The organism is Halorubrum sp. SD683, assembly GCF_002135045.1.
Lineage (GTDB): Archaea > Halobacteriota > Halobacteria > Halobacteriales > Haloferacaceae > Halorubrum > Halorubrum ezzemoulense.
This window is the reverse complement of sequence record NZ_NEWJ01000018.1, coordinates 1-46,436: the sequence shown is the minus strand read 5'-3', so window position 1 is coordinate 46,436 and position 46,436 is coordinate 1. Positions and strand designations below refer to the sequence as shown.

Genomic DNA, 46,436 nt, shown 5'->3' with positions numbered 1-46,436 from the left:
TGCCCCTTTGAGTCCCGCCCCGTACAGCACCGCAGCCTCACACCTCCCCAGCCTCGTCGGCCGGCCTCCGCTTCGCTCCGGCCCGCCGACTCCCTCGCGCGTGCTCCTCGCGTCCGTTGGACGCTCGGAGGCACGCGCCACCGCCTCACAAATCGATGAGCGGCGCTGGCAGGCTCATCGGTCTGTAAATCGTGCCGCCGCGTCGCGCAGCCGCTGCGTCGCTCTCACACGTACTTTCGCGCGAACGCGTACAGGTCCGGGATGATGTACGCTACCCCGCCCACCGCGAGAGCGATCACGAGCGGGACCCCCCATGGGGTGTACCCGTCGAGTCGTATCGACCACCTGAGCAGCCCGGCGGCCTCCACGAGCGGCGGCACGAGGTACACGCTCGCACCGACCGCCGCGGCCGCCGGCGCGTGGACCGCCGAGACCCGATAGCCGTAGGCGCTGCCGGCGATGAGGGCGAGGCCGAGAGCGATCACGAAGGCGGCGTAGATGAGCGCGCCGAACCCGCCGAGCGGACCCGGTCCGTAGAGCGTGAACTCGTAGACGCGCTCGTCCGCGAACACGTAGTACAGGCCTCCCTCCTCGGGAGCCTCCTCGATGTCGATCTCGGTGTCTCCCGGAGCGACGTCCAATCCCGAGGGAACCGGTTTCGAGATCGAGACGCTGCCGTCGTCGGAGTCCGCCGCCACCGTGAAGAAGCGCTGTCCCCGTTCGGAGAGGTCCTCGTATTCGAAGGCGAACCCCTCGCAGTCGGCGAACGCGACGCTGACGTCTCCGGAGTCGGCGTCGTCCGTCGGGAAGAAACACGCCAGTTCGCCGCCGTCCCTGACGAAGTTCCAAGCCCCCGACCGGAACTCGGACGGGAGGTCGTCGACGGCGACCTCGTCGCGATCGCCGGCAGCCTTGACGGAGGCTTCACCGCGATCAGAGCCGGCGTCGACGACGTCCCGCGCCGCCCCGGAGAGGTCCGCGTAGCGGTGGACTTCGCTGTCCGTTCGATCTACCGAGTACGTAACCGGGGCCGGGTTCGTCGCGCCCGCGACAGCGCCGGTGACGACCCCGACTCCGACGACGAACAGGCAGAGGGCCGCGAGGAGTTCGGGTGACGGGCGATTCATCACCTGTTCCGATCCTCCGACGGCGTATGTGTTTTGTGTGACCTCGATTCGGCGACGGCGCTCCCGGCGCGGGCGGAAGGTGCTTGCCCGCCGAAACGCACACCATTCTCCGGCGCGTACGTGACGCCGTGTACGCCGGACTGAAGAACACTCCCTGTTGCCTGTGCGGCCGGGACGACACCCACACCCGGATCGCCGTGCCGCCGCGGGCGCTCCGGCTCATGGAGAACGGCGAGCCGATCGCGTGGCGCGACGTGGTCGGCACCGTGACGCTCCGCTTCTGCGCCGACGACTGGGACCTCGTGAGCGACCTCGCCGTCGAGATGGACGCGCACCCGCTCTCGCGGTGTAACGCGGCGCACGTCTCCCTCGACCTCCGCGAGGACCACGAGGCGCTGCTGTCGGCGACGAAGGCCGAGACGGACCAGACGGAACTGGAGACGCGACTGGCATCCGAGGCCGAGGCGACGCTCGACGCGGTCGACGATCCCTACACAGAGGAGCGCGACGTGGTCGAGGCGATCGTGGTGTTGCGCGCGTTAGAGGAGCTCGGCGTCCGGGAGCCCCCCGGCGACGCCGCCGCGCTGGCGCGCGACGACTGAGACGGTCGGGCGGCGCCGACGCCCGCTCACCGCCTGACCTCGAACCCGTCTTCCCCCTCCGGCGCGCCGTACTCGGCGTCCACGTCGCCGACCTCGGCGGCCCGGCTCCCGGTCTCACACCACGCCACCATGTCGCGAACGGCTCCCTCCGGACCCTCGAAGACGGCCTCGACCCGGCCGTCGTCGAGGTTCCGCACCCAGCCGTCGACGCCCTTCTCGCGGGCGGCGTCGCGGGTGCTCGCCCGGTAGTAGACGCCTTGGACGCGGCCCGAGACGAACACGTGCGCTCGAACGCGGTCGGTCATCGGTCGGTGGTGCGGCGCGCTGCCTGTTAAACGACCCGCCCGCGACCGACCGGCCGCCGACCGACCCGCGCCCGCAACCGACGCCTACTAACTCCCGCGCGCCGACGTAGGCGACATGGACCTGTTCGGAACCGCCGGGATCCGCGGCGGCGTCGAGGACCGCGTCACCCCGTCGCTCGCGCTCGCCGTCGGGCGGGCCGTGGGCGCCGAGATCCGATCGCGTACCGACGATTCGACCGCCGCGTCGACGCCCGAGCCGACGGTCGTCCTCGCCCGCGACGGGCGGGTGACCGGCCCGGCGCTCGCGGCCGCGATGGAGGCCGGTCTCTCCGCCGGCGGCGTCGCCGTCCGCCGCGCCGGGCAGCTCCCGACCCCGGCGCTCGCGTACGCCTCGCGGGGGCGCTACGGCGTGATGCTCACCGCGTCCCACAATCCGCCGACGGACAACGGGATCAAGCTGTTCCGCGACGGGACGGAGTTCGACCGCGACGCGGAGCGCGCCGTCGAGTCGCGGGTCGCCGACGAGGAGCCGGTCGCTCCGTGGGACGAGTGGACCGAGCCGACTCGAACCGACCCGCTCGGCGACTACCTCGCCGCCGTCCGCGAGTACGCCGCGGGGTTCGGCGCGCCCCTCGACGGGCTCCGGGTCGCGGTCGACTGCGGAAACGGGATGAGCGCGCCCGCGACGCCGACCGTCCTCCGCGAACTCGGCGCCGACGTGGTCACGCTCAACGGGAACGTCGACGGCCACTTCCCCGGCCGCGGGAGCAAGCCGACCCCGGAGACGCTCGCCGACCTGCGCGCGTTCGTCGCCGACGCCAACGAGGGCGTCGAGGACCCCGGACGGCCGGCCGACGACGGGAGGGGAGCGGGAGGCGACGGCGACGCGGACGAGACCGAGGGGTTCGCCTTCGGTATCGGTCACGACGGCGACGCCGACCGGATCGTGATCGTCGACGCGGACGGCGAGGTCGTCCACGAGGACACGGTGCTCGCGGTGCTCGCGGAGCGGTACACCCGCGCGAGCGACGCCGCTGACCCCGTCGTCGTGACGACGCCGAACGCCTCCGGTCGGATCGACGAACGCGTCCGCGACGCCGGCGGGCGCGTCGAGCGCGTCCGGCTCGGCGCGCTCCACGAGGGGATCGCCGCGGTCCGGGAGGACGCCAGCGCGGCCGGCGCCCTCGGCGAGGCCGGCACGGTCGGCGAGGCGGGCGCCGCAGGAGAGGTGGGCGCTGACACGCGCGTCGTCTTCGCGGCCGAACCGTGGAAGCACATCCACGTCGCGTTCGGCGGCTGGATCGACGGCGTGACCTCCGCGGCGGTGCTCGCGCGCCTCGTCGCCGACGAGGGGCTCAACGCGCTCCGCGGCCCGGTGACCGAGCGCCCGTACCGAAAGGTGAGCGTGGCCTGTCCCGACGACGCGAAGGAGCCGGCGATGGACCGGTTGGCGACGGCGTTGCCGGACGCATTCCCCGACGCCGCGGTGGACACCGACCACGGCGTCCGCCTGGAGTTCGACGACGCCTCGTGGACGCTGGTTCGGCCCTCCGGCACCGAGCCGTACGTCCGCGTGTACGCCGAGAGCGACGATGTCGACGCCCTCGTCGCCGAGGTCGAAGCCGTGGTCGAGGACGCGGTCGCGGACGCGTAGGGCCGGCCGGTCCGACCGCCGACGCCCCGTCGCGGACGCGTCGGCGACCCCGCGTCACCCCGTTCGGAACCGTGAGAGATTCGGGTTCGTGGATCAGACGGCGGCGATCGGGCGACTGATACCCCGGAATCGGGCCGCTTCTCTCCACGAACGTGCCACCTCGACACCGCGAGAACGACGAATTTATGCCGCGTTCCGACGGGGGTACGAGTGAGATGGCATCCGACTTCGATCGGCGGCGGTTCATCAAGGCGGCAAGCGCAGCGGGCCTCGTCGGCCTCGCCGGGTGTAGCGGCGGCCCGAGCGGTGACGGGGGCGACGGGGGCGACGGCGACGTGCCGGCGCGGATCGGCATCGTCTATTCCGACGGCGGACTGGGGGACAACTCGTTCAACGACGCGGCCCAGCAGGGGATCTTCCAGGCGGAAGAGGAGTTCGGCATCGCGTACGACGAGTCGGAGCCCGACGGCGCCGGCGAGTTCGAGCAGTTCCAGCAGCAGTACGCCGGCTCGACCGACCCGGCCTACGACCTGGTCTGTACGATCGGGTTCAATCAGGGCGACTCGCTCTCGCAGACCGCGCCCGAGTACCCCGACCAGGACTTCATGATCGTCGACACCGTCGTCGACGAACCGAACGTCGCGAACTACCTGTTCCGCGAGCACGAGGGCTCGTTCCTGATGGGCGTGCTCGCCGGCCGCCTGACCGAGACCGAGTTCTCGGCCGGCGCCGGCGAGACGGACCCGGACTCGACGACCGTCGGGTTCGTCGGCGGCGTCGACAGCCCCGTCATCCGCCGGTTCCAGGCCGGGTTCGAGGCCGGCGTCGACTACGCGACCGACGACGTCGACGTCACCACGAGCTACGTCGGCAGCTACGCCGACCCCACCGGCGGGCAGGAGGCGGCGCTGTCGATGTACCAGAGCGGCGCGGACGTCGTCTACCACGCCTCGGGCGCGACGGGCGTCGGCGTGTTCCAAGCCGCACAGGAGGAGGGGCGGTTCGCCTTCGGCGTCGACCAGGACCAGTCGGTCTCCAACGAGTCGTTCTCGGACGTCATCCTGGCGTCGATGGTGAAACGCGTCGACACCGCGGTCTACGAGTCGATCTCGAACGTCATCGACGACAATCACCAGGGCGGGTCGACCACCGCGCTCGGCTTGGAGTCCAACGGCGTCGAGTGCGTCTACGGGCAGGAGATCGGCGACCAGGTCCCAGACGAGATCGCGACCGCCGTGGCCGACGCGCGCGACGAGATCATCGCCGGGAACATCGAGGTCCCGGAGACGACGAGCAACTGAACGCGGCGCCGCCGACTCGAAGCCGAACCCCGCTGGCGGAATTTTTTTGCTCCGGTCGGGCGACGGAGTGTCCCTCGTTCCGGTCGGACGACGAACAGGACCGGGCGCAGTAGCTCGGAATCCGGGCGCTTTTAGGCTCCGGCGCGGAGTTACGGGTGAATGAACCCGGCGGTCCACTTGGACGGTATCACGAAGCGATTCCCCGGGGTCGTCGCGAACGACGACGTCGATCTCGCGGTGGAGCGCGGGAGCGTCCACGCCCTCCTCGGCGAGAACGGGGCCGGCAAGACCACGCTGATGAACGTCCTGTACGGTCTCTACCGGCCGACCGAGGGGACCGTCCGGCTCGACGGCGAGCCGCGGTCGTTCGACTCGCCGCGGGACGCGATCGACGCGGGCGTCGGCATGATCCACCAACACTTCATGCTCGTCGACCCGATGACGGTGTGGGAGAACGTCGTCTTAGGCAACGAGCCGACGACTTGGGGCGGACTCCGCGTCGACAGGGAGGCGGCGCGGGAGGCCGTCGTCGAACTGAGCGAGCGGTACGGCTTCGACGTGGACCCGGACGCGACGATCGCGGACATCTCGGTCGGAGAGCAGCAGCGCGTCGAGATCCTGAAGGCGCTGTACCGCGGCGCCGAGGTGCTCATCATGGACGAGCCGACCGCGGTGCTGACGCCGCAGGAGGTCGAGGAGCTGTACGGCGTCTTCGAAGAGCTCACCGAACAGGGGAAGACGATCATCTTCATCTCGCACAAGCTCGGCGAGGCGCTGTCGGCGGCCGACGACATCACCGTCCTCCGCGACGGGGTCAACGTGGGCACCGTCGCCGCGGCCGACGTGACGCGCGAGGAGCTCGCGGAGATGATGGTCGGCCGGGAGGTGCTGATGGACCCCGCCACGTCGCCCCGAGAGACGGGCGAGCGCGTGCTGGAGGTGACCGACCTGTGCGTCGAGGACGACCGGGGCGTCGAGGCGGTCTCGAACCTGTCATTCGAGCTCCGGGGCGGGGAGATCCTGGGGATCGCGGGCGTCGACGGCAACGGACAGTCACAGCTCGCCGAGGCGATCACGGGTCTGCGCGAGACGGCGTCCGGGGAGATCCGCTACCGCGGCGAGTCGATGGTCGGGCAGACCCGCCGTGACCGGATCGACCGCGGGATGGCGTTCATCCCCGAGGACCGACAGGAGCGCGGCCTGGTGATGTCATACGACCTCACCGAAAACGGGGTTCTAGGGAGCCAACACGACCCGCCGTTCGCGCGCGGCGGACGGCTCGACTGGGGCGCGGCGCAGGACCACGCCGAGTCCGTCATCGAGCAGTACGACGTCCGCCCGCCGGACGCCGACGTGGAGGCCGAGTCGCTGTCGGGAGGGAACCAGCAGAAGTTCATCGTCGGGCGGGAGTTCGAGCGCGACCCTGAGCTGGTCGTCGCCGCCCACCCCACCCGCGGCGTCGACATCGGCTCCACGGAGTTCCTCCACGACCGGCTGCTCGAACTGCGCGCCGAGGGGAAGGCGGTCCTGCTCGTCTCCTCGAAGCTCGACGAGGTACAGGGGCTCTCCGACCGGCTCGCGGTGATTCACGAAGGAGAGTTCACCGGGGTCGTCGACCCCGCGACCGTGACCGAAGAGGAAATCGGGCTGCTGATGGCGGGCGAGTCGCTCGACGACGACTCGGTCGAACGGGCGGCGATCCACGACGCCGGCGGCGCGCCGGACGAGGTCGACGGCGGGGCGGCCGACGACGAGGGGGTGGACGCGTGAGCGATTCGGCGCCCGACGGGGACCGTACGGAGTCCCTCCTCGCCCGCGTGGTCGCCCCGTTCGTCGACCGGAGCGTCGCCGAGCGGCTCGTCATCAGCGTCGCCGCGATCCTCCTCTCGATCGTCGTCGGCTTCGCGCTCGTGCTCGTCTCCGGCCGGATCGCGCAGTGTTCGACCGCGGCGTGGACGATGCCGCTCACCGGGATCGGCTTCTGTTACGACCCGATCGAGGTGTACGTCGTGCTGTTCAACGGCGCGCTCGGGTACCCGTTCGCCGTCGGCGACCCCGGGCTGTTCAACCCCGCGTGGACGCCGTTCAACCTCTCGTTCGGTCTGACGCTCTCGGAGACGACGCTCCTGATCTTCACCGGGCTCTCCGTCGCCGTCGCCTTCCGCGCCGGCCTGTTCAACATCGGCACGCAGGGGCAGCTCGTCGTCGGGGCGCTCTCGACCGCCCTCTCGGTCCTCGCGCTCGCGCCCCTGCTCCCGGCCGGCCCGGTCGCCGGTGCCGTGCTGATCGTCGTCGGGACCGCGGCGGGCGCGGTCGGCGGCGGACTCTGGGGCGCGATACCCGGCGCGCTCAAGGCGTACGCCGACGCCAACGAGGTGATCACGACGATCATGCTCAACTTCGTCGCCGCGAACGTCGCGTACGTGCTCGTGTTGGAGGTGTTCCGCGCCGAGGGCTCCTCGGTGGTCGCCACCCGCTACGTCCCAGAATACGCGCAGTTCCCGTCGGTGCTGTTCCCCCCGTCCACCGACTTCGCGCTGCTCGCGCTGGCAGGGGGCATCGCCTTCATCGGCGCGCTCTACTACTTCGTCGAGCACACGTCGCTCGGGTACGACCTCCGGACGAGTGGCGTCCAGGCGGCCGCGGCCGAGTACGGCGGTGTGAACGCGAAGCTCACGACCGTGCGGGCGATGACGTTGTCCGGCGCGCTCGGCGGTATCGGCGGCGCGGTGTGGGTGCTGATGTCCGAGGGGCGGTGGATGGCCTCGATCCCGGACCTCGGCTTCGACGGGATCACCGTCTCGATCCTGGCCGGGAACAACCCGATCGGCGTGCTGCCGGCGGCGTTCCTCTTCGGGGTCCTGAAGGGCGGCGCCTTGGAGATCGGCTTCCGGACCGACGTTCCCACGGAGCTCGTCGCCGTGCTGCGCGGGCTCATCATCCTGTTCGTCGCGATGCCGGAGTTCTTCCGGATGATCGGTCGATACACCGGCGTCGGGGGGACCGCGGGCGGCCCGGGCGGCGCGGCGTCGGCGGAGTCAGATGCCTCCGCCGGCGGCGACGGGGGTGAAGCCGATGCGTAACCCGCTCTCGCCGGCGTCGCTCCTCGAAGGCGCGAGCGAGTCGGGGTACGTCCGTTCGCTTATCGCCGGCACCGTCGGAGTGCTCGCGCTGCTCGGCGTGTCCGGGCTCGCGTTCCCCGACTCCGTGGCGGGCGACCTCGCGGGCATCGTCTTCTCGACGAGTACCGCCACGTCGACGGCGCGGCTCGCGGCGCCCATCGTGCTCGCCGGACTCGGCGGCATCTTCGCCGAGAAGTCCGGCGTCATCAACATTGGCCTAGAGGGGCTCCTCATCATCTCGGCGTTCGTGTCGGTGTACGCCGCGTCGGTCGTCGGCGTGGGCAACGCCGTCCTCGGCGTCCCGGCGCTCGCGATCGCGTTCCTCGCCGGCATCGCGGCGTCGACGTTCCTGTCGGCGGTGTTCGCGGTGGTCTGTATCGAGTTCAAGGCGGACCAGATCATCGCCGGGCTGGCCGTCTGGCTCATCGCGTTGGGGCTCGCGCCGTTCCTGTCGACCGTGTTCTTCGGCGGCGTCAACACGCCGAACCTCGGCGTGAGCGTCGGGTGGCAGTACTCGGCGACGATGGTGGTTTTCGCGACCGCCGGCTCGTGGTGGCTGTTGAACAAGACCGCGTTCGGCAAACACCTCCGCGCGGCGGGCGAGAACCCGAAGGCGCTCGACACGGTCGGCGTCTCCGTCTCGAAGGTGCGCTACGCCGGGGTGCTGCTCTCGGGCGTCCTCTCCGGAGTGGGCGGCTCGGCGCTGGCGCTGTCCATCGGGCAGTTCGTCGGCTCCGGCGAGACGATGGTCCAGGGCAAGGGGTTCATCGCCATCGTCGCGTACCTGTTCGGCAACTACAATCCGCTCGGGACGCTCGGCGCGGGCGCGCTGTTCGCCGGCCTCGACGCGATACAGATCCGGCTCCAGCAGCTCGGGTACGCGATCCCGGACACGCTGGTCCAGACCATCCCGTACGTCGTCGTGATCGTCGTCCTCACGCTGGTCGGCCGGACGCAGATCCCCGAGGCCGCGGGCGAACACTACGAGACCGAGGAGTAGCTCGCGCCCGCTGACGACCTCCCGGGTCCGGACGGTCAGTCCGACGCCTCGGTCTCCTCGGTCGGCGAGGGCAGTCGCAGGTCGGCGAACGCCTCGGTGTCGCCGATCCCCGTGACGATCTTGACCTCGTCGGTGATCGGGACGCCGACGCAGGAGAGGCGGGCGTTCGCCCCGCGGATCTGCTCGTCGGAGAGGATCGACTGCCCCGGCATCGCCACGTCGCCCTTCACCACGACCACGGCGCAGTTGGAGCAGGCGCCGCCGCGGCAGGCGTACGGCCACGACCGGCCGCCGCGCTCCGCCGCTTCCAGGATCGACTCGCCGGGCTCGACGAGGAAGCGGCCGTACTCCGGGAGGTCGAGGTCGGCGTCCGCGGCCTTCTCGAAGAGGTCCTCATCGTCCAGCGACCAGCCGTGCTCGGTCAGCGCGTCGCGGTCGAGGTGATAGACGGTGGACGGCGAGCCGGTGCGGACCGGTTCGACCGACCCCTCCGCGTACCGCCGAACCACGTCGGCCGGCTCGTCGCCGAGGTCGTCGAACCAGTCGCGGACCGTCGCGGGCGCGAGGTTCGACTCCGCGGCGACCGCCCCGATGTCGACTCCTTCGAGCCGGGCGACCGTCGAGACGAGCCCCGGCGAGTCGAGGGCCGTGATCGTCTCCTCGACCCACTCCTCGGAGCGGTCGTACCACGAAGCGAGTTCGGCCGTGCCGATACCTCGGTCGTACGCGACGGCGGTCATCAGCGCCGCGGTCGCCTCCGCCGACCGGACCTCCGAGAGCCACGCCCGGAGCCGGTCGGCGTCGACCCGTTCGAGTTGCCCCATGTCCGTATCGTTCGTTTCGAGGCCGTTAAACGACGAGCCTGAACAGTTAGGCTCCGGACGCGCCCCGGCGCGCCCCGGCCATCGCGAAATTCGTCGGCGCGCGGCCGACCGAAACGGGAGCAAAGAGTTTTGCCCGGCGCACGACACGGTCCGGTAATGGATATCGACGAGTACGACGTCGTCGTGGCGGGGGCCGGGACCGCCGGCTGCTACGCCGCCGCGACGATCGCGAACGAGGGGCTCGACGTCGTCATCGTGGAGCGGAAGGACGCCGAGGAGGCCGGCCACATCGCCTGCGGCGACGCCCTGAAGGGCGCCGACGCCTTCCCCGAAGCGATCCCGAAGGACCGACTCGAACCCGCGTTCACGAACACCGGCGTCGACCACGGTCGCTTCGAGATCCCGCAGGAGGACACGGTCCTTGAGATCCCCGTCCCCGGCGAGCTCGCCGTCATCGATCGCTGGGAGTACGGCCGCCAGCTCATCTCCGGGGCCGAGGACGCGGGCGTCGACTTCCACTACGACACCGTCATCAACGACGTGAGACAAGACGAGAGCGGGCGCGTCACCGGTATCCACGCGGTGCGGAAGGGCGACCCGCGGACGTACGAGGCGGATGTCGTGATCGACGGTGCCGGGTCGCTCTCGCTGCTCCAAGACAAGGCGGACTTCGAGGAGACGACCTTCGACACGAACGTCCGGTACTCGCAGTTCTGCTCGGCGTACCGCGAGATCGTCGACGTGCCGGAGCCGGTGGAGTGGGACGACGCGCTGGTGTTCAAGGCGACCGACCGCGCGGCGGGCTACCTCTGGTACTTCCCGCGGACCGCGACGGAGATCAACGCCGGCCTCGGCTTCCAGATGACGGAGGAGCCGATGAAGCTCGTCGAGTCGCTGAAGCAGGACCTCCGCGACCGCCCCGAGTTCGAGGGCGCGGAGGTCCGCGACAAACTGGGCGCCGCCCTGCCCACCCGACGCCCCTACGACTCGGCGGTCGCGCCGGGGTACATGGCGGTCGGCGACGCGGCGGGTCACGTGAACCCGACGACCGGAGGGGGAATCGCCGGCGCGGCGTACGCGGGCAAGTACGCCGGCGAGCAGGCCGTGAAGGCCGTCTCGGACGACGACGTGAGCGAGGAGAACCTCTGGCGGTACAACGCCCGCGTGATGGACCACTTCGGCGGCCGGTACGCCGGCCTCGACGTGTACAACGTCCTCGCGACTTCGGTCGACGTGGACAACCTCATGGGGCTGCTCGCGTCGCTGCCGGGCGAGAAGCTCGCGGAGGCGCTGTACGAGGGGTCGACCTCGATGTCCTTCGGGCTGAAGCTGAAGGCCGCGGTCAAGTCGTTCGGCTACTGGGGGACGATCCGGAACTTCTACCAGACGAAGTCGCTGGCGGACGAGCTGATCGGCCACTACGAGGAGTACCCGACGAGCCCCGCCGCGATGGCGAACTGGACCCGCCAGCGCGACGACATCATGGACCGCGTCTACGAGACGACCGGCGCCGACGCGAAGTACTGAGGCCGTGAGCGGCTACCGGCTCACTACCGTCGAGACGGTGCGCGAGCAGGGCTCGTGGGCGTTCACGGCTCGTGAGGGCGACGAGGACCGCGAGGTGTTCCTCGTGCCGTGCGCGGACGAGTCGGATGAGCGCGACGACGAGGACCCGCCGGTGCGCGCGTGGATCAACCGCTGTACCCACGAGGACCAGCGGCTTCACCGCGAGGCGGTGGGCGCCGTCACCCGCGGCGGCTCCGTCGTCTGCCCGAAGCACGGCTCGGCGTTCGACGCGTGCGACGGCGGTTGCGACAACGGCGAGGCGGCGGGCACGACGCTCCGATCGGTGGACGTGACCGTCCGCGACGGCGCGGTGTTCCTGACCGACGACGACCTCAGCTACCTCCGCGAGGGGTTGCCGGACGAGGACGACGACGACGGCGCGGGGCCGTCGTCGAGCTCGCACCTCACCTTCTGAACGGGGCGAGATTCGGCGGACCGGCGACATCTACGGCTGCGCCTCCGCGACTCGCCGGATCGCGCCGGCGATCACGTCGATGCCGAGCGACAGGTCGTCCTCGACCACGTCGAAGTCGGTGGTGTGGTGCCCGCCCGGGTGGTCGGTGCCGACGCCGAGGTAGCAGGCGAGCCCGCCCTGATCTTGGACGCGGTTCATCAGGTACGTGGCGTCTTCGGAGCCGCCGAGCTCGTCGCTGTCGACGATGTTCGTCACGCCCTCGACATCGCCCGCGGACTCCCGGACGAGGGCGGCGAGCGCGTCGTCGCTCGTCGCGCTGGGCGCCTCGCCGAGCGTCGACACCTCGACCTCGCAGTCGTGCATCGCCGCGGCGGAGTCGAGGATGCGGTCGGCGTGGTCGGACATGTACTCGGCGAGCTCCGTCGTCTGTCCGCGGAGCTCGCCCTCGATGTGCGACTCCTCGGGGATGATGTTCGTCGCGGTGCCGCCGCCGACGAGCCCAGCGTTCACGCGCGTGGGGCCGTCGGCGTGCCGCGGGATGGCGTAGAGGTTCTGGACCGCCGCCGCCATCGCCTGAACCGAGTTCCGACCCTGCTCGGGGCGCGCGCCGGCGTGCGCGGGCTCGCCGGAGAACTCCGCGAGCAAGTGCCGCACCGCGAGGAATCCCTCGACGCCGCAGACGACCTCGCCGGACGGGTGATCGAGGCCGACGTGGACCGCGTAGAGGTAGTCGACGTTGTCGAGGTGGCCCGACTCGGCCATCGGCTTCCCGCCGGCGACCTGCTCCTCGCCCGGCTGGAAGAACACCTTGAGCGTGCCGGAGAAGTCGGAGTCGAGGACGGCGTCGAGCGCGCCGAGCCCCATCGTCGCGTGGGCGTCGTGGCCGCAGGCGTGCATGAACCCCTCGTGCTCGGAGCGGAACCCCTCGGCGGTCGGGACGTGCTCGGCCGACTCAGACTCCGTGATCGGGAGCGCGTCGATGTCGACCCGCAGGCCGATCACGGGGCCGTCGCCGCGCTCGACGACCGCGACGCAGCCGGTGTAGCCGCCCGAGAGCCGGTCGAGGATATCCGGGTCAGCGCCCGCCTCGCGCGCCTGCTCCTCCCACTCCGAAAGCTCCTCGTCGTCGGGGACGTTCAGTCGCTCGTCGGTCGCCAGCGCGTCCGGGCCGACGTGGAGCTCCGTCAGGTCCCGCTCGCGGAGGGCCTCGACGATGCGGGCGGTGGTGTAGAACTCGCGCCACGCGGGCTCGGGGTGGCGGTGGAGGTCGCGGCGGAACGCGCGGTACTCGTCGTCTTCGAGAACGCTCATACCCGTGGGTGGCCCGGGGACAGGTTAAAACGTCGGCTGCCGGAGAGCGACGGGGACCGCATCGGAGCCGACCGCGGGCGGCTCACTCCTCGGCCGTCCCCATCCGCTCAGAGTAGTCCCACGCGTGGATCCGCTCCGGTTCGATCCGGATCTCGACCTCCTCGCGCTCGGATCGCAGGAGCCGGTCGGCGGTCGGGTTGTCCGTGCCGCCGAGGTACTTCGTTAGGAGCGACCGCAGGAGCCGCTTCCCATCGTCGGGTCGGACCGTCGCCCGGCCGCGGCCGCGGACCCCCTTGTACGGCGGGTCGTTCGTCGACACGTCGAAAGAGACGCTGTCGTCGTGGTCGACGAACTCGACCAGATCGGCGTTCGTGCTCGTCGCACAGCGGATCGCGCCGGGCGGCCGCGCCGCGCCGTCGCCGTCGTCTCCACCGTCGGCGCTCCCCCCGTCCGGGTCCCACGCGAACCACAGCGAGACGATCCACGGACGGTCGCCCGGGGTACGGCAGCCGAGGCGGACAGGGACGGACGCGGCGGCGAGGAACTCGTCGACGCGGTCGCGGTCCCACGGGCCGGTCGGGTCCATACCGATCCCACGCCCGCGCCCCGCCTAACAGTTGCGCCGCCCGGACTCCATCGAGGTCGACGGCCGAACCACTCGGAGCCCGGCGGCTCCGGAACACAAGAGAATTGACGGTCCCCCCGCGAGAGGTGGTATGACCGACTACTTCGAGGTCCACGAGCGCGACGGCGCCGCCCGGCTCGGGGAGGTCCGCCTCGCCGAGCCCGTGTCCACGCCGGCGCTGGCGGACCCGTTCCTCGACGACGCCGGAAGTCTTTGGGCCGGTGACCGCGAGGTCCCAGACGGCGACGAGACCGCGCTGACGGTGCTTCCCCACAGGGCGTTCCCCGCGGGGACCCGCGACGAGGTGCGCGAGTCGTTCGCGGTCGACCACCCCGGCGTCGCGTTCCCCTCGGCCGCGGTCGTCGACAGTCGGAGCGCCCGCGACCTCGGCGCCGACGCGTACCTGCTCTCGGACGCGCAGGGGTTCGTCGGCCACGGCGAGGCGTTCCGGGACGCGATCCTCCGCGCGAAGTCGGCGCTGCCGCCGGACGCCGCGCTCGGCCTCTCCGGCGTCGCGACCCCGCGGAACGTCGCGCTCCTCGCGTACGCCGGCGCCGACCTCGTCGACGCGACGCGCGCCCGGACGAAGGGGACGCAGGGGATGTACCTCACCGCCGACGCGGAACACTTCCTCGAAGACTTGGAGGAGCTCCCCTGCGCCTGCCCGGCCTGCGCGAAACCCCGGAGCGAGTTCACCCGGGACGACTGCGCCGACCACAACGCCAACGCGCTGCGGGCCGAGCTTCGGCGGGTCCGCGAGCGGATCCGGAGCGGCCGCCTGCGCGATTACATCGAGGCGCAGGCCCGCCACGAGGGGTGGCTCACGGCCGCGTTCCGCGAGTTCGACGACCAGTGGGGGTACTTGGAGGAGCGGACGCCGCTCATGCGCGACGCGGAGGTGACGGCGGCGGCGGCGGAGACGCTCGACCGCGTCGAGATCCGTCGGTTCGCCGACCGCGTCACGAGCCGCTACCGGAACCGGTTCACCGACCAGCCGCTCGTGTTGGTCCCCTGCTCGGCGACGAAGCCGTACAGCGACTCCCAGAGTCACCGCCAGTTCCACGACGCGATCAAGTGGCGCGGCCACACCGTCTCGATTACCTCCCCTATCGGCGTTGTCCCCCAGGAGCTGGAGACGACCTACCCCGCTCAACACTACGACTCGGTCGTCACGGGCGACTGGAGCGAAGACGAGATCGAGTTCGTCGCGGAGGTCCTCCGGCGGTATCTCGAACGCAACGACTACTCGCGCGTCGTCGCGCACGTCCCCGAGGACGGGTACCGCGAGATCTGCGAGCGCGTGGAGAGCGACCCCGCGATCGACGCCGACTTCGAGTATACCTGCGTCGACCACCCGACGACCGACGAGTCGCTCGGCGAACTGAACGCCGCCCTCCAGGGCGAGCCGGCGTACAGCAAGCGGGAGCGCGAGCACAACACGGTTCGCGCCATCGCCGATTACCTGCTCGGCGACGGCGCGGGCGACGACCTGTTCGGCGGTCTCGGCGCGAGCGGCGGAGGCGACCGATACGGCGGCGAGGCCGACGTCCGCACGACCGGCCGCTACCCCAAGCTCCAGGTGTGGGGCGACGAGCCCGACGCCGGCCGCGAGGGCGAGCCGGGCGAACAGCTCGCGACGATGGTCCCGCAGTACGGCACGCTCTCGTTCACCCTCGCCGGCGCGCGCCGCTGGGTCGAGAGCGACGCGCCGACGAAGCGGGTGGAGATCGATCAGTTCGTCCCGCGTGGCTCCGTGCTCGCGCCGGGCGTCGTCGACGCGGACGACGATATTCGGGTCGGCGACGAGGTCGTCATCGAGGGGCCGAAGGCGTTCGCGGTGGGCCGCGCGGCGATGTCTGGCCCAGAAATGGCGGGATCGACCCGCGGCGTCGCCGTCGAGGTGCGGCACGGAGAGGAGAAGTAACTGGACGGCTCCGGTGAACTCCTCGGCGGACGATCGCCTTCAGTTGTCGCGCCGGACCCGGAGCCCGTTTCGATGTCGGCCCGCTACGACTCGGGAGCGCTCCGCGAGAAGCCCCCCGAACTATCGGCGTTGCGAGCGCTTCACTCGTCGGCCTCGGATCCCTCCGCGCCGCCGAGTTCGGACAGTTCGGTTTCCAATTCCTCGGAGTCTTCGAGGAGCAACCCCGTCCCGCCCGCGGCGATCATACCGACGCCGATCGCACGGAGCTGCCGGAGGTACGCCGGCTTCGCTTCGAGCTCCGACGCGTTGTGGAAGTTCTTCCCGATCATCTTTTTGCTGAGCCTGACGCTCGCCCGCGGGAAGAGCGCGGTGACGACCCCTTGGACGAGTATCATTGCGGACCCGAATAGACGGCCTTTCTCACAGCCTTTCATACACGGTAGTACGTCTCGCCGCCGGATAACTATTGCCCCTAACACGCAATACCACCACGTCAGTTTTCTTTAGATGCGCATTTCCAGCTACTTCCTCCGTATATATTGTGAACTATTTACAACACTATGTTTATCCGTGGGGCGCCTGTATACGACCTATGACGAGAGACGCTGAGGCGGCGGACCGATGTGGTGGAACCGCCGTCGCTGCGACCGCGAAGCAGCGCCCGACAGACTCGCCGCTCGGAGCCGACACCCCGTCGCGCGTCGGGCCGTCCCCGGACGGAAGGTCGGCATGACCGCACGGAATCCGATAGCCGCTCGGACGCTCGCCGTCCGCGGGGCCGGGACGTTCCTGATCGGGGTCGCCGTCAATCTCGCTCTCGGGTGGATCGCGTTGACCGGGGGTCTCGTGGCGTCGACGGAGTTCTTCCGGTACCCCCCGATCGTCGTCTGGACGCTGTTGGGAACGATCGGTGCGGCCGTTATCTACGGGGCGCTCACGCGTTTCTCCGCGACGCCGGACCGGACGTTCGTCCGCGTCGCCGTCGCCGCGCTCGTCCTGTCGTTCGTCCCCGATGTCGGCCTGCTCGTCGCCGTCGAGGGCGTGACGACGAGCGAGGCCGTCGCGCTGATGGCGCTTCACGTCCCGCCGGCGATCACCGCGATGATCGCGCTCCCGAACACTCCGTTCGGGCGTTAGCCAGCTTCCGGAGTTTACACCTTCGCGAGGCCGGCCGAACCCGCACTCCTCAGTCGTCGGCGGTCGCCTCGGGTCGGTACGCCTCGCTGATCTTCTTCCACTTCCCCGACCGGAACCGGAGGTAGTTGATCGCGGCGGGGATCGTCGTCTCGGCCATGAACGCGAAGTAGAGTCCCCACAGCCCGATCGCCGGGAGCGCCACCTCGGGGACCGTGAGGCCGACGAGCGGAAGCTCGATCGCGGGTGTCGCGTCGTGTGCGCCGACGTACGCGAGCGGGATCGACACGCAGAACATCCCGAGGAACTGGCTCGCGAAGGGGATCTTCGTGTCGCCGGCGGCGTCGAGGGGGCCGGCCGCCCCGCCGGAGACGCCTTGGAAGATCACCGCGGCGCAGGCCGCGTACACGAGGTTGACGGCGATCGGTATCTCCGGGCTGTCGGGCGACTCGGCGAACAGCGAGACGATGTCGGTGGCGAAGACGGCGATCAGTACCGCGGAGACGGCGTACGTCGCCACCGAGAAGCGGATGATGTCGCGGGCGTACGCCTCCGCTTCGTCCGGGCGTTCGACGCCGAGCTCCTGCCCGACGAGGCTGGAGGAGGCGAGGCCGAACCCCCAGCCGGGCGTGTTCATGATCCCCCAGATGCGGCGGGCGATGACGAACGCGGCCACGGTGTTTTCCCCGAACACGTCGAGGATGGCGAGCATCGGGAACTCGGCGGCCGTCCACACGAGGTTGCGCGCCCCGACCGGGACGCCGATCTCGACGAGGTCGCGGAGCATGCCGGGGTTCAGGTACGAGCCGGTCGGGTCGATCGCGACCGGGAACTCGCCGATGAGGGGGGCGCTCCCGCGCACGAGGCCGACGGTGAAGCCGCCGACCGCGAGCACGTTCGAGAGGACGGTGCCGACCGCGGCCCCCTCGACGCCCCAGCCGAACCCGAAGATGAACAGCGCGCTGAGGGCGATGTTCGCGACCGCGCCGCCGGCCCGGACCTGCATCGCGGTGTAGGCGTCGTCGCAGCCGACGAGGATGCGGCTCCCGACGAGGTTGAGCGCGGCGAACGGGACGCCGAGGCCGACGACGCGGAGGTAGTCCGCGCCGTAGGCTATCGCCGCCTCGTTGCTGCTCAACACGTCGATGAGCGCGGGGGCGAACAGCCAGAACGCCGCGCTGACCGGCAGCGTGATCGCCACCGCGAGGAGGACGCTGGAGCGCACCGCGTCCCCCAGTTCGCCGAACGCCTCGGCGCTGTACCGCTGGGAGACCAAGGCGATCGTGCCGCCGGCGACGCCGCCGCCGAACGCGAACGCGAGCCCCCAGTAGGGCCCCGCGAAGCCGACGCCGGCGACGGCGCTCGTGCCGACCGCGACGCCGACCATCGCGACGTCGACCGCGTTCTTCGACATCCGGGCGATCCCGGTGACGATCCGGGGCCACGCGAGGTCGGTGGTCCGCACCACGCGGTGACGGTCGATCAGCCCGGCCCTCGCGAGGGCGAAGCCGATGTAGAGGATCAGCGCGCGGAAGGGGTTCGGCAGCCGAGAGATCAGCTCGCGGAGGGAGTTCGGAAGGCGAGACACGGCAGATGCCCGCCTTTTCCGCTGGCGGCTAAAGGAGTTTCGTCACGCGGCAGGCGGTTCCGGATCGAGCGGGGGTCGCGGGCCGAGCCGTCGCCCGATCAGGCGCCCGAGACGAGGTAGACGGCCGCGGCGGCGAAGACGATCCCGAGCCCCTTCCGAGCCGTGAACGACTCACCGAGGAAGAGGAAGCCGATCACCGACGAGAAGACGAGGAACATCGCGAAGATGGGCGTCACGACGCTCACCGGACCCGCGGAGAGCGAACGGTACAGTGCGAGGATCCCGATACCGAGGAACACGCCCGCGGCGAGCACGTGCGCCAGCTTCGGCGAGGCGAGGTGGCCGGTGAACTCCTGTCCGGTGTACGCGATCACGCCGAGCGCCATGGCGACGAGCAGCGTGTTCGAGACGACGACGGCGACGTCGCTCGGGATCGCGTTCGGACCGGTCGTGGCGACGCGCATCAGCGGCGAGACGAGCGCGTACGCACCCATGGCGAGCAGCGCGTACGGGAGGTAGGTCGTGGCCGTAGCGTCCATACCACGGGGTCACCGCCCGGAGGCAAGTGCCTATCGACCCGCGTTCGGCGGCGGCCCCAGCGGGGCCGACTCGTCGGCCGACCGCGAGTCGTCGGGAACGTCGCCTTCGCGGTCGGCGTCCGAACCGCCCCGGTCGTGAACCGGGACGCAGACCGTCACCGCCGTCCCCCTCGGCTCGCGCTCCGCGAACGATATCCGGCCGCCGAGGTGGTCGACGCCCCACTTGACGATCCACAGGCCGATCCCGCTCCCGTGGCGCAGCGGCGTCTCGGTGCCGCGGTCCAACACGTCGTACTCCGCGGGGTCGATGCCGGGACCGTCGTCCGCGACGGTGACCTCGACCCAGCCGTCCTCGACGAGGGCGTCGATCCGGGCCCACGGCTCGTCCGCGTCGTTGTGTCGGACCGCGTTCGAACAGAGGTTCTCCAAGACGACCCGCAGCACCACCGACACCGAGACGGACGGCACCGTTCCGACCTCGATCCGCGCGTCGGGATCGATCTCCCGCGCGTCGGCGACGGCCTCGTCGACCACGTCCGGTAGCGGCGCCGACCCGGACTCCTCGGTCGGGGCGAACAGCTCGCCGGCGGTCCGGGTGCGCTCGCTGAGTTCGAGCATCCGCCCGGCGCTCTCCTCGATGACCGAGAGCGCGCGTTCGTCCGTCGGGTCGGTCCGGAGCCGCGCGGCGTACCCCTGAATGAGGTTGGTCTCCGTCCGCACGTCGTGACGGAACACGCGGTTGAGCACGTTGAGCCGCTGCTGTTGGCCGAGGTACGCGCCGACGTCGTGGAAGGTTATCACTCGGGCGGTGGTGCGGTCGTGGTCGTCGGTCACGTCCCTGACAGTCGCCTCGTACGGTCGCCGCCCGTCGCGGCCGACGATCGGGACCGCTCGCGGCGCGTCACCCTCGGCGCCGTCTGGCTCGCTGACCGTCTCGTACTTCGGGACGACCGCGTCGGCGGGCTCGCCGATCGCCGCGCGCCGGTCGACGCCGAACGTCTCGGCCGCGCTCTCGTTCAGGTCGACGACGAGCCCCTCGGTGCCGACGACGAAGACGGGGTCGTGGAGCTGCTCGAAGACGACCTGGCGCGCGCGGCGGCGCGGCGCGGGCGCGAGCGTCAGCAGTCGGAACCGCGACAGCGCGAGGAGATACGCCACCCCCGAGATCACGAACACCAGCGGGGTCGGATCGAGCCCCGGGATCGGAATCGCGCCGGAGAGGTAGGCGACGCTCCCGGCCCACGGCGCCGCGGTCCCGACGAGCAGCGCCGCGCTCTGCCCGCGGAACGGGCGCGCGTCGTCGCGGATCAGCTGGACAAGTGGGACCGAACCGACGGCGCCGAGGAGGTAGGTGTACCCCGCGATGACGTAGTACAGCGGACCGGGGACGACGTCGAGGAACGTTCCGACCGCGGTCTCGCGCACGAATCGACCGACCGTGAGGAGGTTCTCCGGGTCGTCCGCGGCGGCGACCGCGACGGTGGCGACGGGCACGACCGACACCAGCGCAACGGAGAACGGCGTCACGTAGCGGTCGTAGCCGGTGTACGCCAGCGCGAAGAAGAGCCAGCCGACCGGGATGGCCACGACGCCGACCCACTGGACGTCGTACCACAGCGCCTTCGCCGGCAGCGTGGTCGCCTCCAGTTCGAAGACGAGGAACGTCGCCCACCAGACCTGCCCGGCGAGCAACACCGCGAGCCACGTCGCGCCCGGCTCCGGCCGCTCCCGCCACGCGAGGATCGCCGCCGCCAGACCGACCGTCACGGCGACGAGGAGAGCGACGGAGAGTGGGCTCAACGCGGCCATGCCGTTTTTTACACAGATCGGATTTATAACTCATCGGGTCGGTTCACCTGATTGAAAATTCCGGCGTCACCCGGCCGAACCTACCGGTGGGCGCCGCCTCACCCGCCGAGCGCGAGGAGCGCGACGCCGGCGACGAACGCGGTGAACAGCGCGCCCGCGTCGAACGCGGCGACCCGTCCGAGGGACCCCGCGGCGGGGGTGGTTGCGCGCGGACGAGACTGCGCTGCCGTGCCGTCTGGCGTCGACGGCCTGATCGGTTCGTTTGCCATGGAGACGTCCGCCGCAGGTCGGCGACGGACGTGCGTCGTGGGGTATCGATCTACACTCACCCACGCCGTGAGGCGTTAACAAAACGCGAGCGCTCGCGGTATCAGCGGGCTCGGTCGAACGACGCGGGTACCTTCGGGGTTCAGTACGCTTTTGACACGAGCGGCCGATAACTCGCGTATGGACGGAACCTTCGATCACGTGATGATCCGCGTCGAGGACTTAGAGGAGAGCCTCGACTGGTACCAGACCCACCTGAACTACGAGGAGAAGGGCCGCTGGGAGGCCGACACCTTCACCAACGTCTTCCTCGGTCCCGAGGACGTTCACGAGGACGGCGCGCTCCTCGAACTCACGTACAACCACGACGGCCGGAGCTACGAGCTCGGCGACGCGTGGGGTCACATCGCGGTTCGCGTCCCCGAGGACGCGCTCCAGGAGTCGTACGACCAGCTGATGTCGGAGGGCGTCGACGACTACCGCGACCCCGAGTCCTGCGGGAACCGCTACGCGTTCGTGAAGGACCCGGACGGCCACGAGATCGAGATCGTCAAGCGCGACCACGGCGCGAAGTGGAGCATCGACCACACGATGGTCCGCGTCGAGGACGCCGACGAGGCGCTCGGCTACTGGACCCGCAAGTTCGAGTACACCGAGTACCCCGGCCGCTGGGAGGCCGACACCTTCTCGAACTACTTCGTGGCGCCCGAGGACGCGCCGGAGGAGGCGATGAAGCTCGAACTCACCTACAACTACGACGGCCGGGAGTACACGATGGGCGACGCGTGGGGCCACGTCGCGGTCCGCGTCGACGACCTCGACGACGCGTGGGACGCGCTGATGACCCGCGAGGCCCCCGACTACCGCGACCCCGCCTCCTGTGACCACAACTACGCGTTCACGAAGGACCAGGACGGCCACGAGGTCGAACTGGTCACGCGAGACTGAGTCCGCCGCCGTCCGACTCCGTTTCTCCTCCGCGGTCGCCGTCAGTCTGCCGACTCGACCCCGGTGATCTCGAAGCGCGCCCCCCCGGCCTCGCTCTCGACGGCCCGCACCGACCAGCCGTGCGCGTCGGCCACCTGCTCGACGATCCGCAACCCGAATCCGGTCCCCGACTGCGATGTGGAGTAGCCGGCGTCGAACACCGTCCCGCGCAGGTCCGGGTCGATCCCCGGGCCGTCGTCGGCCACGTAGAAACCGTCCGGCAGCGATCCGACCGTGACGGTCAGGTCCTCGCCGCCGTGTTCTATCGCGTTCCGGATCAGGTTCTCTAACAGCTGTTTGAGTCGCCCCTCGTCCGCGACCACCGTCCCCTCGACTTCGGTGCGCAGCGTCGCGTCGCTGGTGTCGACGGTCCGCCAGCAGGCGCCGACGACCCGTGCGATGTCGACCGGCTCGGCGTCGGTCACAGGGTTGCCCTCGCGCGCGAGCGTGAGGAGGTCGTCGATCAGCGCGGTCATCCGGTCGTGGGCGCGCTCGACCGCCGCCAGGTGTTCGCTGTCACACTCCTCGCGCGCGAGTTCGGTCCGGCCCCGCGCGACTTCGAGCGGGTTCCGGAGGTCGTGTGACACGACCCCGGCGAACTCCTCTAGTCGGTCGTTCTGCCGCTCCAACTCCGCAGTCCGATCCGCGAGGCGACGGGTGCGCGCCTCGGCCTGGAACGCCGTCTCGGCCGCGGTCGCCAGGATTCCGGCGAGGTACTCGTCGACGCTGCCGAGCATGCCCGGCTCCGTCTCGCCGATCGATATCGTCCCGAACTCGCCGATCGGAACGATGAGCAGGCTCCGGAGCGGCGTGTCGACGTCGAGCGCGTCGGTCGTCCGGATGTCGTCGAACTTCCGGAGCTCGCCCGCCTCGAACGCCGCCCAGTTGAGGCTCCCGCCGTCCGGCGTGAACGTCTCCCGCTCGGGCAACACCTCCGTCGCGCGGTCGGAGACGGCGACCGGGACCAGCCCGCCGGCCGCCTCGTCGTAGAGCCGGACGGTAACGATCGAGAACTCCAGGACGTCGGTGGCGGCCGCGACGGCCTGCTCGGCGATCGCTTCCCGCGACTCCGCGCGGACGAGCGTCCGCGTGGCGCCGTGGAGGCGCTCGACGCGGCTCTCGCGCTCGATCCGGTCGAGCGCCGCTTCGAGGTGGTCGGTGAGGATCTCCGCCACGAGGACGTCGGTGTCGGTGAACTCGTGCGGGTCCGGGGAGGAGACGACGAACAGCCCGTGGTCGCCGATCGGGCCCAACACGAGGCTCTCCGCCGGCGAGGGCTCGTCCAACCGATCGGACGACGAGAGCTCGTCGATGACGACCGACCCCTCGCCGCGGAAGGCGCCCCACGCCAGCGCCGCGCGCGATCCTGCCGGCGCGTCGCGGTCGTACGACGGCTGCTCCTCGAACAGCATCGGCACAGAGTCGCCGAGCGCGGCCGGCTGGAGGCTCTCGCCGTCCTCCGAGAGCAGGTGAATCCCGCTCAACCCGGCGTCGATCAGGTCGTCGACCGCCTCGACCGCCAGCTCGGCCGCCTCGTCGGTGGTTCGCGTGTAGTTGAGCTCCCGCGTCCACTCCCGGAGGCTCGCGAGCGTCCGCTCGCGCTCCTTCCGCTCGGAGATGTCGCGCGTGGTGACGACGTACCCCTCGATGCCGTCCGTCTCGATCCGGTCGCTGCCGACGGACTCGAGCCAGCGGTAGCCGCCGTCGGTCGTTCGGAACCGGTACTCGGCGGTCGGGGGGTCCCCGTCGCCCTCGAGCGCGCCGAGCGCCTCACTCACGGCATCTCGATCCTCCGGGTGGATGTACTCCAGCGCCCGCTCGCCGAGGAGGTCCGACGGCGCGTAGCCGATCACGCTTTCGCACGACGGACTCAGGTACCGGAATCGCCAGTCGCTCGACAGCACCGTGACCACGTCGCCGGCGTGTTCGATGAACGCCCGGTGTCGCTCGCGCTCGCTGTCGTCGCGGACCACGCCGACGAACCGCCGCTCGCCGTCCGCGGTGAACTCACCGTACGAGATGGAGACGGGGACCTCGTGGCCGTCGCGGTGGAGCGCGTTGAACCGGACGTCTGACCAGTCGACGCTCCGCTCGCCGTCGGCGAGATACCGATCGACCGCCTCGAGGTGGTCGTCGCGGTGTCGTTCCGGTATCAGCGTCGTGAGCGGTTCACCCTCCAGATCGGCCGGTTCGTACCCGAACATCGGCTCGACGGCGGCGTTCGCGAACCGGATCACGCCGTCGGTGTCGACCGACAGGATCGCGTCCGACGCCCCTTTTGCGACCGCGCGGAACTGTCCGACGGCCTGCTCGGCCTCCCGCTCGGCCCGCCGCTGCTCGACGGCCTCGACGATCCGGTCCGCCAGCCGCTCGCACTGCTCCGTGTCGCCGGACTTCCGCATGTAGTCGGTGACGCCCGCGGATATCGCCTCGCTCGCGACCGCCTCGCTCCCCCCTCCGGTGAACAGGATGAAGGGAAGGTCCGGGTCGCGCTCACGGACCTCGTCGAGGAGATCGAGGCCGTCTCGACCGGACAACTCGTAGTCGGAGACGATACACTCCACGTCGCGCTCCGACAGCGTCTCGAGTCCGGCGGCCGCGTCGGGCGCCGTCTCGACCGCGATCCGGTCTCGCTCCTCCCGTAAGAACGACGCGACGACCGCACGCAGGTCCGGGTCGTCGTCGACGAGCAGGACCGGGATGCGGTCGGTCATACACTCGGATTACTTACCATTCGGGTATAACGGTTTTGCCCCGCAGGCGTCGAGCGGTCGGCTCCGTCCGAGCGGTCAGCGGTCGCCGGCCGCGATCGCCCGGGGCTCCCGAACCGGTCCGTCAGCCCGCCGCTCGCGGCTCACTCGTCTTCGGCCGGGGTCTCACCGGCGGCCGGACGGAAGGCGACCAGCCGCTCGCCGTCGGTGGCCCGCTCGCCGATGTCAACCGTCACCGCGTCGCCGATCGCGACCGCCGGGGCGGCGTCGTCTCCGTCTCGCTCCGCGTCGCCGTCGCGGACCACGCCGGTGAGCCGCGTGGGGCCGAAGTCGACCACCGCGGTCGCGTACGGCGCGTCGTCGGCGAAGCGCGGCGAGGGGACGTGGACGACGCTGTACGTCTCGACGGTCCCCGTCTCGTCGAGGGGCTCCCGCGAGAGTTCGGGGGAGCCGCACTCGGGACACACCCGCCGCGGGGGAAGGGAACCGTGCCCCTCCGGGCAGACGACCGCGAACCCGTCCCCGTCTGCGAGCGCGTCGAGCCACTCGGCGTACTCTCGGTCCGTCGGCGACGAGGCGTCCGCCGCGTCCGCGCCGTCGTCGCTCATTCCGCCACCTCCAGCACGTGGACGACCGCGCTCGCGACGGTCCCGCCCGCATTGTGCGCGACGCCGACCTCGGCGTCCGGAACGTGGTCGCTGTTGGGGTGGTCGCCCCGCAGTAGGCGGGTCAGCTCCGCGATCTGCGAGCCGCCGGTCGCGCCGACCGGGTGGCCCTTCGCCTTCAGGCCGCCGGAGAGGTTCACCGGGAGGTCGCCGTCGGCGGTCGTGACGCCCTCTCGGGCCGCCGCGATCCCCTCACCCGGCTCGAACAGTCCGAGCGACTCCAGCGCCAGCACTTCGGCGATTGTGAAGCAGTCGTGGACCTCCGCGACGTCGACCGCGTCGGCACCGATGTCGGCGTCGGCGTAGGCCGCGTCGGCCGCGTCGTCCGCGGCGGGCGTCCGCGCGAGGCTGTCGCGGTCGCCGAGCGCCATCCGGTCGGTCCCCTGTCCGGTCCCCGTCACCGCGACCGGCGCGTCGAGGTCGCGGTCGGCCGCGTACTCCTCGGAGACGAGCACGAGCGCGCTCGCGCCGTCGGTGATCGGACAGGCGTCGTACAGGTGGAGCGGCTCCGCGACCGGCGGGGCGTCCATCGCCTCGTCGACGGACACCTCCTTCCGGTACTGGGCGTACTCGTTCGGCACCGCGTTGGCGTGGTTCTTCGACGCGACGTGCGCGAGGTCCTCGCGGGTCCCGCCGTAGGCGTCGAAGTACGCGTTCGCCATGAGCGCGTACGCGCCGGGGAACGTCACGCCCGACCGGACCTCGAATAGGTCGTCGGCGGCGATGGCGAGCCCCTCCGTCACCTCGTCGGTCGGGAGGTTCGTCATCCGTTCCATTCCGCCCGCGAGGACCACGTCGGCGTCGCCGGCCGCCACCGTCCGGACCGCCTCGCGGACCGCGACCCCGGCCGACGCGCAGGCCGACTCGTAGCGCGTCGCCGGGCAGCGGACCCCGGCGGCCTCGGCCATCAGCGGCGCTTGGTGGCCCTGGTGTTCGGCGAGCGAGCCCATGAAGTTCCCGTAGTTCAGCTCCTCGACGTCGGACCGAGCCACTGCGGCGTCCTCGAACGCCCGGAGCGCGGCCTCCGCGAACAGATCGCGGCCGGTCCGTTCAGGGTGGCTGCCGAAGGGTGTGAGCCCGACACCGGCGACGCGTACCTCAGACATACACGAACGATGATCGGGGATGCGGTTTAGCTCTGCCGGAAGCGGGAGTCCCGGTCGGCGGACGGCGGAGCAGCGCGTGGGCGAGGAAGAGAAAAATTGCCGGACTGCGTCGAGGGTCTTCCCGCGCTCAGCCGATGTACCGGAGGTCGTCGTCCGGCACCGCCGGCCCCTCCTGCATCTCGCGGATCTTGCCGACGACCTCCTCCATCTCCTCGGCGCGGTCCTCGAGGCTCTCGTAGTCGACGCGCAGATCGAGGACGGCTTCGAGGACCTCCAGCACGGCCCGCGCGCTCTTCGGGTCGACGAGGTAGCCGCTCGTCTCGCCCATCAGGCACGTGGCGTCGAAGCCGCGGCGACCGCCGAGCCCCAGCATGAGGCCGGAGACGCCGACGATGCCGCCGGCCGGTTCGTCCGCGCGGAACTCGACGCCCGCGTCCTCCAGGTCGGCGGTGAGGTCGCCGTCGGAGACCGCGCCGAGGACGGTGTACTCCTCGACGAGTTCGCCGGTCGGGACGCCCCCGAGGGCGAACGCGCGCTCGGCGCCGAACTCCGCGGCGACGTCGAGGAACGTCGAGGTGAGCCGGTAGTGGCCCGCGTTCGACCCGGCCTGGTGGTCGCCGGTCAGCACGAGCAGGTCGGCGCCGTCCGTCTCGACGGCGTGGAACTCCGCGCAGGTCAGCTCCGCGACCCCCTCGTCGTCGACGCTCACCTGCGGGGGGAACTCCGTGGCGTACACCCGGCGGACCAACTCCCCGTCGAACTCCTCTAAGATGTGTTCGGCCGCCAGCTTCCCCACGTGGCCGACGCCCGGCAGCCCCTCGATCAACACCGGGTCGTCCAGCTCCGGCGTCGCGACCTCGTCGATCTCGATGTCCTCCATGTCCCGTCCGTCCGGGCGGCGGTCACAAGAGCGTGGCTATTCGCGCGTCGGTACCGTCCTCGCGACCGACCGAGGGGTCACTCCGTCCGTCGTCGCGCCCGCCGCCGGTACTCGCCGTACGGGTCCTCCGGCCCGAACGGGGCCGGCGCGCTGTTCTCGGTGGGACCGTCGCACTCCGGGCAGCGATCGCCGAGCGCGTACACCGGTCGGTCGTGGACGCGCTCCCAGTTCGCGCAGACGCGGATATCTGATTTCACGGGTAGAAGGGTCGTGTTACGGGAAAACGGTCGTGTCCTCGGCCGATCGGCGCTACTCGTCGTCTTCGCGGCGCTCGCGGTGGAACTCGCCGGCGCCGCCGGCGGCCTCGATCGACTCGCGGGCGCGCTCGGCGGCGGCCTCGAGCTGCGACTCCGCCGTCTTGTAGTTCGGCGCGCGGACCTTGATCCGGTACTCGGGCGAGCCGACGTAGCCGACGTCGAGGTCGACGCCGTCCGGGATCTCGCCGTTCCCCTCGGCCGCCGCGAGGGCGTCGCGCACGTCGTCGACGCCGTCGGGGGCCGCGGACTCGAGGTCGACGTACCCGGTCACGTCGACGTACGGGACGGAGACGTTGTTGCGGGCGGCCGTGACGATCGCGTCGACAGTGTCGCCGTCGACGTCGACGTCGTCGAGCGCCTCGTCGCCGCTGATCGCGGCCGCCTCGAAGGCGTCGTAGAGGCTCTCGTACGCCGCGAGGAGGGCGTTCGCGACCGTCGTGTAGCGGTCGTCGTCGACGTCCTCGCCGAGCGCGATCAGCATCCAGTTGTCGGCCTTCTGGGCGTTCTTCCAGTCTTGGATCGTCTCCTTGCGCTGGTGTTCGTTGACGTCTTTGATCGAGAGGTCGATCTGGTTCGACGACTCGTCGATCTCCAACACCTTCGCCACGACCGTCTGTCCCTCGCGGACGTGGTCGCGGACGTTCTTGATCCAGCCGGAGGCGACCTCGCTGATGTGGCAGAGGCCGCGCTTCTCCTCGTACTCGTCGAGGTCGACGAACACGCCGAAGTCGGCTATCTCGTCGACTTCGCCGACCACCAGTTCGCCGGGTTCGGGCCAGCCGCTGTACTTCATGACGGAGATGCGAGGCGGTTACCGCGCCTCAACGGTTTCGACGATCTCGCCGTGAAGCTCGGCCTCACCGCCGGTCGGGGTCGCGAGGGTCGTGCCGCAGACCGCACACGACACCGTGGAGGAGGCCTTGCCGAAGACGACCTGTTCGTTCTCGCAGTCGCCGCAGGCGACGCGGTGGAAGTCTCCCGCCATGCTTACTCCTGGAACGTGAGACGGCCGGCGCGCCATCCCTCGCGCATGTGAGCCTTCCCGCAGTCGCCGCAGCGGTACTTCAGGTGGGTCTTCTTCGTCGGCTTGTCGCCACCGGGCACCTTCGAGTACCCGCCGGCGTTGCCGATGGTCGCGAGCGCGCGGCGTCGCTGCCGAGCGTCGCGTTTCATTCCGGTCGCGCGACCCGATCGAACCTTCTCCACCTCGTGCTCGTGGTGGGAGTCACAGTGGGGGCAGTACGTGTTGAAGCGGCGTGGCATTTCCATGGATATCGACCTTGAAACGCGGTTCGTCGCCGACGCTTAAAACGGGTTTGGTCTGGGGCGCCGGCGAGGCGCCGCCCCTGACCGAGCGTTCGATGCGCCGCTCAGTCCGCCCACTCTGCCACCGCGCGCACCGGCGACCCGTCGGCGCCGCGAAGGCGGAGCGGGAAGGCGTACAGCCGAAACCGCGACGGGAGGCCGTCGAGCGCGCGGAGGTTCTCGACGATCGGGAGCGAGTCGCCCAAGAGCGCGTCGTGAGCGGGGGTCCCGTCCGGCTCGTTCCGTTCGGACGACCGCGCGTCGGCCGCGCCGCTCGCCGCCGGCGTCGGATCCGGTCCGAAGGTGTCGAGGCCGACCCCGACGCCCGCGGCCCGACAGCGCTCGACGGCCGCCGCGGTGAGGTACGGGTGGTCGCGGTACCGGTCGCTCCCCCAGTGAGACGCCCAGCCGGTGCGGAGGACGAGGAGGTCGACGCCGGGGTCGAGGTCGCTCGGCTCGGGCAGCACCTCGGGCGGAATCGCCGCTCGCGGTTGCAGCGGTCGAAGGTCGACGAGGCGCGCGTCGAAGGCGAACCGACCGACCGGCTGGTCGTCGATCGCCTCCCCCTCGGGGAGCGTGTGGCGAGGCGCGTCGACGTGGGTTCCCGCGTGGGTGCCGGTCCGGAGTTCGCTCGTCGCGTACCCGTCGGCCTCGTGGGTCGCGTCGGGCGCGAGCGTCACGTCGGGGTCGCCCGGGTACGTCGGCATCCCCGTCTCGGTCGGTCGCGAGAGGTCGCGGAACACGGTCGGCGGTCGGACCGCGGCGCGGTTAAGTCGGTCGCCGTCAGTGCCCCCGACACGACGGGGTCGGCCCGCCGTCGTCCGCGGGGTTCCGCGGCCCGAACGTATTTCTTGCGCCCGCCGCTGGGTGGTTCCATGTCGGAACTGCCGCTCGACGCCTACTACGACCTGACCCAGATCGGCGAGGTCGCCGTCTCACCGGCGGGCGACCGCGTCGCCTTCACCGCGACCGAGTACGACCAGGCCGCGGACGAGGCGGTCTCCTCGCTGTTCGTCGTCCCGACCGACGGCTCCCGCGAGCCCCACCGCCTGACGAGCGCGTCGGGCGCCGCCTCGCCGACGTGGGGACCCGACGGCGACCGCCTCGCGTTCGTGGCCGCCCGCGACCGCGACGCCGAGAAGCGGGTCGGCTGGCGGGACCGCGACGATGAGGACGCGGGCGACGCGGAGGGCGACGCGAGCGAGGACGACGCGGACGACGAATCGGCCGACGGTGAGGGCGAGGACCACCTCGGCGGCGACGACGAGCCCAAGCCGCAGGTGTGGATCTTCGACCTCGCCCTCGGCGGCGACGCGCGACAGGTGACCGAGCGCGACGAGGGCGTCGCCGGGTTCGACTGGTCGCCCGACGGCGACCGACTGGTGATCGAGTCGCGCGACCCGACCGACGAGGAGTCCGAGTACCTCGACCAGGTCCGCGAGGAGGGCGGCCCGATCGAGACGACCCGCCTTCAGCACAAGGTGAACGGCGCCGGGTGGACCGACGACGTGACGCGGTACCTCTTCGTCGTCGACCTCGACGACCCCGAGACCGACCCCCGGCGGCTCGACGACGCGCACGGCGGCGGCGCGTTCGAGGACGTCGCCGGCATGGACCCGACGTGGGGGCCGGGCGACCGGATCGCGTTCACCTCCTGTCGGCTCGACCGCCCCGACGACACCACCGTCCGCGATCTCTACGCGGTGTCGGCCGACGGGGGCGACGCGGAGCGGCTCACGGGCGGCGACCTCGCCCACGGCGCGCCCGCGTGGCACCCGGACGGCGACCGGATCGCGACGACCGCGAGCGACCCGGACGACCCGCCCGCGCCGGCGGAGGTGTACCTCGTTGACGCCGCCGAGGGGGAAGGCGACGACCCGGATGCCGACGACCGCGACGCCCCGACCTCGGTCACTGCCGCTCTCGACCGGACGATCGCCCGCGGCGGCGGGGTCGAGTGGGTCGACGGGTCGATCTACACCCGAATCGCCGACGAGAGCCACACCCGGTTGGTCCGTGTCGAGACCGACGGCAGCGCGGAGCGCGTCTTCGAGGCGCAGGGCCGCGACCGGGCCATGGTCGGGTTCGACATCGCCGACTACGGGGCGACCGCGGTGACGGTCCTTTCTGAGCCGGAGTCCGGGACCGACCTGTACGCGGTCGACGTCACCGACCTCGACGCGGCCGCCGAACCCGACTCCCTTCGCCGCCTCACGAGCGTCAACGAGTCGCTGACCGACGAGTTCCCGATGCCGGAGGCCCGCCGCGTCGAGTGGGAGTCTGACGGCTGGACGCTCGACGGCGTGCTCTACCACGGCCCCGACGTGGATCCGGACGACGGCGACCACCCGCTGGTGGTGGCGATCCACGGCGGCCCGATGTCGTACGACGAGCCGGTGTTCAGCTTCGACCACGCCGCCCTGACGAGCCGAGGGTACCTCGTGTTCCGGCCGAACTACCGCGGCGGTACCTCCCGCGGCCGGGAGTTCACCGCGGAACTGAGCGGAAAGTGGGGCACCGCAGAGGTCGACGACATCGCGGCGGGCGTCGAGTCGCTCGCGGACCGCGGGTGGGTCGACCCGGACCGCGTGTTCGGCCACGGCTTCTCGTACGGCGGCATCGCGCAGGGGTTCCTCGTCACGCAGGAGCCGGAGCTGTTCACCGCCGCGGCGCCGGAGCACGGTATCTACGACCTCCGTTCGGCGTTCGGCACGGACGACACCCACGTCTGGCTGGAGGCGGAGTTCGGGCTCCCGTGGGAGGACCCCGAGGCGTACGCGTCGTCGACGGCAATGTTGGACGCCGGGAACATCGAGACCCCGCTGCTCGTGATGGCCGGCGGCGAGGACTGGCGGTGTCCGCCCTCCCAGTCGGAGCAGCTGTACGTCGCCGCCCGCAAGCAGGGGGTCGACGCGGAGCTGGTCGTCTACCCCGACGAGCACCACAACATCGGTGACCCGGACCGCGCGATCCACCGGCTAGAGAAGATTCTCGGCTGGTACGAGACGCACGACCCGGCGATCGAGGCGGCGGACTGAATCGCGGCGGCTCCCTCCGGCGGAACCGCTCTCAGTGTTCGACGAACTCGACGAGGACGCCGCCGGTGGACCGCGGGTGGCAGAACGCGACCTCGTGGCCCCACGCCCCCGGGCGCGGTTCCTCGTCGACGAGGTCGATACCGAGGTCGCGCGCGTGGTCGAGCGCCGCCGGCAGGTCGTCGACCGCGAGCGCGACGTGGTGAACTCCCGGTCCCTCGCGGTCGAGATACTCCGCGATCGTCCCGCCAGCTTCCGGTTCGAGCAGCTCGAAGTACCCACCGCCGTCGAGTTCGAGAAAGACGATCCGCATGTCGTCGAACGTCTCCTCGTGGGCGACCGGGGCGTCGAGCAGGCCGCCGAACAGGTCGGCTAAGTCGGTCGCGTCGCGGGTCGCGACGCCGACGTGGTCGAAGCGCATACGGTTCAGTTCCGGCGGCGTCGACTTATAATGACCGCGCGGTTCCCGGTCGCCCTGCCCCTATCCCAAGGTTTGGGTGCGTCCCTGCCGTACCTCGCATCATCACCCAGCCGTGAGCGACTCAGAGACAGGCGGCTCGACGGAGCAGATGACCTCGCGGAACATCCTCGGGTCGCTGCTCAAAAGCGGGCTCCACGAGATGAACCGCGAACGGTCCGGGCTCCTCCTCTCGGGACTGTCCGCCGGGCTCGACATCGGGTTCGGACCGCTGATGATGGCAGTCGTGTTGACGCTTTCTCCGGGGACCTTCGGCGATCTGACGACGGAGCTCCTGTTGGCGTCAGTCTACTCCGTCGGCTTCATGTTCGTGATACTAGGGCGCTCGGAGCTCTTCACCGAACACACGACGCTGGCGGTCATCCCGGTGATCGATCGGCAGGCCTCGGTCCGCCAGCTCGGCCGGCTCTGGGGACTGGTGTACGCGGGGAACATCGTCGGCGGGCTGCTGTTCACGCTGCTCGTGACGCTGCTAATGCCGGAACTCGGCGTCGTCGAACCGACTTCCTTCGAGACGATCGCGTTGAAGCTGGTCGACCACGACCTCCCGTGGCTGTTCGTCGGCGGCGTCTTCGCCGGGTGGCTCATGGGGCTGCTGGCGTGGCTCGTCGCGGCGGCGCAGGACACGACCGCTCGGATCCTCCTCGTGTTGATAGTCACCGGAACGATCGGTCTGCTCCACCTCCCGCACTCGATCGCGGGCAACGTCGAGGTACTGTTCGGGCTGATCGTCTCCTCGGCGATCACCCCGATGGACTACGTCGCGTTCCTCGCGCTGGCGACGGTCGGGAACGCCGTCGGCGGCGCGGTGTTCGTCGCGCTGCTGAAGTACGGTCACGTCGTCCGCGGCGCGGACTGAAAACGCCCGGACAGGGGCGACCGCGGATCGTCTCCGACCTCACCGCCCCGGCTTGTACTCCCCGAACTCGTCGCGGAGCACGTCCGATATCTCCTGGACCGTCGCGTACGCCTTCACGGCGTCGACAACGTGCGGCATCACGTTCTCCGTCCCCTGTGCGGCCTCGCGCAGTCCGGCGAGCGCCTCGTCGACCGCGTCGTCGTCGCGCTCGTCCTTGACCCCCTTCAGGCGGTCCCGCTGGTTCTGCTCCTGATCGGGGTCGACCTCTTCTAAGTCCATCTCGGGCTCCTCGTCGACCTCGAACTCGTTGACGCCGACGATGATCCGTTCGCCCTCCTCGATCTCCTGCTGGCGCTCGAAGGCCACGTCCTGAATCTGGCGCTGGACCCAGCCGCTCTCGACGGCCTCCAGCATGCCGCCGCGTCGGTCGACCTCCTCGAGGATCTCGAACGCCTCCTCCTCGATCCCGTCGGTGAGGTCCTCGACGTAGTACGAGCCGGCGAGCGGGTCGATCGTGTCGGCGGCGCCCGACTCGTGCGCGAGGATCTGCTGGGTGCGGAGCGCGGTGCGGACGGACTTCTCCGTCGGCAGCGCGAGCGCCTCGTCCTTCCCGTTCGTGTGGAGGCTCTGGGTGCCGCCGAGGACCGCGGCCAGCGCCTGATAGGAGACGCGGACGACGTTGTTCTCGATCTGCTGGGCGGTGAGCGTCGAGCCGCCGGTCTGGGTGTGGAACTTCAGCTGCTTCGACTTGGGGTTCTCCGCGCCGAACCGCTCGTCCATGATCTTCGCCCACATCCGGCGGGCGGCGCGGAACTTCGCGGCCTCCTCGAAGATGTTGTTGTGGGCGTTGAAGAAGAAGGAGAGCTGCGGGGCGAACTCGTCGACGTCGAGCCCGGCGTCGAGGGCCGCCTCGACGTACTCGATCCCGTCGCCGAGGGTGAAGGCGATCTCTTGGGCCGCGGTCGACCCCGCCTCGCGGATGTGGTACCCCGAGATGGATATCGTGTTGAACTTCGGGGTCTCCGCCGCGCAGAACTCGAAGATGTCCGTGATCAGCCGCATCGACTCCTTCGGCGGGTAGATGTAGAGGTTCCGCGCGATGTACTCCTTCATGATGTCGTTCTGGATCGTCCCGCGGAGCTGCTCGCGCGGGACGCCCTGCTTGTCCCCCATCGCGACGTACATCGCGAGCAGCACCGCGGCGGGCGCGTTGATCGTCATCGACGTGGACACCTCGTCGAGGGGGATCGAGTCGAAGACGGTCTCGAAGTCGTCAAGGGTGTCGATGGCGACGCCGGAGCGCCCGACCTCCCCCTCGGCCATCGCGGCGTCGGAGTCGTACCCCATCTGCGTCGGGAGGTCGAACGCCATCGACAGCCCCGACGAGCCCTCGTCGATGAGGTAGCGGAACCGCTCGTTCGTCTCCGCCGCGGTGCCCATCCCGGCGTACTGGCGCATCGTCCAGAGCCGCCCGCGGTGCATCGTCGAGTAGACGCCGCGGGTGTACGGCTCCTCTCCGGGGTAACCGAGGTCCTCGCGGTAGTCCAGGTCGACATCCGCCGGCGTGTACAGCGGATCGACCTCCTGCCCGCCGGTGTCGGTGGTGAACGTCTCCTCGCGCTCGCCGAACCGGTCGACCGTCTCGCCGTAGGTGCCCGCCTCCCACGACTCCTTGCCCTCCCGGATCTCGGCGAGTTCCTCAGGGTCGTACATTACTAAATCGGTCGACCGAACGGGACTTAACAGTTTTCAGGGACGGGCGGGCGCGGGCCGCGCGACCGGCGGCGCCACGGCACCCCGTCCTCGCGGGGGCGATTTAACTATCCCGCGTTCGACACGGCCGCATGGACGTACTCACGGACCTCGCGCGCCGCTTCCTCGCCGCGACCGCGCCGGACCACACCGAGGTCCAAGCGGAGATGGCCGACCTCGCCGACGAGTGGGGGTTCCCGATCATCGGTCCCGAGGCGGGGGCGGTCCTCCGGCTGCTCGCGCGGCTGACGGACGCCGACCGCGTCTTCGAGTTCGGCTCCGGCTTCGGCTACTCGGCAACGTGGTTCCTCCGCGGCGGCGCCGAGAGCGTGGTCTGTACCGAGTTCGACGCCGACGAGGCCGAGCGCGGCGTCGCGTTCGCCGCCGACCACGGCTACGCCGACGGCGTCACCTTCGAGGTCGGCGACGCGATGGAGACGGTCGACCGCTACGACGGGCCCTTCGACGTGGTCCTCATCGACCACCAGAAGGGCCGGTACGCCGACGCCTACCGGACCGTCCTGCCGAAAGTCCGGTCCGGGGGCGTGATCGTCGCCGACAACATCGCCCGGGGGCCCATCGACTTCGAGACCCTCGTCGCACACTTCGAGGCGGGCGAGCCGCTGCCGGACGACGCCGTCGACGGAGCGACGCGCGGCATCGGCGAGTACGTGGGGACCGTCCGCTCTGACGACGCGGTGGAGACGGCGATCCTCCCCGTCGGCTCCGGAATCGCCGTTTCGACGGTCGTTCGATGAGATCGAACGGAACGGTCATCATATCGAGTTACATATATTACTCCGGGTGTGCGGACCGTACGGGACCGACGGGACGGCGGGGCGAACGCGCCGTCACCGGTTCGCGTACTCGTCGGCGCCGGCGCTGCTCCCCGCTGGCTCCGGTATCTCCGTTTCGGCGGTTATTCGGTGAAACCGAACGAAACGGTTATCATGTCGAATAGAAAACATCAGTCCGGATGAGCGGAGCGAACAGAGCCGACGGGACGGCCGGAGCGAAAGCGGCGTCGCCGGTCCGCGTGCTCGTCGTCGACGGGGGACTGGGATTCGCAGAGGCGGCCGCCTCGCGGCTTGAGTCGCGCGACGACCGGATCGAGGTGCGAACGGCGGTCGACGCCGACGCGGCGCTCGACGCACTGTCCGCGGCGACGTTCGACTGCGTGGTGTCCGGCTACGAACTGGCGGAGACCGACGGGGTCGACCTGCTCAAAACGGTCCGTGACAGACACGGCGACGTGCCCTTCGTCCTGTTCACCGGATCGGGGTCCGAAGCGGTCGCCAGTGAGGCGATCTCCGCCGGGGTCGACGAGTACGTCAGGCGGAGCGAGCCCGCCGACCAGTACGCGCGGCTCGCGGGCGCGGTGACCGAACTCGTCTCGGAGACGCGGGACGACCGTCGGCTCGCCACGCACTTGGAGCACACCAGCGACGCCTTCTGCGAACTCGACGCCGAGTGGCGGCTGACGTACCTCAATGGGCGGGCGGCCGAGTTCATCGAGCGCGACCCGGATGAGGTGCTCGGCGAGCGGATCTGGGACCTGTTCCCGGAGATCGTCGGCACCGACGCCGAGACGGCGCTGCGCGAGGTCGCCGAGACCGGCGAGGGGAAGCGGTTCGAATACCACGTCGACCGGCTCGGCGCGGACCTCGTGGTGAACGCGTACCCGGCCCCCGGCGGGCGGGCGCTGTACTTCCGCGACGTGACCGAGCGGCGAGAGCGGGAGCGAGAGCTCCGCGAGCTCTCCGAGCGCCTTCAGCTGGCCGTGGAAGGCGCCGACATTGGCGTCTGGGACTGGAACGTCCGGACGGACGAGGTCCGGTTCGACGAGCGGTGGGCGGCGATACTGGGGCACGAGCGCGACGAGTTGGCGTTCGAGCTCGGCACTTGGGAAGAGCGGGTTCACCCCGACGACATCGACGCCGCGTGGAGCGCCATCGAGGCTCACTTCGCCGGCGAGTCGGACCTCTACCAGTCGGACTACCGGATGCGGACGGAGTCCGGCGACTGGAAGTGGATCCGCGACCGCGGTCGTGTCGTCGAGTGGACCGACGACGGCGAGCCCCGGCGGGCCGTCGGGATCCACATCGACGTCACCGACGAGAAGGAGCGCGAACGCGACCTCGAACGGTACCGGCGGATCGTCGACGAGCTGCCCGAGTCCGTCTGTACATACGACGCGAACGGCCGGTTCGCCCTCGTCAACGACCACCTCGCCGAGGTGTACGACGCCGCTCCGGAGGGGCTCGCCGGCGAGTCGAGTCGCCTCGTCGAGCGTGTTCGAGCGGCGAGCGACGGGGACCCGTGGCGGGCGCTCGTCGAGGGTGACCGCGACTCGCTGACCGGGACGACGGAAGTCGACTTGCCGACGAAGTCGGACGCCATCGTCGACTACGACTTCAGCCGGCTGGTCATCGACGGCGAGCTCGACGGCGTCCTCGGCATCTCTCGGGACGTGACCGAGCAGCGACGGCGTCAGCGCCGGCTCGAACGCACCTCGGCGCGCCTCGAAGCGCTGTTCGAGGGGTCTCCCGACATGATCGACATCCACGACGAGAGGGGAGAGATCGTCGACGCCAACCGGGAGATGACCCGAGAGCTGGGGTACGACCGCGACGAGGTCGTCGGGATGGACGTATGGGAGGTCGACGCGGAGCTGGAGCCCGACGAGGGGATACGGCTCTGGCAGGGGTTGGAGATGGACGAGACGGTGCGGCTGGAGACGACGTTCACCCGCGCGGACGGGTCGACGTTCCCCGTCGAGGTCCACGTGCGACGCATCGACGTTCGGGGGGAAGACCGGTTCCTCGCGAGCAGCCGGGACATCTCCGAGCGGAAGGCGTACGAGCGCCGGATCGAACGGGAGAACGAGCGGCTCGACGAGTTTGCGAGCATCGTCTCACACGACCTCCGGAACCCCCTCAACGTCCTCTCGGGGTACCTGCGTCTCGCCCGCGAGACCGGGGACGACTCGTACTTCGACCGGTGCGAGCGCGCGCTCGACGAGATGGAGCGACTCATCGAGGACGTCCTGACGCTCGCCAAACAGGGCGAGGCGGTCGGCTCGTTCGAGCCCGTCCACCTGGGCGAGCTGGCCGCCCGGTACAGCGACGACGCCTTCGGGTCGGCCGAGGGCGAGGACCCCTTCGGCGGCGACGAGACGGAGGGGGAGCCCCGCGTCACGGTCGCGGTCGAGGCCGACGGCGAGATCTGCGCCGACTCCGGGCGGGTCGGCCAGCTGCTCGGGAACCTGTTCCGCAACGCCGACGAACACGGCGGGGACCGCGTCGTCGTCGGCGACCTCCCGGACGGGTTCTACGTCGCGGACGACGGCCCTGGGATCGACGCGGACCGCCGCGACGAGGTGTTCGAGAGCGGCTACACGACTTCGGAGACCGGCACCGGGTTCGGGCTCTCCATCGTCCAGCGCATCGCCGAGGCGCACGGCTGGGAGGTCGCGGTGACGGAGGGGGAACGCGGCGGCGCTCGGTTCGAGTTCACCGGCGTCGACCGGCCGGAGTCGCCCGCGGAGACCGCCGAGTCGTCGGGCTGAGCGTACGGCGCGGGAAAGAGAAGACCGCGTCGACCCGGCTCAGAACGCGCCGGTGTAGACGCTGACGTCGGCGTTCAGCTCCTCGCGGAGAGCGCTGTGAACGTGGCAGATGCCCTCGGCGCGCTCGGCGATGTCCGCGGCGGTCTCGTCGTCGAGGTCGGCCTCGACGTGGACGTCGAAGGCGATCGACTCGAGGTCGTCGTGGTCGTCCAGCTCGGCGCTGGCGTCGATCTGGATCTGCCCGAGCTCCTCCTCGCCGCGCTGGCTGCCGCCGACGCGGAACGCCGGGAGGTAACAGGAGGCGTACGTGGCGACGAGCGTCGCGTTCGGGTTCGGTCCCGTCTCGTCGGTCGCGTCGATCTGGAGGTCGAACTCGCCGACCTGACTCGTGCTGGCGTATCCGGACTCGGAAACTGTGGATGTCTCGATGTCTGCCATAGTCGTCTCGCAGTTCGGACTCGCGGGGATAAAAGTTACCGCCATCGGCGCGCCGACACCGCCGCGACCCGTCGCCGAGGGCGGCAGACCGGCCTCAGTCGTCTTCTGACGCGTCGGACCCCAGTCCCGTCGCCCCCCGGAGGTCGGCCTCGATCGCCTCCAGCGTCCGGCCGTTCGTCTCGGGCACGACGCGGTAGGTGAAAAGCAGCGCGACGAGGCTACACGCGCCGAACAGCCAGAACGTCATCGGCGTGCCGATCCCGTCGAGCAGCACGGGGAACGAGAGCGCCACCACGAGGTTCGCGAGCCAGTTGGCGACGGTCACCAACCCCATCGCGCTCCCCCGGACGGCGAGCGGATAGATCTCGGAGATCAGCAGCCAGAACACCGGACCGAGCCCGATGGCGAAGAACGCGACGAACGAGACCAGCGTCAGCGTCGCCAGCCACCCCATTCCGCCGGTCGGGTCCGCGAACTGGAAGACGAGGCCGGCGACGGTGAGCGACCCGATCATCCCACCGGTCCCGACGAGCAGGAGGGGCCGCCGCCCGACGCGGTCGACGAGGAGGATCGCGACGACGGTCATGACGACGTTGACCGTCCCGATGGCGACCGAGGCGAGGATCGACTGCGAGCTGCCGAGCGCGGTCGACTCCAGTATCGTCGGCGCGTAGTACATCACGGCGTTGATCCCGGTGACCTGTTGGAAGACTGCGAGCCCGAGGCCGACGATCAGCGCCGGGCGCATCCACGGGCTGAGCAGGTCGCGGACCCCGTTCCCGGACTGGGCCTCGACGGTCGCTTCGATCTCCGACAGCTCCGACTCGATATCCCCGTCGCGCGTGCGACGGAGGACGGCGCGAGCCTCGTCGGTCCGGCCCCGCTCGTAGAGCCACCGCGGGCTCTCCGGCATCCGGGACATCCCCGCGGCGAGCACGAGGGCGGGGACCATCCCCGCGCCGAGCATGATCCGCCACGATCCGGAGCCGGAGAAGGCGTAGTTGACGAAGTACGACGAGAGGATCCCCACGGTGACCATCAGCTGGTTCAGCGAGGTGAGCCCCCCGCGGACGGCGGGGGGCGCAATCTCGGAGATGTACAGCGGGCCGACGATCGACGCGAACCCGATGGCGATCCCGTCGATCATCCGCCCCGCGACGAGCACCTCGACGGTGGGCGCGACCGCCATGAGGAACGAGCCGAGGAAGAACACCCCGGCCGACAGCAGGATAAAGCGCTTGCGGCCGATTCGGTCGGACAGCTGCCCGCCGACGGCCGCGCCGGCCGCCGCGCCGACCATCGCGCCGCTGACCACGATCCCCTCCACCAAGGGACTCAGCTCAAAGGCGGTGTCGATGAAGAGGATGGCTCCGGAGATGATCCCCGTGTCGAACCCGAACAGGAGTCCGTTGAGCGCCGCGAGCGCGGAGACGATGTACACGAACCGTCCCCCGTCTCCGCGTATCGCGGCCCGCATATCGGCGGTTGACATGGTGTACCGATCCGGCGCTAATCATCTTTTATTTAGAAGACTTCTGATTTATTATTAATTTACGTATATCCAATATATTTCTGTCAGCGGAGCGCGACGAAATCTACCACTGGGACGGCTTATATTTATTCGAATCCGAATAGTATCTTATTACCGGTCCGCCCGGCAGTCGGGACTCGACGCGTGACAGTGGTACGCCGAACGCGGGCTCGAAACGGTGCCTCGCGCGGCCCTCGCGCTCCGCGGACGCGTCGTCGTTTCGCGAAAAGAGCCCGGTCGGAGCCCCGTCGCCGTGGGCACGGGACGCCCCTCGCGCTACTCCAGCGTGTACGTCTCGTCGCCGTCCAGGACGACGGGCTCGGCGGCGGCCCCCGCCGCCTTCACCTCGCTGACGAACTCCTGCGTCTCGATCTCGATCGGGCCGAACGAGTCGTAGTGTATCGGGAAGACGACGTCGGCGCCGACCCAGTCGGCGGCGATTCCCGCGCCGGCGGGCCCCATGGTGAAGTGGTCGCCGGCGGGTAAGGCGGCGGCGTCCGGCTCGAGGTACGGCGCGATCACGTCGACCATCTCGGACATCAGGCCCGTGTCGCCGGCGTGATAGAAGGTGGTACAGTCCGGGTCGGACTCCTGGGTCGGCTTCTTGTCGCCCACGACGAAGCCGGTCGGCATGCCGCCGGCGTAGTCCGGGTCGTTCTCGATGCCGTTCGAGTGGTCCGCCCGGACCATCGTCACCCACGCGTCGCCGCACTCGACGGTGCCGCCGATGTTCATCCCCCCGGCCGGCACGGTGTTCTCGAGGCCGAAGTTCTCTTGGACGTAGGCGGTCAGCTCCGGGGTGGCGACCACGGTGGCGTCCTCGAACTCGGCCGCGTCGGCGATGTGGTCCGCGTGGCCGTGGGTCAAGAGCAGGTAATCGGGGTCGAGGTCCGCGGGATCGACGTCGGTCTTCGGGTTGTCGAAGAACGGGTCGATGAGCAGCTCCGTGTCGTCGACGACGACGTGCCACGTGGAGTGGCCGTGCCAGGTGAGTTCCATGGTCCGTTCGATGCGTCTCGGCGAACGGTAATAAAACTCGACGCTGCGGATCCCAATCGGCGCGCGATAGAGAGCGGGGCCACGGCGAACCGGTCCGCACCGCGACCGGCGGTGTCTGTTCGTCTCGTCTTCGCAGTTTTCCGCAGACTGATCAGTTCGAGCGGCGGCCTGCGCAATATCTTCCCGCGAATACAGCCTTAACAATCGGATCGTCCTACGACGCCCGTGACAGTGGAGCCTCGACATGGCGGGTGAGCCGACCGACGAACGCGTCGAGGACGGCTCGAATGACGGCCGATATCGTCACCTTATCGAACACGTTCAGGACGCGGTCGTTGAGTTCACGCTCGCCGACGGAGAGCCAACGGTCAGCGACGTCAATCGGGCGTTCGTCGACGTCTTCGGCTACGAGGCCGACGACATTCGCGGCGAGTCGCTCAACGAGTGGGTCGTCCCCGACTGGAAGCTCGCGGAGGCGAGGGAGTTGGACACGAACACCGCCTCCGGTGCGATCAACTACCAGCAGGTGACCCGTGAGACCGCGACCGGCCTCCGCGAGTTCCTCTACCGGGGGATCCCGTACGCGACCGGCGACGCGGACGACGACACCCCCGACGGCGGCTTCGCGGTCTACACCGACCTCACGGAGGTGTCCAGAAACGAGCGGCGGCTGGAGGTGTTGAACCGGATCCTCCGGCACAACCTCCGTAACAACGCAAACGTCGTCGCCGGCCACACGACGCGGTTGCTGGCCCAACTGGAGGATCGACGCGGCGAGACGGTCGACGTGGCGGCCACGATCGAGCGCGCCGCCCACGAGCTCGAACAGCTGGCCGACGAGGCCAACCATATCCGTCAGGTCCTCGAACATCCGACCGACGAGGTGGCCGACATCGACCCCGAACCGACGGTGCGCGCCGTCGTCGACGACCACCGAGAGCGGACGCCGAGCGCCGACATCGAGATCGAGACCGGCGAGACGGGTCGGGTGATGGCCGACAGCCGGCTCCGGTACGCGGTCGACAGCCTCGTCGACAACGCGATCGAGCACAATCCGAGCCCGGAGCCCCGGGTCCGTCTCCGGATAACGAGCGCGGAGGGCCTCTCGGGCGCGGCGTCCGGGGAGTGGGTCGTGATCCACGTTGAGGACGACGGCCCCCAGATCCCGGCCGACGAGCGGGACGTGATCCGCGACGGATCGGCGATAACGCCGACGCACCACGGAAGCGGGCTCGGGCTCTGGCTCGCTGAGCTGACCGTCGAGACGTTCGGCGGAGAGCTCTCGTTCGGCGCGAGCGACCTCGGCGGGAACGACGTGTCGATCCGGCTCCGCCGGCGGTGAGGAGAGGAGTTAACACGCCTCCGCGCGAACCGACTGTCGATGCCCTCCAAGCGGACCGACGCCCCGCCGCCGACCGACCGGTGTCACGAGTGTGCTCAGGCGGTTCCGGCCGGGGCGAGCTTCTGCCCCGACTGCGGCGCCGACCTCGACGGCCCCGCCGCGTACTGCGCCGAGTGCGGCGAGGCGTTCGACGAGGACGACCGGTTCTGCTCGAACTGCGGCGCGTCGCGGTCGGGCGACGGGTCCGCCCCGGCCGCGTCAGAGAGCCGGACCGACGCGGCCGAGCGCCCGAGCGATGCGGAACGCGCCTCTCGATCGGAGCCGTCCCCAGGCGAGAGCGAGCGCGGCTTCAGGCGCCGCGTTCAGGACCACCTCGACGCCGGGTGGGACGTGGAGCGGGACGACGGCGACCGCGTCGTCCTCGTCGACAGGGGGATCGGCTCCGTCGGCGTCCACATCCTCCTGTTCATCTTCACCAGCGGCATCGGCAACCTGCTGTACGGCTGGTGGCACTACTCCAAGCTGGCCGAACGGCGCCGACTCGTCCGCGGCGACGAGACGACCGCGCGCGCCCCGTCGAGCGTCGACGGTGGCGGCGGTCGGGTCGAGACCGCCTCCGCGTACGTCCTGACCGCGCTGCTGCTGCTGATCGGCGGCTGGATCGCGTTCCTCTCGGTCGAGTCTGGCTCCCCGCCGGCCGCGCTGATCGGCCTCGCGTTCGCGGGGCTCGGCCTCGGCGTCGCTCCGCCAGTCCGCCGACGGCTCGACCGCCGCCACGGGATCACGCGGTTCGGTCGGCAGCGGACGGTCGACCACCGGCTCGTCCGACCGCCCGAGTCCGTCGACGATCCCTGCGTGGTCTGCGGGCAAGAGTTCGACCGCGGACTCGTCAGGCGGCGCCGCGACGAGACGCTCGTCGCCGGCGTCCCCGTCCGCACCCACTCGGTCCGCCACAACCACTACTGCGTCGACTGCGCGCGCTCGGAGGTGTTCGGCGACCGCGTCGACTCGCCGTCGCTCGGCGACCTCGCCGACGAGAGGGTCGCGGTCGACGACGAGGCCGCGGACGGCGGCGCGGGCCGTCCCGCGGACGACGCCGTGGGCGACGGTTCGAGCGCGGAGTCAGCGACTGACTCGGTCCGCGAGTCGGCTGACTCCGCCGAGTGAGTCGGGGCCTCTCCGCCGCGGTCGTCGCTTCCTTCGATGGGTCGTCGCTTGCCCCTCCGCGAACGCTTTTCGGGCGGCCGCCCGTTCGGCCTCGTATGTACCACGTACGGTTCCGCGATCCGGCCGGATCGATCCGCGACGGCGAGTACGACCCGGCGACCGACACGGTCGCCTTCGGCGGCGAGGCGTACGCGCTCTCGGACCCCGCGATCGACGTGCTCGCGCCGAGCGAGCCCTCGAAGATCGTCTGTATCGGCCGCAACTACGCCGACCACGCGGAAGAGCTCGGGAACGACGTGCCCGACCGCCCGCTGCTCTTCCTCAAGCCGCCGAACGCGGTGGCGAGCCACGGCGACACCGTGACCGTCCCGGCCGGCAAAGACCGGATCGACTGGGAGGCGGAGTTCGCGGTCGTGATCGGCGAGCAGTGTAAGGCGGTCGACGCCGCCGACGCCATGGAGGTCGTCGCGGGGTTCACCTGTATGAACGACGTGTCGAACCGCGACGACCAGAACCGCGAGCAGAACTGGGTGCGCGGGAAGGCGTTCGACGGCGCCGCGCCGCTCGGCCCGGTCCTCGCGACGCCCGACGAGGTTCCCGCCGACGCGAGCGTCGAGCTCCGCGTCAACGGCGAGACGAAGCAGTCGAGCGACCGCGAGCATATGATCTTCGACGTGCCGACGCTGATCGAGGAGATCACGACGTACCTCACGCTCGAGCCCGGCGACGTCATCGCCACTGGCACGCCGGAGGGGGTCGGCGCCCTCTCTGACGGGGACACGGTGGAGATCGAGATCGAGGGCGTCGGCACGCTCGAACACGACGTTCGCGTCCCCTGAACGCCCGGACCGACCGACCTGTCCGGCCGTTCCTGTAGCTTGGTACCACACCTCGTTTCCGGTGAACGCTTATATGCCAGCCCCCGGAGTCGGAGGTATGGAGACCAGTTCGTTCGTCGCCGAACCTTGACGGCACCGTCGCGGCGCGATCCGACGCCGGTCGGCCCCGTCGGACGCGGGACAACCGGTCCGAATCGGATCGACCGATCGGACGCGCCGCCGAGACCGCACGCGGAGCGGAGACGCTCCCCTCTCCGGGCCGACGCGAGCGCCCGACCGAATGTCACGAGACGACGACGCGACGAACGAACGCGACGAATCGAGCGGACCGAGCACAACCGAGACCGACGCCGCGCACAGCGATGCGACCCGAGCGATAGTCGCGGCGCGGTCCAAGGACGACCCGCCAGACACAACGGAGATCCGCGAGCTGGCCGCTGCGGCCGGCTACGCGGTGGTCGGCGAGGTCACCCAGCGACGGCGCGAGGACCCGACCTACGACCTCGGGCGCGGGAAGGCGGAGGAGCTGATGCGGCTCGCGGCCGACGCCGACGCCGAGGCCGTCATCTACGACGGCAGCCTGTCGCCGGGACAGACCTTCTCACTCGGCGACCTGCTGCCGACCGGGACAGCGGTCGTCGACCGCCCGCGATTGGCCTTGGAGCTGTTCGCCGACGCCGCCGACTCGCGGGCCGCCGACCGACAGCTGGAGCTGGCGCGGCTCCGCTACGAGCTGCCGAGACTCCGGGAAGCGGTCGCCCGCGACGCGAGCGAGGACGTGCGCCTCCGGCCGGAGGGCGACAGCCGCGTCCTCGACGTCGAGAAGCGGATCGAGTCGGCCGAGCGCGCGCTCGACGAGATCGCCGACGACCGCGCGGCGCGCAGGGCGGAGCGCCGCGACGCCGGGTTCGACCTGATCGCCCTCGCGGGCTACACCAACGCCGGGAAGTCGACGCTGGCGCGGCGGCTCGCGGACGAGGTCGACGACCCCGATTTCGGTGCCGAGGCCTCGGATCGGCCCGCAGCGCGCGCCGACACGGCCGCGGGGGACCCGGCGGACGACGCCGGTGCGCTCGCGGTCGCCGACCGCCCGTTCGAGACGCTCTCGACGACCACGCGCCGCGCGACCGTCGCCGGACGGCGCACCCTGCTTACGGACACCGTCGGGTTCCTCGACGGGCCGCCGCACGCGGCGGTGCGCCCGGTACGCTCCACCAACGACCCGGTCCGGTCCGCCGACTCGGCGCTGCCCCTCGTCGCCGCGACCGACGACCCCCCGGCCCCCCACCCGACGCCCAGCGACCCGCTACGCGCCAACGACGGAGACCACGCCCCCGACGCCCC

General features: G+C 70.5%; 43 protein-coding genes. 19 read left to right on the top strand and 24 right to left on the bottom strand.

The window, feature by feature from the left end; genetic code table 11:
* Positions 1–224: 224 nt before the first annotated feature.
* Positions 225–1,127 (bottom strand): hypothetical protein, encoded by a 903-nt coding sequence (locus tag B9G49_RS07095; protein WP_086215897.1) that lies wholly within the window; start codon positions 1,125–1,127, stop codon positions 225–227.
* Between the two features lie 128 nt (positions 1,128–1,255).
* Here B9G49_RS07095 and B9G49_RS07090 point away from each other — a divergent pair, with 128 nt between their 5' ends.
* Entirely contained in the window at positions 1,256–1,729 is a 474-nt protein-coding gene (locus tag B9G49_RS07090) for a hypothetical protein (protein ID WP_086215896.1), read from the top strand.
* 26 nt (positions 1,730–1,755) lie between these two features.
* Here B9G49_RS07090 and B9G49_RS07085 read toward each other — a convergent pair whose 3' ends face one another.
* Positions 1,756–2,034: an acylphosphatase gene (locus B9G49_RS07085; protein ID WP_049929649.1), complete on the bottom strand. Its 279-nt coding sequence runs from the start codon at positions 2,032–2,034 to the stop codon at positions 1,756–1,758.
* Between the two features lie 115 nt (positions 2,035–2,149).
* On the opposite strand from B9G49_RS07085, the gene B9G49_RS07080 reads away from it, so the two are divergent.
* The 5 genes from B9G49_RS07080 (at position 2,150) to B9G49_RS07060 (ending at position 9,111) form a co-directional block, all read left to right on the top strand.
* Positions 2,150–3,688: a phosphomannomutase gene (locus tag B9G49_RS07080; protein ID WP_086215895.1), complete on the top strand. Its 1,539-nt coding sequence runs from the start codon at positions 2,150–2,152 to the stop codon at positions 3,686–3,688.
* 215 nt (positions 3,689–3,903) lie between these two features.
* Positions 3,904–4,989 (top strand): BMP family protein, encoded by a 1,086-nt coding sequence (locus B9G49_RS07075; RefSeq protein ID WP_086215894.1) that lies wholly within the window; start codon positions 3,904–3,906, stop codon positions 4,987–4,989.
* Between the two features lie 159 nt (positions 4,990–5,148).
* On the top strand, positions 5,149–6,759 hold the full coding sequence (locus tag B9G49_RS07070) for an ABC transporter ATP-binding protein (protein ID WP_086215893.1): 1,611 nt from the start codon (positions 5,149–5,151) through the stop codon (positions 6,757–6,759).
* Complete coding sequence (locus tag B9G49_RS07065) at positions 6,756–8,072, top strand: ABC transporter permease (protein ID WP_049929645.1); 1,317 nt, start codon at positions 6,756–6,758, stop codon at positions 8,070–8,072. The genes B9G49_RS07070 and B9G49_RS07065 overlap by 4 nt, the downstream gene beginning before the upstream one ends.
* Positions 8,065–9,111: an ABC transporter permease gene (locus B9G49_RS07060; protein WP_086215892.1), complete on the top strand. Its 1,047-nt coding sequence runs from the start codon at positions 8,065–8,067 to the stop codon at positions 9,109–9,111. Before B9G49_RS07065 ends, B9G49_RS07060 begins: the two co-directional genes overlap by 8 nt.
* Positions 9,112–9,146: 35 nt before the next feature.
* Here the strand turns inward: B9G49_RS07060 and fer are convergent, their stop codons facing one another.
* Positions 9,147–9,935 carry a ferredoxin Fer gene (gene fer, locus B9G49_RS17220; protein WP_086215891.1) on the bottom strand — a complete coding sequence of 263 codons (789 nt, stop codon included), beginning with the start codon at positions 9,933–9,935 and terminating at the stop codon, positions 9,147–9,149.
* Between the two features lie 156 nt (positions 9,936–10,091).
* Between fer and B9G49_RS07050 the strand changes: the two genes are divergently transcribed.
* Positions 10,092–11,462, top strand: coding sequence for a geranylgeranyl reductase family protein (locus B9G49_RS07050; RefSeq protein ID WP_086215890.1), 1,371 nt, complete (start codon positions 10,092–10,094; stop codon positions 11,460–11,462).
* Positions 11,463–11,466: 4 nt separating this feature from the next.
* The gene (locus B9G49_RS07045; RefSeq protein ID WP_049929641.1) at positions 11,467–11,916 is read left to right on the top strand and encodes a Rieske 2Fe-2S domain-containing protein; all 450 of its coding nucleotides are present in this window, start codon (positions 11,467–11,469) and stop codon (positions 11,914–11,916) included.
* A 30-nt stretch (positions 11,917–11,946) separates the two neighbouring features.
* On the opposite strand, the gene B9G49_RS07040 is transcribed toward B9G49_RS07045, so the two are convergent.
* Positions 11,947–13,227, bottom strand: coding sequence for an amidohydrolase (locus B9G49_RS07040; RefSeq protein WP_086215889.1), 1,281 nt, complete (start codon positions 13,225–13,227; stop codon positions 11,947–11,949).
* An 82-nt stretch (positions 13,228–13,309) separates the two neighbouring features.
* Positions 13,310–13,813: a pyridoxamine 5'-phosphate oxidase gene (locus B9G49_RS07035; protein ID WP_086215888.1), complete on the bottom strand. Its 504-nt coding sequence runs from the start codon at positions 13,811–13,813 to the stop codon at positions 13,310–13,312.
* 130 nt (positions 13,814–13,943) lie between these two features.
* Here B9G49_RS07035 and arcS point away from each other — a divergent pair, with 130 nt between their 5' ends.
* A complete protein-coding gene (arcS, locus tag B9G49_RS07030) occupies positions 13,944–15,776 on the top strand; it encodes an archaeosine synthase subunit alpha (protein WP_086215887.1) in 1,833 nt (610 codons plus the stop codon).
* Positions 15,777–15,916: 140 nt separating this feature from the next.
* Here arcS and B9G49_RS07025 read toward each other — a convergent pair whose 3' ends face one another.
* The gene (locus B9G49_RS07025; protein WP_086215886.1) at positions 15,917–16,210 is read right to left on the bottom strand and encodes a hypothetical protein; all 294 of its coding nucleotides are present in this window, start codon (positions 16,208–16,210) and stop codon (positions 15,917–15,919) included.
* Positions 16,211–16,505: 295 nt separating this feature from the next.
* Here B9G49_RS07025 and B9G49_RS07020 point away from each other — a divergent pair, with 295 nt between their 5' ends.
* Positions 16,506–16,913, top strand: coding sequence for a DUF6069 family protein (locus tag B9G49_RS07020; RefSeq protein WP_129452380.1), 408 nt, complete (start codon positions 16,506–16,508; stop codon positions 16,911–16,913).
* Between the two features lie 49 nt (positions 16,914–16,962).
* On the opposite strand, the gene B9G49_RS07015 is transcribed toward B9G49_RS07020, so the two are convergent.
* The 4 genes from B9G49_RS07015 to B9G49_RS16515 all read right to left on the bottom strand — a co-directional run bounded on the left by B9G49_RS07015 (position 16,963) and on the right by B9G49_RS16515 (position 21,115).
* Positions 16,963–18,498 carry an MATE family efflux transporter gene (locus B9G49_RS07015; RefSeq protein WP_086215884.1) on the bottom strand — a complete coding sequence of 512 codons (1,536 nt, stop codon included), beginning with the start codon at positions 18,496–18,498 and terminating at the stop codon, positions 16,963–16,965.
* A gap of 98 nt (positions 18,499–18,596) precedes the next feature.
* Positions 18,597–19,037, bottom strand: a complete 441-nt coding sequence (locus B9G49_RS07010; protein ID WP_049929634.1) for an EamA family transporter — start codon at positions 19,035–19,037, stop codon at positions 18,597–18,599.
* A gap of 30 nt (positions 19,038–19,067) precedes the next feature.
* Complete coding sequence (locus B9G49_RS07005) at positions 19,068–20,846, bottom strand: histidine kinase N-terminal 7TM domain-containing protein (RefSeq protein WP_086215883.1); 1,779 nt, start codon at positions 20,844–20,846, stop codon at positions 19,068–19,070.
* A gap of 98 nt (positions 20,847–20,944) precedes the next feature.
* Entirely contained in the window at positions 20,945–21,115 is a 171-nt protein-coding gene (locus B9G49_RS16515) for a hypothetical protein (RefSeq protein WP_158093602.1), read from the bottom strand.
* Positions 21,116–21,293: 178 nt separating this feature from the next.
* On the opposite strand from B9G49_RS16515, the gene B9G49_RS07000 reads away from it, so the two are divergent.
* On the top strand, positions 21,294–22,061 hold the full coding sequence (locus B9G49_RS07000; RefSeq protein WP_049929632.1) for a VOC family protein: 768 nt from the start codon (positions 21,294–21,296) through the stop codon (positions 22,059–22,061).
* 41 nt (positions 22,062–22,102) lie between these two features.
* Here B9G49_RS07000 and B9G49_RS06995 read toward each other — a convergent pair whose 3' ends face one another.
* From B9G49_RS06995 to B9G49_RS06955, 9 genes are all read right to left on the bottom strand, one after another.
* Positions 22,103–24,814 (bottom strand): PAS domain S-box protein, encoded by a 2,712-nt coding sequence (locus B9G49_RS06995; RefSeq protein WP_086215882.1) that lies wholly within the window; start codon positions 24,812–24,814, stop codon positions 22,103–22,105.
* A gap of 140 nt (positions 24,815–24,954) precedes the next feature.
* Positions 24,955–25,419, bottom strand: coding sequence for a Zn-ribbon domain-containing OB-fold protein (locus B9G49_RS06990; RefSeq protein WP_049929630.1), 465 nt, complete (start codon positions 25,417–25,419; stop codon positions 24,955–24,957).
* Complete coding sequence (locus tag B9G49_RS06985; protein ID WP_086215881.1) at positions 25,416–26,582, bottom strand: thiolase domain-containing protein; 1,167 nt, start codon at positions 26,580–26,582, stop codon at positions 25,416–25,418. The genes B9G49_RS06990 and B9G49_RS06985 overlap by 4 nt, the downstream gene beginning before the upstream one ends.
* Positions 26,583–26,709: 127 nt before the next feature.
* Positions 26,710–27,462: a proteasome assembly chaperone family protein gene (locus B9G49_RS06980; RefSeq protein WP_086215880.1), complete on the bottom strand. Its 753-nt coding sequence runs from the start codon at positions 27,460–27,462 to the stop codon at positions 26,710–26,712.
* Between the two features lie 77 nt (positions 27,463–27,539).
* Positions 27,540–27,719, bottom strand: a complete 180-nt coding sequence (locus tag B9G49_RS06975; protein ID WP_049929627.1) for an RNA-protein complex protein Nop10 — start codon at positions 27,717–27,719, stop codon at positions 27,540–27,542.
* Positions 27,720–27,771: 52 nt separating this feature from the next.
* Entirely contained in the window at positions 27,772–28,572 is an 801-nt protein-coding gene (locus tag B9G49_RS06970) for a translation initiation factor IF-2 subunit alpha (protein WP_086215879.1), read from the bottom strand.
* 18 nt (positions 28,573–28,590) lie between these two features.
* Positions 28,591–28,764, bottom strand: a complete 174-nt coding sequence (locus B9G49_RS06965) for a 30S ribosomal protein S27e (RefSeq protein ID WP_004595868.1) — start codon at positions 28,762–28,764, stop codon at positions 28,591–28,593.
* Between the two features lie 2 nt (positions 28,765–28,766).
* A complete protein-coding gene (locus B9G49_RS06960) occupies positions 28,767–29,048 on the bottom strand; it encodes a 50S ribosomal protein L44e (RefSeq protein WP_004595867.1) in 282 nt (93 codons plus the stop codon).
* 101 nt (positions 29,049–29,149) lie between these two features.
* Entirely contained in the window at positions 29,150–29,827 is a 678-nt protein-coding gene (locus B9G49_RS06955; RefSeq protein WP_080508532.1) for a cyclase family protein, read from the bottom strand.
* 132 nt (positions 29,828–29,959) lie between these two features.
* Between B9G49_RS06955 and B9G49_RS06950 the strand changes: the two genes are divergently transcribed.
* Positions 29,960–32,122 carry a S9 family peptidase gene (locus B9G49_RS06950; RefSeq protein WP_086215878.1) on the top strand — a complete coding sequence of 721 codons (2,163 nt, stop codon included), beginning with the start codon at positions 29,960–29,962 and terminating at the stop codon, positions 32,120–32,122.
* A 31-nt stretch (positions 32,123–32,153) separates the two neighbouring features.
* On the opposite strand, the gene mce is transcribed toward B9G49_RS06950, so the two are convergent.
* Entirely contained in the window at positions 32,154–32,540 is a 387-nt protein-coding gene (gene mce, locus B9G49_RS06945) for a methylmalonyl-CoA epimerase (RefSeq protein WP_086215877.1), read from the bottom strand.
* A gap of 112 nt (positions 32,541–32,652) precedes the next feature.
* On the opposite strand from mce, the gene B9G49_RS06940 reads away from it, so the two are divergent.
* Positions 32,653–33,456 (top strand): formate/nitrite transporter family protein, encoded by an 804-nt coding sequence (locus B9G49_RS06940; protein ID WP_086215876.1) that lies wholly within the window; start codon positions 32,653–32,655, stop codon positions 33,454–33,456.
* A 39-nt stretch (positions 33,457–33,495) separates the two neighbouring features.
* Here the strand turns inward: B9G49_RS06940 and B9G49_RS06935 are convergent, their stop codons facing one another.
* Positions 33,496–35,169, bottom strand: coding sequence for a methylmalonyl-CoA mutase (locus tag B9G49_RS06935; protein ID WP_049929622.1), 1,674 nt, complete (start codon positions 35,167–35,169; stop codon positions 33,496–33,498).
* A 131-nt stretch (positions 35,170–35,300) separates the two neighbouring features.
* Between B9G49_RS06935 and B9G49_RS06930 the strand changes: the two genes are divergently transcribed.
* Both B9G49_RS06930 and B9G49_RS06925 read left to right on the top strand, forming a co-directional pair.
* Entirely contained in the window at positions 35,301–35,966 is a 666-nt protein-coding gene (locus B9G49_RS06930) for an O-methyltransferase (RefSeq protein WP_086215875.1), read from the top strand.
* A gap of 218 nt (positions 35,967–36,184) precedes the next feature.
* Complete coding sequence (locus B9G49_RS06925; RefSeq protein ID WP_086215874.1) at positions 36,185–38,776, top strand: PAS domain S-box protein; 2,592 nt, start codon at positions 36,185–36,187, stop codon at positions 38,774–38,776.
* Positions 38,777–38,815: 39 nt separating this feature from the next.
* Here B9G49_RS06925 and B9G49_RS06920 read toward each other — a convergent pair whose 3' ends face one another.
* The 3 genes from B9G49_RS06920 to B9G49_RS06910 all read right to left on the bottom strand — a co-directional run bounded on the left by B9G49_RS06920 (position 38,816) and on the right by B9G49_RS06910 (position 41,744).
* Positions 38,816–39,214 carry an OsmC family protein gene (locus B9G49_RS06920; RefSeq protein ID WP_086215873.1) on the bottom strand — a complete coding sequence of 133 codons (399 nt, stop codon included), beginning with the start codon at positions 39,212–39,214 and terminating at the stop codon, positions 38,816–38,818.
* 94 nt (positions 39,215–39,308) lie between these two features.
* Positions 39,309–40,706 carry a sugar porter family MFS transporter gene (locus B9G49_RS06915; protein ID WP_086215872.1) on the bottom strand — a complete coding sequence of 466 codons (1,398 nt, stop codon included), beginning with the start codon at positions 40,704–40,706 and terminating at the stop codon, positions 39,309–39,311.
* A gap of 315 nt (positions 40,707–41,021) precedes the next feature.
* On the bottom strand, positions 41,022–41,744 hold the full coding sequence (locus B9G49_RS06910) for a metal-dependent hydrolase (RefSeq protein ID WP_086215871.1): 723 nt from the start codon (positions 41,742–41,744) through the stop codon (positions 41,022–41,024).
* Positions 41,745–41,988: 244 nt separating this feature from the next.
* Here B9G49_RS06910 and B9G49_RS06905 point away from each other — a divergent pair, with 244 nt between their 5' ends.
* The 4 genes from B9G49_RS06905 to B9G49_RS06890 all read left to right on the top strand — a co-directional run.
* The gene (locus B9G49_RS06905) at positions 41,989–43,086 is read left to right on the top strand and encodes a sensor histidine kinase (protein ID WP_086215870.1); all 1,098 of its coding nucleotides are present in this window, start codon (positions 41,989–41,991) and stop codon (positions 43,084–43,086) included.
* Positions 43,087–43,125: 39 nt separating this feature from the next.
* Positions 43,126–44,253 carry a zinc ribbon domain-containing protein gene (locus B9G49_RS06900; protein ID WP_086215869.1) on the top strand — a complete coding sequence of 376 codons (1,128 nt, stop codon included), beginning with the start codon at positions 43,126–43,128 and terminating at the stop codon, positions 44,251–44,253.
* Positions 44,254–44,348: 95 nt separating this feature from the next.
* Positions 44,349–45,092 (top strand): fumarylacetoacetate hydrolase family protein, encoded by a 744-nt coding sequence (locus B9G49_RS06895; protein WP_086215868.1) that lies wholly within the window; start codon positions 44,349–44,351, stop codon positions 45,090–45,092.
* Positions 45,093–45,372: 280 nt separating this feature from the next.
* A partial coding sequence (locus B9G49_RS06890) for a GTPase (protein WP_143414686.1) occupies positions 45,373–46,436 on the top strand: 1,064 nt, incomplete at its 3' end.

Bases quoted from the DNA above. Each gene is read 5' to 3' on its own strand.
- B9G49_RS07095 (WP_086215897.1), bottom strand. From the start codon at position 1,127: ATGAATCGCCCGTCACCCGAACTCCTCGCGGCCCTCTGCCTGTTCGTC.
- B9G49_RS07085 (WP_049929649.1), bottom strand. From the start codon at position 2,034: ATGACCGACCGCGTTCGAGCGCACGTGTTCGTCTCGGGCCGCGTCCAA.
- B9G49_RS07080 (WP_086215895.1), top strand. From the start codon at position 2,150: ATGGACCTGTTCGGAACCGCCGGGATCCGCGGCGGCGTCGAGGACCGC.
- B9G49_RS07075 (WP_086215894.1), top strand. From the start codon at position 3,904: ATGGCATCCGACTTCGATCGGCGGCGGTTCATCAAGGCGGCAAGCGCA.
- B9G49_RS07070 (WP_086215893.1), top strand. From the start codon at position 5,149: ATGAACCCGGCGGTCCACTTGGACGGTATCACGAAGCGATTCCCCGGG.
- B9G49_RS07060 (WP_086215892.1), top strand. From the start codon at position 8,065: ATGCGTAACCCGCTCTCGCCGGCGTCGCTCCTCGAAGGCGCGAGCGAG.
- fer (WP_086215891.1), bottom strand. From the start codon at position 9,935: ATGGGGCAACTCGAACGGGTCGACGCCGACCGGCTCCGGGCGTGGCTC.
- B9G49_RS07050 (WP_086215890.1), top strand. From the start codon at position 10,092: ATGGATATCGACGAGTACGACGTCGTCGTGGCGGGGGCCGGGACCGCC.
- B9G49_RS07040 (WP_086215889.1), bottom strand. From the start codon at position 13,227: ATGAGCGTTCTCGAAGACGACGAGTACCGCGCGTTCCGCCGCGACCTC.
- B9G49_RS07035 (WP_086215888.1), bottom strand. From the start codon at position 13,813: ATGGACCCGACCGGCCCGTGGGACCGCGACCGCGTCGACGAGTTCCTC.
- arcS (WP_086215887.1), top strand. From the start codon at position 13,944: ATGACCGACTACTTCGAGGTCCACGAGCGCGACGGCGCCGCCCGGCTC.
- B9G49_RS07025 (WP_086215886.1), bottom strand. From the start codon at position 16,210: ATGAAAGGCTGTGAGAAAGGCCGTCTATTCGGGTCCGCAATGATACTC.
- B9G49_RS07020 (WP_129452380.1), top strand. From the start codon at position 16,506: ATGACCGCACGGAATCCGATAGCCGCTCGGACGCTCGCCGTCCGCGGG.
- B9G49_RS07010 (WP_049929634.1), bottom strand. From the start codon at position 19,037: ATGGACGCTACGGCCACGACCTACCTCCCGTACGCGCTGCTCGCCATG.
- B9G49_RS07005 (WP_086215883.1), bottom strand. From the start codon at position 20,846: ATGGCCGCGTTGAGCCCACTCTCCGTCGCTCTCCTCGTCGCCGTGACG.
- B9G49_RS16515 (WP_158093602.1), bottom strand. From the start codon at position 21,115: ATGGCAAACGAACCGATCAGGCCGTCGACGCCAGACGGCACGGCAGCG.
- B9G49_RS07000 (WP_049929632.1), top strand. From the start codon at position 21,294: ATGGACGGAACCTTCGATCACGTGATGATCCGCGTCGAGGACTTAGAG.
- B9G49_RS06995 (WP_086215882.1), bottom strand. From the start codon at position 24,814: ATGACCGACCGCATCCCGGTCCTGCTCGTCGACGACGACCCGGACCTG.
- B9G49_RS06990 (WP_049929630.1), bottom strand. From the start codon at position 25,419: ATGAGCGACGACGGCGCGGACGCGGCGGACGCCTCGTCGCCGACGGAC.
- B9G49_RS06985 (WP_086215881.1), bottom strand. From the start codon at position 26,582: ATGTCTGAGGTACGCGTCGCCGGTGTCGGGCTCACACCCTTCGGCAGC.
- B9G49_RS06980 (WP_086215880.1), bottom strand. From the start codon at position 27,462: ATGGAGGACATCGAGATCGACGAGGTCGCGACGCCGGAGCTGGACGAC.
- B9G49_RS06970 (WP_086215879.1), bottom strand. From the start codon at position 28,572: ATGAAGTACAGCGGCTGGCCCGAACCCGGCGAACTGGTGGTCGGCGAA.
- B9G49_RS06965 (WP_004595868.1), bottom strand. From the start codon at position 28,764: ATGGCGGGAGACTTCCACCGCGTCGCCTGCGGCGACTGCGAGAACGAA.
- B9G49_RS06960 (WP_004595867.1), bottom strand. From the start codon at position 29,048: ATGGAAATGCCACGCCGCTTCAACACGTACTGCCCCCACTGTGACTCC.
- B9G49_RS06950 (WP_086215878.1), top strand. From the start codon at position 29,960: ATGTCGGAACTGCCGCTCGACGCCTACTACGACCTGACCCAGATCGGC.
- mce (WP_086215877.1), bottom strand. From the start codon at position 32,540: ATGCGCTTCGACCACGTCGGCGTCGCGACCCGCGACGCGACCGACTTA.
- B9G49_RS06935 (WP_049929622.1), bottom strand. From the start codon at position 35,169: ATGTACGACCCTGAGGAACTCGCCGAGATCCGGGAGGGCAAGGAGTCG.
- B9G49_RS06930 (WP_086215875.1), top strand. From the start codon at position 35,301: ATGGACGTACTCACGGACCTCGCGCGCCGCTTCCTCGCCGCGACCGCG.
- B9G49_RS06925 (WP_086215874.1), top strand. From the start codon at position 36,185: ATGAGCGGAGCGAACAGAGCCGACGGGACGGCCGGAGCGAAAGCGGCG.
- B9G49_RS06920 (WP_086215873.1), bottom strand. From the start codon at position 39,214: ATGGCAGACATCGAGACATCCACAGTTTCCGAGTCCGGATACGCCAGC.
- B9G49_RS06915 (WP_086215872.1), bottom strand. From the start codon at position 40,706: ATGTCAACCGCCGATATGCGGGCCGCGATACGCGGAGACGGGGGACGG.
- B9G49_RS06910 (WP_086215871.1), bottom strand. From the start codon at position 41,744: ATGGAACTCACCTGGCACGGCCACTCCACGTGGCACGTCGTCGTCGAC.
- B9G49_RS06905 (WP_086215870.1), top strand. From the start codon at position 41,989: ATGGCGGGTGAGCCGACCGACGAACGCGTCGAGGACGGCTCGAATGAC.
- B9G49_RS06900 (WP_086215869.1), top strand. From the start codon at position 43,126: ATGCCCTCCAAGCGGACCGACGCCCCGCCGCCGACCGACCGGTGTCAC.
- B9G49_RS06895 (WP_086215868.1), top strand. From the start codon at position 44,349: ATGTACCACGTACGGTTCCGCGATCCGGCCGGATCGATCCGCGACGGC.